Consider the following 57,671-nt stretch of genomic DNA (forward strand, 5'->3'; position numbering starts at 1 on the left):
ATCATTTTGATGCAAGCATCTCAAATCATTAACGGAAGCTCGCTCGACTTGCATGTATTAGGCACGCCGCCAGCGTTCGTCCTGAGCCAGGATCAAACTCTCATTTTAAAATGAGAACTTTACTAGCTCTTATTTGTTGTTTCTTTTTTTGCGAATTGACATCGCACATGTTTTTTAATTCCAAATTTAATTGAAATTTCCTTACACTTTATTGATCGAAATCTTGTTCAGTTTTCAAAGATCTACTTGCTCGAATCGTTGTCATCTCAACGACGACAACATAATTCATTGTATCAGCTAATTAACTTTCTTGCAAGCGTTTTTTTAAATTATTTTAATTCGTTTTCGCTCGCTTTGTTCTTTAGCAGAACAGTTATTAACTATACTATTTAAACTTAATTATGTCAACGACTTTTTAAAATTTATTTATTTTAATAATTCGCTGAATTGTTGCTTGTCCTCAACAGAACAATTATTTACTTTACTAGCTACATCAACAAAAGTCAATGCTTTTAATAAAAAAAGTGATTAGTTTAAAAAACTAATCACTTTTTTTATTTTACTCGACATAAGAAATACTTTTTCTTACCTTTTCTAACGATTACAAATTTACCATCAAAACTATTATTCGGATCAATTAAAGTTTCTACATCAATAACTTTTTCTCCATTAATTCTAATCGCACCATTTGCAACATCTTCTCGTGCTCTTCTTCTTGAATCTTCAATTGAAGTATCATCAACTAAAAATTCAATAATATTTCTTTTCTCATTATTAATTTCAACAGATGGCATATTTTTAAAACCTTGTTCAATTTCATCAGTTGTTAATTGAGCAACTTCCCCTGAAAATAAAGCTTTAGTAATATTCTCAGCTTCAACAACAGCGTCTTTTCCATGAACAAACTCGGTTACATTTTCAGCCAATCGACGTTGTGCTTCTCTCGCCTTTGGATTTTCTTTAGTTTTTTCTTCTAATTCTTCAATTTCATCATGTCCTAAGAAAGTAAAATATTTCAAATACTTAATTACATCACGATCATCTTGATTCATCCAAAATTGATAAAATTCATAAGGTGTTGTCTTCTCTGGATCAAGCCATACAGCTCCACCTGCTGTCTTACCAAATTTAGTTCCATCAGATTTTAACATTAAGGGAATTGTTAACCCATAAGCCTTGGCTTCATATCCTTCAGACTTACGAATTAATTCAATTCCAGAAGTAATGTTCCCCCATTGATCTGCTCCACCAATTTGTAATTGAACTTGATTATTTTTATATAAATGCAAAAAGTCCATTGATTGCAAAATTTGATAAGTAAATTCAGTGTAAGAAATTCCAGCCTCTAACCTTGAAGAAACAATTTCTTTGTTTAACATTGTATTAACATTAAATGATTTACCATAATCTCTTAAAAAGTCTAATAATGAAATTTTCGATAACCAGTCTCGATTATTAACAATTTCAAATGAACCATCCTTACCAAATAAATCTTCCATTTGTTTAGTTAAAGCTTTTTCATTCTTTTTAATCTGATCCATTGATTGTAATGTTCTTTCAGACTTTTTACCACTTGGATCACCAATTGAACCGGTCGCTCCACCAATAATAATTACTGGCTTATGTCCAGCCAATTGAAATCTTTTTAAAATCATAAATGGAATTAGATGTCCAACATGCATACTATCACCAGTTGGATCAATCCCAGCATATAATCCAATTGATTTTTCATCAATTAATTTATATAATCCTTCTTCATCTGTTTCTTGATTAACAGCTCCACGCCATTTTAAATCATCAATTATGTTCGTCATTATACTTCCTCCAATAAAAAAATCCCCAACAAAAATTGTTAGGGACGAATTAATCGCGGTACCACCCGAATTGCTATTAAAAATAGCCTCTCAATCATTGATAACGAAATGAACCGTTTTGACTCACTAGGTGTAATTCAAAATAAAGATTGCTTAACTTTCATTAACCGTTAAGTTTCTAAATTTACATCATTTATTTCTACTTGAAACTAGGTCTACATCACTAATTAAATAATATCATATAAACATCTATTATACCTGTCAAATAATAAAATTATAAAAAATATTTGACACTTACTTTTTGTTTGTGTAAATTAATAGTTGTAGTTATTTACATAGGTCATTTTTTATCGGCCTGCTTATTTTTATATAGTAATAAGGAGAATTTACATGTTAAAAAAATTTAAAACACTTTTATTATCAATGATAACCATCATACTGTCAGTAACATTAGTTGCTTGTGGTAATTCAAATGATTCAAAAAAATCAAATAATGATAAGGAAAACATTCAAGTAACTGCCTCAGTTAATTTTTATGCAGATGTAGCAAAAGCAGTTTTAGGAAATAATGGTCAAGTTAATACAATTATCGATTCAAACATTGATCCTCATGATTTTGAACCTACTACAGGAGACGCTAAGACATTAGCAAAAACTGATGTCGCAATTCAAAATGGATTAGGTTATGACGGTTGGATGAACAATTTAATTAAAAATACTTCAAACGTTAAAAATAATATTAATGTTGGAACATTAATGAATAAAAAGAATGGTGATAACCCTCATATTTGGTACAATCCTGAAACTATGAATAAGCTTGCTGATAAATTAGCTACTTCATTTAGTAAAATTGATCCTAAACACAAAAATGAATTTAAAGCTAACGCTAATAAATACAAAAAAGAATGGCAAAAGACAACTAATCTAGTTAATAAATTAAAGAAAAACAGTCATGGTAAAGCCGTTGCTACGTCAGAACCAGTATTTGATTACTCATTAACAGCAATGGGTTATAAATTTAAAGATAATGAATTTGCTCACGCAATGGAACATGGAATTGATCCTTCAGCTAAAGAGATTGCTGAGATTCAAAATGACATTAAAAATCATAAAGTTGCATTTTTTGTAAATAATTCTCAAGTCCAAAATTCTGTTGTTGAAGGATTAGTAAAACTTGCTAAGAAAAATAATGTTCCAGTTGTTAATGTTACCGAAAGTGCTCCAAAGGGTAAAAACTATATGCAATGGATGCAAAGTCAATATAAACAAGTTGAAAAAATTCAAAACAATCACAAATAAAAAAGCATCCAGTTGGATGCTTTTTTTATTTAATCTTTTTTAACTGTGCAATTACAGATTTCATAGCCTGAGCTTGAGCTTGAGCTTCAAATTCTTTTTGATATTTTTGTGCTAAACCTTTTTGTTGTTTTACAGATATTGATGGATCTTTCATCATATCTGCTTTAACTTTAGTTTGAATATAAGTTTTAGCTTGTGTTTGCATTTGGGCTTTATTTTGTTTTGCTTGTGCTTGTTGTTGTTTCATTAATTTAGGTAATTCTTTAACTTGTTTACTTGATAAAGAAACAAAGTCCTTATTCAAATTAAAAGTATTAGTCTTATGAATAAATTCTTTTTTCTTAGCTAAACCAAATAGTGAATCATAAAATTTATTTTTATAAACCCAATTAGTTGTCTTTACTTCTAAATTAGTTTCTTTTTGGTTTTCTTTAATTACATTTTTTGTATCGATTGGCTTTGCAACGGTATTTTTCTTTTGCTTAGCATCTTTTTTATAAACGACAGCTTGATCATTTGAAGTTCCAATTTGTTGGTAAATAATCATATTCATTTTTGGATTAACTGATGCAATTTTTTCAGTTTTAGTTGTTGTTTCTTTTTTCATTCCAAAATGATCATGGAAATTCATTGTCATTAAAGTAACTGAACCAACGATTAATACAACTAAAATAGCAGAAAGAACATTTCTAACTATATCATTATCAATTAAATTCCAACTTAAGAAAAAGCCAATGAGAAAAATGATTAATAAAATAAATATCATTACTTAGCATCCCCTTTCAATTCAGCATCTTCTTGTTTTTTTGATTTCAAGAATAAAGATAAGAGTAATGCCAATACACAAAATACTAATGCTACACCAAAGGCAGCTGTGTATCCCATTAAGTTAGCATCAATTGCACCTGATTTATATGCTAAAGGATTACTGTGTAATAATCCTTTACCTGGCATATTGCTTTTTGTAACGTTTGATAAAATTGAAACTAAAACTGCAGTTGCAATTGAAGCAGCAACTTGTCTAGCAGTATTGTTTACCGCTGTTCCATGTCCCATTGATTTGTTAGGTAAAGCATTCATACCACTTGTTGTAACAGGCATCATAACCATTGAAATTCCGAACATTCTCATACCATATAAAACAGTAATGTATAAAGTAGGAGTATCTTTAGTCAAGAACATAAATGGTAATGTTCCAAGTGCAAGTAAGAATAATCCAGCAACTGCTAATCTTTTAGCACCATTACGGTCAAAAAGTTTACCAGTAATTGGACTCATAATCCCCATCATTATAGCTCCACCTAATAGAGTCAAACCTGAATGAAAGGCATTCATTCCACGAACAATTTGAAGATAAAGTGGTAATACCATTTCAACTCCAACCATTGCCATGAAAACTGTTGAAGAAAGAATTGTTGAAATTCTAAATTCACGAATCTTAAGAACTGAAAGGTCCAGAAATGGATCATCCATTTTTAATTGTCTCATTACAAATAAAGTTACAAAGATTACACCAATAATTAATGAAGTAATTACTGTTGCACTTCCCCATCCATCATTACCAACTGATGAGAATCCATATAAAATTCCACCAAATCCAATTGTTGATAAAATAACAGAGAAATAATCTAGTGAAGTCTTTTCAGTTTTAATGACTGGTTTCATAAAGAAAAATCCTAAGACAATAACAATTGCAACGATTGGGATAATCATTTGGAAAAGAACTCTCCATGAATAATTATCAATTACAAAACCTGATAAAGTAGGTCCAATAGCTGGTGCTAAACCAATAACAATTCCAGCAAGTCCCATGGCAGTACCACGTTTTTCTTTAGGGAAGATTGAAAGCATAATTGTTTGTAGCAAAGGCATTGCAATACCAACTCCAACAGCTTGAATAATTCTTCCTGCAAAAATTGTTCCAAAGTTTTGTGCAACAGCAGCAGTAATTGTTCCAACTTCAAAAATTACCATAGCAGTTAAATATAACCACTTAGTATTGAAATTACTACTTAACCATGCAGTAACTGGAATTAAAATTCCGTTCACCATCATAAATCCAGTTGTTAACCATTGAACTGTTGATGTATTAACGTTAAATGCGTCCATTAATGTTGGAAACGCAGTTGATAAAATTGTCTGATTTAAAACTGTACAAAAAGTACCAATTAATAATATTAGTACTAAAGGAATTCGACTATAAGCTTTACCTTTAGCATCTAATGGTCTAGAAGTGTTATCCATACTTCTTACATCTCCTTTTTTCATTCTCTAATAAGTAACGTAGAATACTTTACTACTCAAAAAAATCTTTGTCAACTTGTTTGACAAAGATGTTATATAATTTATAATTAAGTTCGTATTATATGAGAAAACCTTCACATTACTTAAAAAGGAGATGTTATTGTGTCTGATAATATCAATGAAGAATTTGAAGATGCGAATCAACGAATTTTAAATATATTCAAAACAAATGATTTCTCAATTGGAATTGGCGAAATGGCAAATGCGACTGGATTGCCTCAAAGTAAATTAAGATATTGGGAACAAAAAGGTTATATCTCCTCAATCCAAAACGGAAAGAATCAAAATAAACAATATAGTTATCATACAATGATTATGGTTGAATTAATTAAGTCTTTCATGGATTCAGGGTATACTTTATCTGCATCTGTTAATAAAGCAAAAAAGCATAATAAAACTGGTTCTATTCTTAAAAAAATGCTTTTTCAAATGATTAAAAAAATTTCTATGATTGATAATAAAACTTGTATCAATATGGGCCAATTTGAAGGAATACCAAATAAAGATATTATCTTCGTATATTCTAATGGAAAAACAAAAATTAAATTAATGGACACAAAAAAAGACACCGAATAATGATGTCTTTTTTATTAGAAAGATTAACCTAATTTTTCTTTATTTTTAATATTTAAGTTTTCATCAATATCATAAACGATTGGTTGACCAGTTTTTAGTTCAACATCCATAATATCTTCATCAGAAATATCTTCAATATATTTTGTTAAAGCACGTAATGAATTACCATGAGCTGCAACAATTACGTTTTTACCATCCTTTAATTTAGGAGCAATTTGATCTTGCCAGAAAGGAATTGCACGATCTAAAGTAACTTTAAGGTTTTCACCACCAGGAATTGTCTTTGGATCTAGGTCAGCATAACGAGGATCTTGTGCAGCTGATCTTTCATCATTTTCATCCAATAGTGGAGGTAAAACATCGTATGAACGACGCCAGATATGAACTTGGTCTTCACCAAACTCAGCTGCAGCTTCGGCTTTGTTTTGACCTTGAAGTGCACCATAATGACGTTCATTTAAGCGCCATGATTTCATTTCTGGAATCCATAATTGATCATTTTCTTCTAGAATGTAATGCAATGTTTTAATTGCACGAGTCAATACAGAAGTATATGCTTGGTCAAACTTGATACCTTTTTCCTTAATTAACTTACCAGCGTTTTGAGCTTGTTTAACTCCTTCTTCGCTTAAGTTTACATCAACCCAACCTGTAAATTGGTTAGATAAGTTCCATTCACTTTGTCCGTGTCTTACAAATACTAATTTAGGCATAAAAGTGACCTCTTTTCTTCAGATTTCTATTTAATTTTACAACATTTAAGATTTTTTTTCATCTTTAACTGAATCATTTATTGGACCAGTTTGAATTGGTGGTTCTGAATCATGATTTACTTTTTGAACTCCTAAAATATCTAACATAAACGTAAAGATTGGTACTGAGACGATTAATCCCCATCCACCAAATAAATGTTCACCAATCAATAAAATAACGAAAGTATAGAAAATAGGTAATTCAGTTCTTGCTGACATAAATTTAGGATTCAATACATATGCTTCTAAAGCATGAACACATGCAATTACAATCACAATATAAATCACATCTTGAATACCACCAACAGAATAACCAATTAAAGTTAAAGGAATTAATGAAATAATTGCACCTGCTACCGGTATTAAACTCAAAACAAAAATCATAATTGCTAAAATTAATAACTGTGGTATTCCCATGAAAAATAAGCATACAGTTGTTATAACTGTATTACAAATTGCAATAAAAAATTGTGCTTCCAAAACAACTCCGAAAGTTTGAATAAAGGTTTTTGCAAAATAAAAAATATCCTGAAAAAACCATGCAAATGTACTATTTAAAAATTTACGAGAAAAGTTTTTCATTTGTTTCATTTCTAGAGTAAAGAAGAAACTTAATAATAATGAAATTAATAAAGAAGCTCCTACTGATCCAACACTTGTAACATAACTCCAAAGCACCGTAATTGAATGTTTAATTTGTCCCGTTAGATTATAATTATTGATAAAATCCATAATCACTTTTTGAACATTAGAATTACCAAAGTTACCTGGATTTTGATAAAAGTCTAAAACTGCATTAGAAGCATTAATTGCTTGTTCTGCAATTTTTGGTACATATCTAAAACCTAAGTATCCTAAACCACCAACTATAATCAAATAAATTGTTACAACTAACATTGGTATTGGTAATTTTACTTTACGACGAATTAAATTGACTAACTTAGTAACTAATAAAGTAAAAATAAAAGTTAATAAAATGGTTGTCATCATTGATCTAACAAAAAATAAAACTAAAATAATCAAAAATAAAACGGTAAAACGACGGAGTCTCACATTTCGAACAAATTTATCAAATAAATTCATTAACTAACTCCAATCTAAAATTTACTTTTTGCATATTTTACTACTGATTGATGCTCTTTTGCAGCACCAATAATTACATTTCGAACATCTTGATCTGAAAGTGCATCAACCATAATTCCTGCATCTTTCATTTCTGATCTAGCATCATCAATTTGACTATCAGAAATTGTTTTCCCTCTTACCTGCGTATCTTTCTTTTTAACAGCATATTCATTAGAACCACGATAATCTTTTAATGACTGTTTTTCACTACTTGTTAAATCATCGTAATTACGATTTTCAGTATCTATTTTACTATCTTCTTCATTTTTATCTTGTTCTTCTTGTTCTTTTAATGCATCATCATTTGAATTCTTTAATGACTGAGCATTTTCATATATATCACTATAATATGATTTAGTAGCTTCACTATCATTAAATATTTGATTTAATGTATTATTAGAATCTTTAAAATGACCGTCGCTTTGTAATTTTTGAGCTGCAGAATAAATGTCCTTAAACGACTTTGTCTTTTCAACTACATGCTTAATTAAATCAATCTTACTATCAGCACGATCACTTAATATATTCGAAGCATTTGATACATCTTTTACTTTATTGAAGTCATCTTTTGCACTAGAAAATTCTTTTCGATCAAAATTATCCATTGCACTTAAAAATAATTGAGTTTGATTCAAATAATTTTTAGCTTGATCATCTTTAGGCTTTACATCAGAAGATTCTTGAAAAGCATCAACTGCTTGACCATATTTTTTTTGTTTAATATATTTCTTACCATTTTTCATATTTTCTGCATAAACTTTTTCAACGTCTCCGTGCTTAGCAACTAAATATCCACCAACGCCAGCTACAGCTATGGCAATAACTAAAACTGTAATCCATCTTTTTTTCAAACTAATCCCTCCATAAAAATAATTATTATACAAACAATTATAACATTTTCTTAGATAAAATTTTTTATATACAATTTAAATTACACAAATTAAAAAAAAAGCGTATAATTGCTTTCGTAATTAATGTTTAGAAAGGAGCTTTTTCATGCTTGAAAAAACTTTATATGATCAACTACTTAAACGTAGTTTTACTATTCCAGTAACGGTTAACTATTGGGATGGATCAACAAAAAAATATGGTGAAGGTGAATCACAAGCTACCATAAAATTTAACAAAGAAATTCCTTTTAAACAGGTAACTAAGAATGCTTCTATGGCCTTAGGTGAAGCTTATATGAATGGTGATATTGAAATTCAAGGAAGTATTGAAGATATTATTTCTGCTGCTTATGAATCAAGTGAAAGCTTTTTGAGAAATAAAAAATTTATCAAATGGCTTCCAAAGCAATCGCATTCAGAAAACAAAAGTAAAAAAGATGTCCAAAATCATTATGATATTGGAAATGACTTTTATAAGATTTGGCTAGATAAAAGTATGACTTATTCAGCTGCTTATTTCCAAAATGAAGACGATTCATTATATCAAGCACAAATGAATAAAGTTCATCATATTATTAAAAAATTAGATCCTAAACCAAATCGTCGCTTACTTGACATTGGTTGTGGTTGGGGTACTTTAATTTTAACTGCTGCTCAAGAATATAATCTTAAAGTTACTGGTGTAACCTTAAGTGAAGAACAATATAATTATGTTAACAATAAAATCAAAGAATTAGGCTTAGAAGATGTTGCCGAAGTTCGTTTACAAGATTATCGTGAAGTTCCAAAAGATAATAAATTTGATTACATTACATCAGTTGGAATGTTTGAACACGTTGGACAAGAAAATCTTGATGAATACTTTAAGACAGTTTCTGAATTATTGACTGATGATGGTCATGCTTTAATTCATGGTATTACAAGACAACAAGGTGGCGCTGTAAACGGTTGGATTAATAAATGGATCTTTGAAGGTGGTTATGTACCTGGTTTAACTGAAAATCTTGGTCACATGATTGATAATCACTTACAAATCGCTGACATGGAACCTTTACGTCGTCATTACCAAAAGACACTTGAAATCTGGGATAAAAACTTTAATGATAATCTCGATCAAGTAAAAGAAATGTTCGATGAAAAATTCATTCGTATGTGGGATTTATATCTCCAAGCATGTGCTGCTTCATTCAAAGTTGGTAATATTGATGTCATTCAATATTTATTAACTAAAGGTGCTTCTGGATCAGATCTTCCAATGACTAGAGAATACATGTATGATGATAAAAAATAATAAGATTAAAAAAGCACTTAACTTAAGTTAAGTGCTTTTTATTTATAAAATAAATGTTAGCGTAAAAACTGCAGCTAGTCCAGCAACTACTGACAATGCCATTGATCTAGTCCAATAAGAAATTAAAATCACAAAAATCGAGGCAATAATTTCTGGCTGATGAGTTGCAGCTGAGAATGTATAAGCCTTAGTAATAAAAATATCTTTTACCACTAATGAAGTAAATAAACTGATTGGAATGAATTCCATCCAATGATTAAACCAGTTCGGAATTTTTCTTTTTCTAAAAAATAGTAATGGCAAGAATCTCGGCCCTAAAGCGACACAAAAACTTAAAATCACTAACCAAAAGTGTTGCATATTATCCCACTTCATAAGTATTTCTCCTATTCTTCAGGTGAGCCTGCAGGGTTTTTAAATGTTTTAATTAATTTACTCTTATGTCCAGTTTTCATTTTACGTTTACGTAACCAAGTATCAATTAAAAAACCTATAAAAGAAGCCACTAGAGTTGAAGCAACTAATCCTAAAGTTGATTTAGTCAAAGTTAAAAAGAAAATTGCTAAGAAAATGGAAATAATTGCAACAAAAACTTTTAAGAAACTTTTTATTTGCATTACTATCATATATAAGAATAAAGCGGTTAAAGCAAAATGAACAACCGTTAAATCAATTGTTAATGCAGAACCAACTAAACTACCAACCACATTACTAATTGTCCAAAAGAATAATGACCAATGCTCTAATTGTATTGCATCTTTTGGAGTCCACTTCTTATCAGTTGAAAATTTTAAATAGTTAACCGCATAATTTTCATCATTCAACGATGCTGAAAAAAATAACGTAAACCAAAAATTTTGTCCTGTTAAGTATTTAGATAAACTAGATCCTAATAATGCATATCGTAATTCTAAAAAGAATAACATTAAAACAATCGTTAATAATGGTGCGCTAGTTGTTAACATTGAAGCAATTAAAAATTGTGCTCCACCGGAAAATACTAAAAGAGACAACAAAAAAGAATTAAGCGTATTAAAACCAGCAGCATTTAATAAAATACCACACGCTAATCCAATTGGAATATAGCTAATATCTAGGGGAAGAGAAATCTTAAAATTTGTGATCCAATTTGGTTCTTTTGGATTACGGACTAATTTAGTCAAAGGAAAGCCTCCGTCAATAGTTACAATTATTTTCGTTACGAAAATTACCTACAGATACAATTATAAAAAAAAATATAAAAATAACAATGATTTTTTTAAAATTTAAAAAATACTTGCAACTGAACGCCAACATCTAACCAAAAAATTTGCTTTTTCTACTGACTCTGTTGCATATAAATTTAATTTATTATTGTATCCCGGAACAAATTTTAAATTATTACTAGTTAAATTTACATTTAATTGTCCTACTTTTTGATCTTTTTTTATTGGAGCTTCTAAATTATTATTAAACATTAATTTATTATGAAAAGCATTATTTAATTTTTCACTTTTTAATTGCCAATATTCATAATTTTGGTTCAAACTAACTTTTAAATCTTGTTTTTTACCATTGTTCACTTTAACTGTTTGATTTTTAATATTTTGATTATTAAGTTTTATAATTTGATAATTATGGTCAACCCACTTCATTAATTTTTTTGTTTGAATATATCTCTGATCAGTTTTTGCACCAATTATAACCGTAATAATTCTACGATGTTTAAAAGTTCCGGTTCCCGTAAAATCCTCTTCATTATCAGATGTTCCTGTCTTTAATCCATCAACGTGCAAAGCTGGATCATAATTAACTCCACCTTTTAATAACTGATTAGAATTAGTTGTTTGAATCATCATTCCCTTATGTTTAAAAGTATAATGATATTTTTTTGATGTTTTTATTATTTCTGGATATTGTGAAACTAACTTTTGCGTTAAATTAACCATATCAATAGCTGATAATTTATTAGTTGCATTACCTGACACATTTTTTAATTTCATTGAACCTAATAAATCATTTGATAGACCACAAGAATTATATAACTCTGCATTTTTAATTTTTAATTGTTCACTCTTTTTTTTCATCAAATTAACAAAATTAGCGTTACTTCCGGCTATTTTATTTCCTAATGCTAAAATAGCCGAATTTGAAGAATTAATTAAGGCGGCTTCATATAATTGCTTAACTGTATACTTTTCACCAGATTTTAAATTAAGATTAACGCTATCATAATTAGTACAAATATTTTCTATATCTTGATTTATGGAGACTTTATCATTCCATTTTAACTTATTAGAATGAATTTGATCTAACAATATGTAAATCGATAGCAACTTACTCATCGAAGCTACCGAGACTTTCTTATTTTCATTTTTAGAATATAGAATTTGCCCAGATTTAGCATCAACAGAAATTCCTGCTTTAATATCTAAATTTGGTTTTTCACTTGCACTAACTTGAAGGTTAAATAAAATAAATCCGGCAAAAATAGTAATAATATTAATTATTAAAAATTTAACTTTCAATATTTACTCTCCGTTCTTTTATGAATCTTTCAAAGCTTTTTTAACCAATGGTTCTTTAGGATCCATTGGTAAATGAATTTCAAAAGTAGTCATTTTTTTATTTGAAGTTACATTAATAAACCCACCATGATTATTAACGATTCCTTCGACAATTGCAAGCCCTAATCCAGAACCACCAGTTTCTTTATTGCGCGATTCTTCAACACGATAAAAACGAGTGAAAATTTGTTTAATTGAAGAACTAGGAATTTCTTCCCCATCATTTGCTACTTTAAATATCACTGAACTTTCATCATTTACTTCAGCAGAAATATAAATATTTTTTCCACCATCACCGTACTTAATGGCATTACTAATTAAGTTATTAAAAACTCGACCTAAAGATTCGGCATTTCCTCGAATAAATACATCATTTTGAACTGGTTGAACATGAATTTTCATTCCTTTTTTCTTTGCATCCAACTCAAAATAAGTTTCAAGCTGTTCAAGCAACTGATTAATGTTAATTTTATCAGTATTTTCTTCTTTAATTTGATTTGCTTTAGTATATTCAAACAATTGATCTACCAAAGATTTCATTTGTCCAGCTTTTAAATAGGCTGTATGCACATAATCTAGTAGCTCTTGCTCTGTTTTATATTTTCCATTTTCAATTAATCCTAAATACCCAATAATTGATGTCAGTGGCGTTCTCAAATCATGGGAAACATTACTAACTAATTCATCTTTGGATTTTTCGATTGATCGTTCACCACGTAAAGATTCAATAACACTATCCACCAATGAATTAATACTAATTACAATGCGTTCAGTATCTCCTTCTAGCTCAAATGGAATTCGATGATCAAAATGTCCATTTGCAATATAATGAAGCTCAGAAATGATATGACGTAATTGCATTTGATGATAGCGACGAATTAGTCGCCAATAAATAATAATTGTATCAATTACAAACATTGCCATCCAAAATAAATTTTCCCAACTCATCAAATGAATTCTTGCTCCACCAAATGAAATTGATTGTTTAATCGTAAAAAAACCTTCGCGAAGACCAGGATTGGTCTGCAAAGATTGTGTAATTAAAACAGTAATGGCTAAATTTAATAATAATAACAAGATAAGAGTAAAAATACCCTCAATAAAAAGTTCTGTTTTTTCTTTTCCCGTTAATTGCAAAAGTCATTCACCCTTTTACTATCCTTCAATTTTATATCCAACGCCCCATACAGTTTGGACAATTTTTTCGTTAGTTGCTTCTTCTAATTTATCTCTCATATGACTAACATGTACCATAACTGTCTTAGCAGAAACAACACTTTCTTGTTTCCAGACTCTTTCAAAAATCTCATCGGCTGAAAAGACACGATTTGGATGACTTGCTAATAAATAAAGAATTCCAAATTCTAATGCAGTTAATTGAATTAATTTATCATCAGCAGTTTTAACTTCATGTGAGTCTTTATTAATAGTTAATGAACCAGCAGTTAAAACAGTAGGTTCTTCTTCTGGTGCATGGTTTTCACTTCTTCTAAGTAATGAGCGAACTCTTGCCATAATTTCCAATGGATTAAATGGTTTTACTACATAATCGTCAGCACCAGTAATTAATCCTTGAATTTTATCCATATCAGTTGTCTTAGCAGATAAAACAATAATTGGAATTTGATTATCTTTTCTAACTTCTTTAATTACATCAATTCCACTCATTTCAGGCATCATAATATCTAATATCATTAATCCGATATCTGGTTCTGTATTTAACATGGAAATTGCTTCTTTACCATTACTTGCTGAAATTGGTTCATAACCTTCATTTTTAATATAAATCTCAAGTAACTTTGCGATTTCTTTGTCATCATCGACAACTAATATTTTCATAATATATTCCTCCGTATCTGAATAATTTTCTTTATTCTACCAGATTAAAAATGAGTTACTACTAAATATAAAAAAACATTCTTAATATTTAAGGTTTTTTTAATATTAAAAAAGTTCAGAAATCATCTGAACTTAGTTAGTATAAAAACTTCCATTTCGAATCGTATATTTTGATCTCATAAATAAAATACCAGCAATACCAAGCACACCAAAGACCATATAAACAAATGGATTTACTGGATTAATAATTGAATGTGGAATCATTGCAACTAATGTAAAGATTAACATCCAACCTAAAAACACTCCAACCATTAGTAAAATACGCATTAATACTGATAAATTATGCTTAACATTTGGAGCAAACAATCTAGTCATCATTGGCATTGATAATCCAACTACTACTGCAATAAGGATTGTTGCTAGTGCACCTAATGCTCCACCATCTTTAGTTTGAGCAGAGGCAAAGTAATAAGTTATTGCATACATAATACTTAAAATACTAAAAATCCAAAGGAAATTATATCCCGCAGTTAAAAAGTATAATTTTTTACTCCATGGTGCTTGCTTTTGTGGTGGGTTAACAATATTTTGAATTTTTTCATCCACTGTTCCAAATAAATTACGAGCTGTTTGACCCTTCTTTTGTTCTTCAATTAAGGTTTCAACCATTTCATCAATTGTTGTTTTTTGTTTTTCAGCATCTAATTTAGTGTTACCTAGTGCTTGCTTAAATTTAAACATGTACTCAGCATTTCTTTTAGTTAATCCTAAATCATTAAATTCAGAATGAACTACTTGAGCACCACTGACATGGTTTTGTTGCTTATTTGCATTTCTTTTCTGATTATCAGCCATGTTATCTCCTATACATTAAATCTAAATTCAACAATGTCTCCATCATTCATCACATATTCTTTACCTTCAACACGTAATTTACCAGCATCTTTAACTGCTGCTTCACTACCATATTGATCTAAATCAGAAAATGCCATTACTTCAGCACGAATAAATCCTCTTTCAAAATCTGAATGGATAATACCAGCACCTTGTGGAGCTTTTGTTCCATCTTTAAAAGTCCATGCTTTGGTTTCTTTACCACCAGCAGTAAAGAAAGTATTTAAACCTAATAATTTATATGATGTACGAATTAATTTATTTAATCCAGGTTCACTAACTCCAGCAGATTCTAAGAATTCGGCTTTATCATCATCATCTAATTCAGCAATTTGTTCTTCTGCTTCAGCGGCAATTCCAATTGTTTGAGCACCATGTTCTTTACCATAGTTCTCTACAACTTGGAAATATTTTGAGTCACTTGGATTAGCCATATCTGCTTCAGAAACATTAGCAACATATAAAACTGGTTTTGAAGTTAATAAAAATAAACCTTTAACAATTTTTTGTTCATCTTCATCAAATTCAATTTCTCTAACAGCTCCACCTTTTTCAAGGACTGGCTTGATTTTTGATAGAACATCAAATTCAGCTTTAGCATCCTCATCTTTTCCTTTAGCTGCTTTTTCAACTTTGACATAATGCTTATTAACAGCATCTAAATCAGCTAAACCTAATTCTAAATTAATCGTTTCAATATCATCTAGAGGATCAACAACTCCAGTAACATGAGTAATATTATCGTCATCAAAAGCACGAACAACATGCACAATTGCATCAACTTGGCGAATATTTTCTAAAAATTTATTTCCTAATCCTTCACCTTTACTTGCACCTTTAACAATTCCTGCGATATCTGTAAATTCAAAAGTAGTTGGGACCACTTTATCAGCTGGGATTAATTCTTGAATTCGATCAAGCCTTGAATCTGGTACTTCAACCATCCCTACATTTGGATCAATTGTAGCAAATGGATAATTCGCCATCTCAGCTCCAGCTTTTGTAATTGCATTAAAGAGAGTTGATTTACCTACATTTGGTAAACCAACGATTCCAGCAGTTAATGACATTTTATATTTCCTTCTTTCTTAATTTTCTTCAGCTTTTTGAATTACTTTTTTCATTCTTTTTTCAAATTGTCCACGACTTAGCATAATAACGTGCTCACAGCCTTGACATTCAATCTTAATATCTGCTCCCATGCGAATAATTTCCCATCGATTAGTTCCACAAGGATGTTGCTTTTTCATTTCCACAATATCATGTAAATTATACATAATCTCACTCCATTATTTAATCATTCAAATCAATATCTAATAACGAGAAAATTCGATTTAAATCTTCGTTTGAAAGATATTCAATCTCAATTTTCCCTTTTCCTTTATTTGAACGATTTTCATTAATTACAACTTTAGTTCCAAACCAATCTTGTAATTTTGTTTCTCCATTCTTAATAAATGGTGATTTACTAGTCTTAGTAGCTTTTTTGCTTTTCTCTTGATTACTATATTCAGTAATCATTTTTTCTAAATGACGAACTGTTAATGATTCATTAACTGCTTTTTTTGCGTATTCAATTAATTTTTGACGATTTCTAATTGCAAGTAAAGCTCGCGCTTGCCCCATTGATAATTGTTTTTTATCTAACATTTCTTTAATTTGTTGAGGTAATCCTAACAATCTCAAATAATTGGCAATATATGGTCTTGATTTACCTAGTCTCTTTGAAACTTCTGCTTGAGTTAAATCTAATTTCATCATTAACGTATTATAAGCTTCTGCTTCCTCTAATGGACTTAAATCTTCACGTTGTAGGTTCTCCATAACGGCAATTTCCATCATTTGTTCATCACTTACTTCTCGAACAATTGCAGGAATCGTATCTTTTCCAGCCACTTTAGATGCTTTAAAACGTCTTTCACCAGCCAGAATTTGATAATTATCATTATCATCTTCTGGTTTACGGACGATGATTGGTTGAAAAACACCAGATTGTTTAATTGAATCAGTTAAATCGTCTAAAGCTTTTTTATCAAATTTTTTTCTTGGTTGATAAGGATTTGGAACTAATGAATCTAAATTAAGATTAGAAACAGCTTCATCATTATTATCTAATTCATTTTCTGCAAATAAAGCCTCAATTCCACGGCCTAATCCTTTATTATTTTTGTTCATGTGCAGCTAAGACCTCTTTCGTTAATTCCATATAAACTTTTGATCCTTTTGAACTTGGATCATAATCAATAATTGGCATCCCATAACTTGGTGCTTCAGACAAACGAACATTTCTTGGAATATAAGTATCATATACTTTTTCCTTAAAAAATCCTTTAACTTCATTAGCCACTTGGTTACTTAACTTAGTTCTTGAATCAAACATGGTTAATAAAACTCCTTCAATCTCAAGAGTTGGATTAAAATGTTTTTGAACTAATTTAATTGTATTTAAAAGTTGTGATAATCCTTCCAAAGCATAATATTCACTTTGAACTGGAATTAATAGTGTATCACTTGCTGTAAAAGCATTAATGGTAATTAATCCTAAAGATGGTGGACAATCAATTAAAATATAATCATATCGATCTTCGACATCTTTTATTGCGGCTTTTAATCTAGTTTCACGTGCCATTTGAGGAGTTAATTCAATTTCTGCTCCAGCCAATTGAATTGTTGCTGGAACAACATCTAAATTATCATGTTTTGTCGTTATGACCACATCATCAATTGGTGCTTCATTAACCAAAACATCATATACATCATGATTAATTTTTGATTTTTCAACTCCCACTCCAGAAGTTGCATTACCTTGAGCATCAGCATCAATTAGTAATACTTTTTTACCTAAAGTAGCTAAGTTAGCTCCTAAATTAACAGCAGTGGTAGTTTTACCAACTCCACCTTTTTGGTTTGCTAATGATATTACTTCCGTCATATTAACGATCCCCCTGATTTCCAATTGGCTCTTTGTTGGGTGTCCCTGCTTTTCTAGGGTACTTAACTGGAGTCTTTTTAATTTTATTGACAGTAATAATATGACGACTTTCTTCTCCATTGTTTAGATCAAAGGAAAAATCATCAACTACTTCACCACCAAGAGTCTTAATTGCAACATTACTATTCTCTAATTCACTTTGTGCTTTAGCAGCTTTTAAAGCAATGAATTGTCCACCAACTTTAACTAATGGAAGACAAAGTTCAGCCAAAACACTCATTCTTGCGACTGCACGAGCAGTTGCAAAATCAAATTTTTCACGATATTTCGATTTTTTTCCACCAAATTCTTCTGCTCTTGCATGAACTAATTGCACTTCAGTTAAACCTAATTTGTTAATTAATTCATCTAAAAACTTAATTCGCTTATTCAATGAATCAACAATTGTAATTTTGAGCTGTGGAAAAATTATTTTCATTGGTAATGATGGAAATCCAGCTCCAGCTCCAACATCCACTAAAGAAACTGATTCTTTTAATTTGTCGACATAAAAAAGTGGTGTAATTGAATCATAAAAATGCTTCAAATAAACCTCTTTTTTGTCAGTAATAGTTGTTAGATTAACTTTTTGATTATAATCAATCAACATTTCAAAATAATCATTAAATTGTTTCATTTGTTGTTCATTTACATTTATTCCTTTTAGTTTTAAAGCTTGTTGAAATTCTTCTGGATTCATGAAAATCTCCTAATATACTCGTTAATTTATTCAAAACTAAAAATTTTGAAATACCTAATAATAACTATATCATCATTATAACCAAATTTACTACCTTGTTCACTTGAAAAAAATAAAAAAGCCGATAAAATTTTTATCAGCTTTTATTTCATTTTACTAACTTGATTTAAGAACCATTCATTAAACGAATTATCATTAATATCTACACAAACTTTTGCATTTGTTTTTCCATCATGATATGCCCCTCGTACATCAGCAACTGTTTCACCAATCGCAGGACCATCAACTTGTACATCAATCCATAAGTCTTTTGTAGTAATTTCTTCAGGATGTAATAAATAAAAAATTGTATTAACATCATGCATTGAAAATCCTGCATCGCTACAATCCCCATCAGCGGATATAATATCATGTAACATTTTTCCTGATTGATTCATAGTACTTAATTTAGCCAAACTTTCTCGTGTTAATAATGCCTTTTTAGTAATATCTAATCCAACCATAACAATTGGAACTCCTGATTTAAACATCATTTCTGAAGCATGTGGATCAGTAAAGACATTAAATTCAGCTGCACTTGTCATATTACCCAATCCTAGAGTTCCACCCATCATAACAATTTGATCAATTTTTTCTTTAACTTCTGGATACTGAGAAAATAACATTGCAACATTAGTTGCAGCACCAGTAACTAGTAAAGTAATTTTATCTTCACTTTCCATAATCTTTTGATACATCGCTTGAACAGCTGATAGTTCAATTGGTTTTGAATGACTAGTTTCACTAAAGTCATATCCAGGCATCCCTGATTCACCATGAATTCTAACCGCATCTTCAAACTCTTTAATTAATGGTTGTTCTGCTCCACTAGCAACTGGAATTTGATCACCGACATCAAAGAAATCTAAAATTTTTAAAGCATTAATCGTTGTTTTATCAACAGTTACATTTCCAGCAACTGTTGTTACTAATTTAATTTCAAATTCTGGATGATTAATTGCCATTGATAACGCAGCAGCATCATCAATTCCTGGATCCATATCCATAATTACCTTAACCATGAAAATTCTCCTTTTTATTTTTAATTATGCAGATTGTTATAAAAAAAGACAACTAAGATTAGTTGTCTTTTAAACGTCTTTACCAAACGAATAATCCAATAATACCAGCAGATAGTAATGATACTAATACACCTGAAAGTAATAAGTAGATAACGTTTTTTGAAATGTGATTATTTTTATCACGATCAACAATTCCTTTAAAGGCACCAATAATCATTCCAATTGTACTAAAGTTAGCAAATGAAGTTAAGAAAACTGTGATTTGAGCACGGAAGTGAGGTGGGAAAGAATTAATATGATCAGAAATTTGACCCATCACTACGAATTCATTTGTCATTAATTTAGTACCCATATATTGGGCAAATTCGAATGCATGGTTAACATCTAGACCCATTAACCATGAGAATGGGAATAAGATGATTCCAAGAATATGTTCAAGTGATAACCATGGATTAATTAATCCAAGTAATTTACTAATTAAGTTTGCTAGAGCAACGAAAGCAATAACATTAGCAAGAATGATCAAAATTAACTTACCTGAAGCTAAAATTGAATCTCCAAGAAATGAGAAAAATGGTTCTCTAACTGGCTTACCATTTTCATCTGTTTCTTCTGCTGAATCGCCCATCTTAGCAATTGTATCTTCTTCTGGAGATACTCTTACGGGGTTTAATAAACTTGTTACGATGATTGCATTGAAAATGTTCAATGGAATAGCTGTAATTACGTACTCACCTGGTACCATTTGTGTATATGCACCAATAATTGAGGCAGTAATACATGACATTGACATCATTGCGATTGTTAAAATACGTTCTTTTGATAATTTCTTCAATTGTAATCCAGAAACAGCAATTGCTTCAGTATTACCTAAAAACATCATTTCTACTGAATAAAACGCTTCAAAACGTGGTTGTCCAGTAATTAATTTCATGAATTTACCAACCCATTTAATGATGAAAGGTAAGATACCGAAATAAGTTAAGATATCAAACAATGGAACAATCATTAAGATTGGTAATAAAGCTGATGTTACGAAGTTCATTGGCTTAGCATTAACCCAGTCAGGTAAAGCAAAAGCAATTCCTGTATAAGAAACTTGAACTAACCAGTTAAAACCGTCAGCAGCTCCTTGAACGGCATTTCTTCCCCAACTAAAGTTAGTTAAGAAGAATGCAACAAATAAGTTAATAATTAAGACAACGATAACTGAACGCCAATTAACATGTTTATGATCTTTTGAAAAAAGAAATGCAATGGCTAAAAATACTAACACCCCAATGATGTTTGTAATAAGATACATATTCAATGTAATAACCCCTATTCTATAAATATAATATGAAATACAACTATCAAATCTATTTCTAGATTTCTTTCAAATTTTATTTAAATGATGATAGCCAACTAGGTAATGGGTCGATAACTTCATCTAAAAAACCAAAAGCATCCATCACTGTTGAACCTAAAGATCCTGGATGATTATCAATTCCCAAGTCTTTGCCATGAGTAAATTTAGGGGAGCTAATCATTACAGGTAAATAACTTTGTCCACGATGAATACTTGATTGGGATTGGTTGAAAGCATGACTAGAAGTCACAATCAATAAATCATTATCTAACAATTGATCCAAAATTAGTTGAATCTGATGATCACATTCAATCAAAATAGCTTTTGCCTTCTCTAATTCATTACGTTTAAAAGCTGCTCTTAAATCAGGTAATTGAGCATAAATAAAGCCACTGTCACTTTTCCCAAGAATTGTATTCACGTGAGAAAAAGCAGCGGCATCATTAGCTACTTGAATTTGTTCACAGTTTTCTTGTGTTTGTAAAAAATTAGCAAAACGAGCGATAATACTAGTATTAGTATATTTACCTACCTCTTCAAACAAAGAAGCAGCACGATATTTAATCATAAAGTCAAACATTTCACGAAAACCAGTAGTCTTGTGTGTTGATAAGGTCTGAACTTTAACTGTTCCAGCAATCGCATTTTGATTAATTGTAAGTTCACTATTCACATCACAAAAATTAGAAAGAATATTAAAAAGCCCAAGACGAGTTAAACTTGGTAATTGATTAGCTTGAATCATTTTAATTAATTGAAGATTAAAAGACTTAGATTGTTTTTCAAATCCAAATGAAGCTAAATCTAACAAAATAACTCGATTAAATGGCATTTTTTAAATCCTCCTAAAAAATCAATAAAATTATTTATTACATTAATAATGCCTTAATCTTTTTTAAGTGTCAATAAACTTTTTTAAGAAAAACTTAACAATCCATTAACATTACTGTTCTAATAGTTTTTCTAAAATATGTTAAAATCAGTTTAATAAATCGTGCTAAAATTAACAATAAAGTGTGGTGATAACAATCCAAACAAATGATAAGAAAATGCTGACAATTGGCGATTCAATCACTAATGGATTTAATGGAGAAGTCGATTTACATAAAAACTACCCTTTCTTTTTAAAGAAATTACTCAACTTAAAAGAAATAGATAATCATGGAGTTAACGCTGGAATGATTAGCGGATTTTCCGAACGAGACTTAACATATCAAGTTAAAATAACCGACTTTTCATCTTACGACATTGTAAGTATTGCATATGGAACAAATGATTACTCACATAGTGATTGCTTTTTAAATGATATAAAAAGAACATTACAAAATAATCTTAAATTAATTAAACAAAATAATCCAAATCTAATTATCATTGGGATTTTACCAATTAATCGATTTGATAATCATACTTTTATTGATCAACAATTAAATTCTGTTGATTATTCTTATCACGAATTATTAGACGAAATATCTAAAGTTTATCAATCATTCAATATTCCCGTATTGAATTGGAGAAAAGTTGCTCCAAATTTTCTAACTGTTGATAATTATCAAGAAAAGTTAAATGACCAAAGACTTCATCCCAATCAATCAACTTATTATGAAATGGCACAAATCATTGCTAATTTTATTAAAGGTATCTAAGAAAAGAGGAAACACCAATCATGAATTTCATTAAAAAAGGATTACATAAACATTGGTATTTGTTTATTGTACTAATTCTTGCTCTAATTCTCGAATTACCCCAAATCATTAATCAAAATATAATTATCGGTTCTGATACAATATTTCATTTCAACCGTTTCTATGATGCAATGGAACAAATTAAACACTTTAATTTTCAATATTGGGCATCTGAATATGGATTTCAAAATTCAATGAGAATTGTTAGTCCTGTATATAGTCCTTGGATTGCTTATCTTAATGGTTTCATCTTATTAATTTGTCATAATTTTATTTGGTATGAAATTATTTCTCGAATTTTAATCTCAATTATTGCGACTTTATCCATGAATTATGGCTTAAAAGTAATCAATATTAAAGGTAATATTCCCAAAATAATGAGTATTTGCTACGCATTTTCATTCATTATTTTACGTTGGGGCTATGCTCACAATTTTACTTCACTTGGAGCAGCAGTAATGCCATTATGTATTGGTATTGCAATTAGAATGATTCAAAAAAGACCTGATCCAATTAATATCTGGCAACTTGGTCTATCACTTGCTTTAATTATTCAAGTTCATCTATCTTCAGCACTTCAAATGATGATTCTATACTCAGTCTTTGCAATTATTGGATTAATTAGGACTGAACAAAAAACTGATTTCCTAAAAAAAGGCTTACTAGCTGCTGGAATTGCGATTATATTTTCCACTAATATTATTGGTGGATTATTTGAACTATATCGAAAAAATCATATCTTTGGCGTTTCAGAATTTAATTTAAATGCTCGCGGAACTTTCAATTGGTCAGATTATCATAATGGTAAATTTGCTCTTTTAATCGTATTAATTGGACTAATTGTTACAATTTTAGTTAGTTTTTTCAAAGTTAATACAACGATGAAAATTGTTGGTATTACAGCATTATCAACTTATTTACTAGCATCCGACTTATTACCTTGGATTACTATTTTCAAAGATATCCCTGGAATAAGTATTATTCAATTCCCTAGTCGTTTCATCGCTCCCGCAATTGCTCTTTCCTTTATCTACTTAACTTATGTTTTTAATACTCCTGAAGTTGAAAAATCAACTCGTTATTTCCTACTTGGGACAACTATTATTTTTTCTGGATTTATTATTGTCTATAATACTCGTCTTACTAAACAATTATCTAATCGAGTTCTAGCTAATCATGCTGCTCTTTATCCAAAAGATGCTGATCACTTAGCAAGATCATTAGAAATTCATAAAAATAAGTATTTATTCAAACATGATAATCATAAAGCATTAGAGAGTGCGATTAAATCTACTCCAGACTATTTACCTAGTCGTCTACCAAAATTAAAAAATACCTTCCCTAGAACTTATTGGAGTTATTATAAGCATATTATCGTTCCTACCCAAGGAACAATTACTAAACCATCAAAATTCAAAAAGAAAATTAATGGTAAACAATTATCAATTACTTGGAATAGTCCAGAAAATAAAGCAACTAGAATTCCAGTTGCTTATTATCACAATACAAAATTCAAATTAAATGGAAAAACTATTCATCCAAAAGTAGCTCACAAAATGATTAAAATTCCAAAAGTTAATGCAAAAATAGGTAAAAATGAACTCATAGTTTATTACAAAGCACATTGGATTAGTAATTTCTTAGTTATTTTTAATTTAATTATTTGGTTTATCTTATTATTAGTTACTTCATTTAAAAAGATACAAAAAAATCGCTCATAAAATTGAGCGATTTTTTATTTAATTACATTATGTTTATCAATTGATCCAGTATCATTCTTTTCAAGATAATGTTTAACTTTCATATTTTTTAATGAAATATCTCCATCTTCATTAGAAACATCTAAAGTATGATATTTTTCCACTTTACTATTTTTAAAATGAATATCTCCATCTTCATTATCTAATTTTAAATAATTAGCTTTGATATTTTTTAAACCAAAATCTCCATCTTCATTTTCTAAATCAATACGATTAGTTTTAAAGTCATGCACTGACACATCACCATCTTCACTACTAATTTGAGCACGATGATTTTTAACATTGTGGATCATAATTTCGCCATCTTCGTTATCCACATCTAAATAATCAATTGCCAATCCCGAAATTTCAGTTGAATTAATCTCTGATTTCAAAACAACTTTACTTAAATTAACTGATTTAGGAATGGTAACATTCAAATAGCCACGATCTTCTTGATGATGATTAAATAAAATTGATTTTTCTTCTTGCTTAATTTTTAAAGTTTGATTTCCTTGTTTAACTTTAATTTTTTGATTAGATTTAGAACTAATCTTAAACCTATCACCGATTGTAACTTTTACAGGAATCTCGGCATTAATTTTAAGATTTTCAATTTCATTATTATCAATCGTTTGAGTTCTTTTAACTAATTTTTGTGGTCCACTTGTTAATTGATAAAATGTAATAGCACCTAATAATAAAATTATGAATAAACAAATTAATCCTATAATCCATTTGGTTGATTTTTTCATTGTAAACTCCTCTTATTATGTATTGCTTTATTATATGAATAAAGCTTAGCAAAAATCAATCCAAATAAAAAAACTAATGATTAACATTAGTCTTTTTATTTAAACTTTCTTAACTTAGAAACTGCATCAGTTTGGTATATATGTTGAGAAATTGTTCCTAGTCTTTTATTTTCTAAAATTTTATTTTCTGAAGTGTTATCAACTGTTTTAATAACTGCTTCATATGCAACTTTTTTCAACTTATTTGGTCGGTTATGAGTTGGAGTAATAATTACATTAGTATGATATTTAACTTTGGTTTTATTTTTTTTAAACGGAGTAACTGAAATAACTTTTGTATCATAGAAGAAATTAGCAATATCTTTGTCTTTTTCATATCGATCAACAACTTTCATTAGATTAATGAAAGATTTATTTTTAATTCCATCAACAAAATAATCATCATAATTATTTTCTTCAGCTTCTTTAGGCGTTTTAATATTCCCATTTAATCCAGACCAAATATTTCCAATTAAATTATCTGCATCTTCAAACGAAGCAATTCCATTAAATTCAGGTTGAATATATTTTCCATTGTTTCTCATTTGAACGGTGTATGGTTTACTAGTAAATGACTTATTGGACGATTGTAATTTTAATTGAACCAGCGTTTTAGAATTAATTGGATATCCTTTAACTGAAAAAAGGCCTCTATTATTTAATTTACCAACTTTTTCACCATTAATTAAAACGGTTGCATTAGGATATCCCCGGATAATAAAACTAGAAATTTTAAGTGGTAAATCAGCTTCTTCATAAGCTCGATTATTCCAATCAAAATCTTTAGTTTCAGTTAATAATTGCTTTCTTAAGTGAGCACTAACTGATACGCGATATAATCCAGGCATCATCGGCTTAGATTGATATATTTGTTGTCGATTAGTTTGACCAACATTCTTTCCATTAATTTTTACTTCTGCCTCAGATACATTACTTCTAATTGTTGGTGTAATTGGAGCTACTTGAAGACGGTACTTAGGAAAGAACATTAATGAATGTCCCTTTTTAACTAAATCATAGTTATAATTATAATCATGACTTTTACCAAGTAGTTGATTTTTTAATTTTTTCAATTCATATGGTTTTTCTTGATAATAATGAACTAACGGTTTAAAACTATTAGTTTTAGGATTAAATTGTTGATGCTTAATTACAATTCGATCTTTTAAAACCTTTTCTTGATTATTCTTAATGGCTAAAATAATTCTTGAAACTTGTGTTTCCTTTGAAGTATAAGCTTTACCTAACCAAAAAGTTAAACTTAAAATAATTATCAATCCAAAAAACACAAGCCATAATACTTTATTTTTAATAATTCGCATACAATCCTCCAGATTGATATTATAACACGTGAATTATTTACAATAAATAGCTTTAACATACTAATAAAAAAGAAGCAATTAATTGCTTCTCTCTTTGTAATTAGAGCTGTTATTTAGACCAACTATCGTTAGCAGAGTTATTTTGTTGATTATTAGTTGGTTGCATTGGTGAATCACCGTTAACAATTGATGCAGTATAATAAGCATTTGCGTCTTGACCATAAGTACCAGCTTGTAAATATTCACTATTTAAAGTGTATTTTACATAGTAATGGTTATTATTATTTGAACTATCACTATATGTTGGACTGAATAAAGTTGCAACACTATTTAAATTTAAGTAACTATTTAAGTCAGATACACTATATTGTGCTCCACTTACTCCACGAAAAGCATTTGCATTAGGTGCAATGTATTGACCAGTAGCTAGTGCTTCACTTTGTGATTTATTAGCAACAGTTGTATTATTAGCAACTTTGTTCATTGAAGTCATTGCACTAATTGGATTTGAACGATAATTCAATTTAATTGGTGTGTTAACTTCTTGATTCTTAGTTACGACCAGACTAATTGTGTCACCGAACTTAGCATTAATTAAAATTGATTCATTAGTTCCTTGGTAATTATAAGTATAACCAGCAGGAACCGCACCTTTAATGAAATCAGAATTACTATTGGTAAATTGACTCTTACTATTTGCATAGTTATTTAATAGAGCACCATTTTGCGTATTTTCTGAACTGTTAGCACGATAAAATTTAGATCCTAAGTTTGTGCCTTCATTGCTGACAAAGTTCACTTTAATATCAGTTTTGGAATTAAATTGAAAACTTTGGGTCTCAGAAACTGCTTTTGAATAAATCCAACCAGAAACACTTGGATTATTTTGATCTTCAACATAGTAATAAAGATTACCAGTACGATCCATCTTAGCAGCTTTTGTAATTGTTAAAGTATCATTTGCAAATGGTTGAGTATTAACAACTTGCTTTTTAGTCTTGTATTGAGTATATTTTGGTGCATTCCAAGTTACATTTTTTGTCCCAGGATTAGCAAAATATACTTTAGTGTTAGTTGGTAAACTAGTTTGGGTCATTGTATTTTCAGCAGTTAAACCACTCATATTAGAAAAACTGGTATTTTCAGGATCATTTTTACCAATGTATACATAACCACGATATTTTTTATCAAAGGAAACCACTTTCATATACCACTTACCAGAATTAGTTTGTGCTAGGCGATAACCATAGAAGTAATTTCCACCTTTATTAGAGTTACTTAATGAACGCATAGTTGATTTTGAAGCTACTACTTTAGCTCCTTTGGTACCTGCAACTTTGTTATATAAGCCCGCACGACCGGTTGGTGCAAAAACCAAAGTTTCATTATTTTTCATGTTTTGATAACTTGCCTTTGCATAAGTTACTTTGTTAGTTGAACTGGTCTTTTTTGCATTAGCTTGTGAACTAAGACCAACTGCAGAAACCAAACTAACTGTAGCTAGACTGATAAATAATGTCTTTTTCAAATTTTTGAACATATATATTCTCCTTTATTAATTAATCAATGTGATTACAGCATAAATTACAAACAAATTACATTTGAAATAAACTATTAATATTTAAAATTATTCAGTATAATTAATATATTGCTTATCGAATAAATACGACAGGACGAATGCCGATGCCTTATAATAGAAAAATCAATCTGTTAGACACCCTCACTAAAACTGCCCAACAAAAAGTTAAATCACATAATCAAATTGATTTAACTAAATTAGCTACTTCTGATATTAAAAAGAAGCGAAAGACTTATCAAGTTCATTGGGAAAACACCTTAATGTTAATTGATAAAAATTATGACCAATCTAAATATGGCACAATTGTTTTTGATGTTTATCAAGGACTAATTGCAGTTGAAGCAACTACGAACCAATTAATTCGTAAATCAGTACCAAGGACATGTGCCATTAATCAAATTATTCAACTATATGCTAATTTTCATAATCACTTTGAATATTTACCTTTTATAGTTGGTCAAACCATCTTCTTTCCATTACCCAAAAAAGAAAAAGATCATTTAAATCAAACTTGGATTTCTACTAATCACATTAATCGCGAATATGTCTATTCTATTGAACAACATCAAGCTGAAATCTGGTTCAATCAGGCAAGTTATTATTTTAAAATTTCGGCTTCAGAAAACTACGTGCATAAAAGACTAGAATGCTGTTATCAAATTCAAAAAATGATTCATTCAGTAAAAGCTAATTTTGCCAATTCTGATCAAGATTATCTCATTCATGCAAATGATAATTGTTATTCGATCAGTGAAGCTTTAAAAAAATGTATGGAAATAAATGAAGAAAAAGTCGTTAAAAAATTGATTAAAAAATATCCCAATGAAAAATTAAATCATGATTTGTTAAAAGCTTATCAATTAGATGCAAAAGAATCATAATCATTAAATATGAGTAAAATAAAAGACGCTTTAAAAGCGTCTTTTTTAACGTGCAACTAGACTTAATCCACCAAATGATGAGTTAATTTGATTATCAAGATACCCTTTACCGGCATATACATACCCATTAATCATCTTATCTTTGGTTGAAGTAACATGATAATATAATTGTCCACCAACGGTTTTCTTAACTGCACCATCAATTACAAATAAATCTTTGTCATGAACATGATCATACTTCAAACGATTAATTTGATATTGCGTATAACTTGGTGACTCAAAGATTGGATGAGCTTTAACATTACTTAAAGTAACTAATTGACCTTGAACCTTATTGGATAAATCAACATTAGTTAAAGTTTTAATTTGTTTAACCCCATTACTTTTAACGAATCCACGATATTTACCATTCATAGATACTACTTTAGTGAAAGTTTGTCCATTACTTAGAGTTACAGTACGATAAGCACGAAAAACATTACCAGTACTTTTTGAATTGCTTAATTTTTTCATTGATTTTGTTGATATAACAACTTTTGATTTTCCAGGCTTACTATATAAGGGTGTTTTACCGGTTGAAACAAAATCACGATCTTCTCCATGATTATAATACTCATATTGATTAACTACTTTAGTAGTACTTTTTGCATCGGTTATTTGATTAAATAAACCAAATCCAAAAATTACTACTCCAGCGAATAAAATGATACTTTTTCTTTTCAAATCAAAATCCTCCAATAATATTTTCAATCTTATTATATCATGAATTTTATGTATAAAAAAAGAACTCCGAAGAGTTCTTTTTACTAAATAATATAATTATTTAGTTGGGTCAACAGTTGAATTATTTGTACTGTTACTATTTGAAGCAGCACCTTTTACAGCAATCTTGTCATAAATGATAGTAAATTCTTGACCATTTTTAACATTAGTGTTGTAAGAAGCAGTTTTAGCTTTATTGTACTTGTAAACTAAATGATATTGATCACCTTGGTTTAACTTAGTGATACCATCTGCATCTTGAGTAGCATTTGAGAATCCATTGTCTTCATTAACATTAGTAGCACTTGCACCATCATTAAATACATACTTACCATTTGTATCACTATTTGAGTATAGTGTATTACCAGAAATCAAGTTTGATGATGTGTCACCACCAAGAGCATTGTTATTAGAGTTAACAAGAGTCTTGATTTGATCAGCAGTAATTACAGAGTTTACTGAACCATTAATAACATCACCGGAGTTAACAACTGGAGCTTTAGCAAATGCTGAAGAATCCAAGTTTTCAAATCCACGATTTGTAGTAGTAGTTCTGTATGAAACTTTAGAAGTTGAAGCTTTTGAAACAGCAACTCTTACAGTATTACCATAGTTAACATTTGTTGTCTTAGTAATATCATCTACACTGTAACCATGATTTTTAGCATAAGTTTTAACATCATTGTTAAATTGATCAAGGTCAGTTTTACCATCAACATTATATGATTGATTCTTACTATTATCTACAGCAACACCTTTTGAAGTTCCAGCTGTTTTGGTTACCCATGAGTAATTTGATAAATCACTAACATTTGCATAATTAGTTCCGTCAACAAATTGAACATTTACTGAATTATTTTCATCTGCATAAGCTGATGGTGCTTTTGTTGATAAACCACCAAAGTCTTCAGCAACGTTACCATTAGCAAATGAAGCTTTACCAACGTAAATCCAACCAGTAACATTTTTGTTTGAGTTAGCAGTTACATGGTAATAAAGTGATCCTTCTTTAGTTTTAGTTTCAGCTTTGTCTACAGTAAAACCTTTTGAAGTATCAATATTTGATAATGCAACCTTAGAAGCTTTATATTGAGTATATTGAGGAGCATCCCAAAGAGTATTTTTATTTGCACTGTTTAAGTAAAATTTAGTATTTTTAACTTGATCAGTAATTGTTGCGTCTGCAGTTGTGTTAGCTGATTTAACTCCGCCAACGTAAATCCAACCACGGTACTTTTTATCCATTGAAACTACTTTGTAGTATTTTGAACCACGGTTAGTAGTTGCTTCACGGTAAGCACGGAAGTAGTTCTTTGAACTTTTTGAGTTCATAAGAGATTTCATAGTTGCTTTTGAAGCAACAGTTTTAGCACCTTTAATAGTACCAGCCTTTGTCATAAGAGCGTTTGAACCAGTTGATTCAAAGTTTCTAGTAGTAGGGTCAGTAGTTAAAGTATTGTTACTTGTAACTTTAGCATAACTTTTAGCTGATGCATTAGTAGCTGAGGCTACTGATACAAAAGATAAAGCAGCTAGACCAACAAATAATGACTTTTTCAAATTGTTTGTCATTGTAAATTCCTCCATTTTTTCGTTTATGTAATTCCACCAAGCAATAATAGTGTAACATACAAGAAAGTTATTGCAAAGATATTGAAATCACATCCAATATTTCTGCTTAACTTTCAAAAGTTAGTATAGCATAATCTAAATCTAAATCAATAAAAAAGATTAATTTGTTATTGATTTAACTTAGTTGTCATAAACTTAATCTTGTAAGGGCTTTCTTGTAATATTTTAAATATGATTATCAACCCTACTTTTATAATTAGATAACGAGGTTTATTATATTATATGGAAAATAAATCGTTAAAAGTTATATATAGGAGAAATAATTATGGTTCCATTTCCATTTATCGCATTTGAAGCAGTTATCAAACATAAAAACTTTCATAATGCTGCAAGAAATTTAGAAGTAACTCCTTCAGCAATTAGCCATTCAATTAGTCAATTAGAAAAAGAACTCGGATTTTCTGTATTTATTAGAAATCGAACTGGAGTTAACTTAACTAGTAATGGTCAACAAATTCAACCATTCATTCAAGAAGTAATTAATGCTAATGAACATTTACACGAAGAAGCCGATAACATCAAAGGATTAAGTACTGGAAAGATTCGCTTAGGTGCCTTCAGTAGTGTATGTATTAACTGGTTACCACCAATTATTCAATCATTTCGTAAAGAACACCCCTCAATTGATATTTCAGTCATGCAAAAAGACTTTAGTTCAATTGCTAAGGAAGCAAAAATTGGTACAGTTGATTTAGGCTTTTCTTGTAATCCCCTTCCAGACGGTATTACAGCGGTACCATTATTACAAGATGAAATTTATTGTGTAACTCCAAAAGACTTTGTACCAGAAAATGGTGAATCAATTACAAAGGCAGATATTAAAAAACATCAATTCATTCTACAAAAGAAAGATTATGACGGAGATGTTAAGCAAGTCTTAGATCACTATGATACTTATCCATCATCCCTTCAATATTCAGTTGATGATTTATCAATTGTTGCAATGGTAGAAAGTGGACTTGGAATTGGTATTTTACCCAAATTAGCTTTAGAAAGATTAAATGGAAGTAATGTTAAATTATATCCATTCGATCAAGTCCATTACAGAACTATCTATCTAGTTATGAATGATATTCAAATTAAAGTTCCCGCAACTCGCCAATTTTTTACTCATATTAAAAACTTTATCGAAGAAAAATATCCATCTGGCTATTTAAGATAAAAAAAGAGATTACTAATTAGTAGTCTCTTTTTTATCTTAAACAACATGCATCATTAAATAATCAAAGAATCGATTAGGTAAAATTGTATGAAGAAATACTAATGGTTTTGCTCCAAAACCAATTAAATAACGCGTTCTTGGTTTCTTTTTATTAACTGCTTTTAAAATGGCATTGGAAATAATAATTGGATCTGATACCATTTTCCCAAGATATAGTTTTCTCATCCCTTGAGCTGCCTTTTTAGCTGATACTTCATAGGCACCATTTTTAGATGATGATTCTAAGTTATTAGCAGCAATTAATCCCCAATCAGTTTTAATACTTCCGGGCTCAATTAGAGCAACTTCAATTCCAAATTGCTTAACTTCCATTCTTAAAGCATCACTAAATCCTTCAAGAGCATATTTAGTTGCGTGATACCACGCTCCAAAATAACTTGTCATGCGACCAGCCATTGAAGAAGTATTAATAATTCGACCAGATTTTTGTTTTCTCATATAAGGGAGAACTAATTGGGTTAACTTGGCTAATCCAAATAAATTTACATCAAATTGTCTTTTAGCTTCTTCAATTGATACATCTTCAATTGCACCATAAGAACCATATCCAGCATTATTAATTAATACATCAATTTTACCTGCTTGCCGAATAACTTGATCTACTGCTGATTTAATTGAATCTTCATCAGTGATATCTAATTTAACACTTCTAACTCCGATTTCTTTTAATGGTTCTAATTTATCTACTCGACGTCCAGCACCATAGACTTGATATCCTTGTTCAGCTAATAACTTCGCTGTTTGATAACCAATCCCACTGGTTGCACCAGTAATTAAAATAACTTTATTTTGCATAATCATTCCTCCAATTAATCTAGATAATAATTAATTCAAAACAAAAAGGCAAGTCTGTGATATTTAATCATAGACTTACCTTTTTTATTAATTACTTTATGCTTTAAAAATTGAATAGTCATTAGTTTCAGTGTAATTAGCAGATACTGGAGTTTCATATAAATATTCTCCATTTTGCTTAAACATTCTTAATTTAGCAATTTTATTCATTGCTTCTTTAACTTTTTCTTCGTTTAATTCTTCATTAACATAACTTAAACGTAAAGTACGTACTTTATTATTTTGACTTTTAAATACCATTTCTAATTGCTTCATAAACTATCTCCTCCAGTTATCCTATCTTAATCAACAATAAAATCATTTGTGCTAGTCAGTGCAGCTTTCGTGAATACTTCGTCTGAAAGATCAGACAATATCTTACCAAATGATTGAATTTGTACATCACTTAAGTCTTCAACTAAATTAGAAAAATTCCTTTTCAAACCCTTTGGATGATTTTCTCCGACCATTGTGTAAGTGATATTGTTCTTATTCCAAGCTTTTTTCATGATGAACCCTCCGATTAATTTAATATGATAAGTGATTAGCGCCAATCCTTATGTTTATATAAAAGAAATGAAATCCAAAAGTGTTACACAAAATATTGTTTTAATTTTTCAGTTAGCTTAGCTTGGCGTCGATAAATGTATCCACGTGACCGATTCCAACGTTTTGCGATTTGTGTAACGTTCAAATTATCGAGATATCTAAATTCAAATAATTCTCTTTCTTCATCATTTAATAGATGAATTACTTTTTCCATAATTATTTTTAAAGCCACATTATCCTCAATCGATTGGTCTTGAATTAAAGTTATTAAAGTATCAGCTGGATCATTAGCATCTTCTTTTTGTTTTTGACTAGTTAATCTTTTTAAATTATCAAGTATTTTCCAATACACACCTTGATAGATATAACTCATCATTGCTTCATAATTAGTTCGATCATCTGGATACTTTAGATATATTTCAACAAAAGCTAATCGCCCTTCTTGAACTAAATCGTCATAATGCCTTGAATAAGGTTGAACATTTAGTCGTTTTAAAACTCCATAGATTAGAACTTCATGTTTATCTCGCATTAAAAATTCAAATGCTTCATTTGTTTGATTTTCCATTTTTTGAACCACCATTTATTAGATTGATCCAAAGGCCTTTGTCACAAATAGAAGCATAATTAATTTTGAGATACGATTCACTGACGTACTTTTTTATTTTCTGTATACTATTTGTTGTATAATATAATTAATTATAATATAATATAAATAACAAAACAGACAGGAGTAGATGGCTATGAAAAAAATAATTATCGGCATTGTAATTGTATTAGGTATCTTTCTAGTATTTCTTGGCTTTAAAGGAGTTAATGGATACTACGAAAATAATTACAAAGGAAATATTCAGTATTCAAAAATTCCAGCTAAAGTTCCAGAAAAAAAACAAACAAAAGATAGCGATGGTAAAATCATTAAAGGAATTCATGAATATGTATATCATTTAAAATTTGTAGATAAGAATGGAAAAATAAAAGATATTGAATACGGATTGTCAGGTTCCAAGGTTAGTCCATTTAAGACCAAAAAATATGTAAATGCTGAAATCAGCCCTACTGGTCGAATTATCAAAGGACCTAACTACATTGCGAAGAAAGACGTTCCTAAATCAATTATCAATAAAATTAAATAAAAAAGCTTGCCTATTAGGCAAGCTTTTTATAATTATTTTAGAAAATCTGGTTGTTCATAAGCTGGATTAGGATAAGTGTAGAGTCCTTTACCATTTTCACGACCTAATTTATCATCATCAATCATTTCTTTAAACTTAGCAGCTACATCTTGTAGGGCTTTATTTTGAGATGTGATTTCATAATTAGTATGCATCCCAATAATATCAGCAATTGCAAATGGTCCAAGTGGTGAACCAGTAGCAATCATCCAAGTCTTATCGATATCTTGAGGGCTTGCAATTCCATTAATCCAAAGTGAAAAACCAGCATTTTCAAATGGAACTAATAATGAATTTAAAATATAACCTGGTTGTTCTTTATTAATTGTAATTGGAACCATCCCGATTTATTTAGATAATTGTTGAAAATCACTTAATAAATCTGGATTAGTTTTACTTTGTGCCATAATTTCAGCAGTATTATTCTTCCAAATATTGTTAGCAAAATGGTATGCCAAAAATTTATCTGGACGACCTGTTATTTCAGCAAATTCAGATGGTAAGAAAGTTGAAGTATTAGTTGCTAAAACAGTATTATCATCAGCCACTTTATCAAAGTTAGCAAAGAATTCATTTTTAACCTTTTTATCTTCTGGTAAAGCTTCAATTACCAAATCACGGCCTTTAATTGCTTGATCAAAATCACTTGTGTAACTAAGATTTTCATCAGCTACTTTAAGATCTGCATCACTTAAGTTTAAATCTTTTTTTGCAACTTCCTTCCATTGGGCAATATTATTTTAAACACGTTCAATTGACTTTTCAGAACGACCATAAACAATTGTATCTTTACCATGTAAAGCAGTCATAAAAGCAATTTATGACCCTAATCCACCGCCACCAAAAGGGTGATTTTATTGAATGTCATTATTGTTTCCTCCATTATTAAATATATTAATAGCATTAAAATACTATGTATGCTTTTTAGGGGGAATCACTTATCTATGGCAATGTTACCATAAATCAATCTTATCTAACAGTCATTAATAATCCGTTAGAATATTTTCCAAAGCCTTTAAGTTTACTAAGTATTTTAGGTAGTCTTCAAGGTAAATTTAATTTTATTTTAATGAGTGATGATGCAAATGATTCACTTGATTTAGTTATTTCAGTACAAAGAACTCCATTCACAGATTTACTTAAGTAAATAAAAAAATCCTCATTAAATGAGGATTTTTATTTATTCTAAACCAACTTTAGGTGCTTTATCTGAACCGGCACTTGGTTTGTAATAATGGTAAGATTTGAATCCTTTTAAGCTTGCCATTAAGCCATTTGGAAATGAACTAATTGATGTATTATAATCTTGAACTTTTTGATTATAAACACGACGTTCTTGTGCTAAACGATTTTCTGAGCCTTCTAATTGAGTCATTAATTTATTAATTTGTTTTGAACTAGCTAATTTTGGATAGTTTTCATAAATTGAATTCATTAGTAAAGAAGTTTGCTTTTGCATTTTATCCATTGATTCAGTTTGTTTTTTGCTAGCAGTTACTTGACTATATTGTTTTCCATTATTAGTAGCTTGACTGTATTGTTTTCTAGCATTGGCAACATTATTAAAAACATTGTCTTCATGATCCATATTTCCTCTAACTACACTTAACAATTGTGGAGTCAAATCTGCTCTTCGTTGCATTTGGTTTTGAACTTGTCCCCATTGTCCTTCAACTGCTTGTTTTTGTTTATTTAATGAATTATTAGCACTAATAACCCATCCTAAAATTAAAACAACAATAATTGTTAACATAACATAAAATTTCTTATTACTTTTCATTTCATTTCTCCCTTTTTAAAATCCACCAGAAGCACCTCCACCACCGGAAGCACCCCCACCAAATCCACCACCAAAATTTTCTCCGGATGAATCACCAGAACCTAATGATCCAAAAAATCCTCCATTATATGGACCTGAGCCATGATGATTTCCATTATCAGTTAATCGACCAAAAATAATTAAACCCAAAACAATTGGGCCACCTAGTATAATTATTACAATAGCAATAATTATACTTTGAATTATGTTCTTTTTTTCGTTTTTCTTGAATTTTCTTTTTTGACATTAGATTAGCTTTTTTATTTATCATCACATGATTAACATTATTGGTTACCATCTGAATTGCTTGATCAAAATTCTTCTGCTTTAATTGTTTGATAACGCCACTAGTAATTATATCACTAGAAACCTTACCATATGGAAAAATATTTTCTAATCCATAGCCAACCTCTAAACGATATTTACGATCTTTAACTGCAATTACAAATAATAATCCATTATCTAATCCTTTTTGTCCGACACCTAGCTCATTAAAAACGTCATGAGTGTAATCATCAATATCACTATCTTCTGGTAAATGATTGATAGTAATAACTGCATATTGTGGTTTTTCACGCAAGTTATCTCGCCAATCATCATTCAATTTATCAATTTTATGTATGGTTTTATGAGATAACACTTTAGCTTTATCATTTACAAAATCGCCTTGGTGACTATTATTTGCATAAATGTTTGTACCAATAATTAGTGTACTAAGTAACACCATTATTATCAATGAAAATTGATGCAAACATTTTTTCTGCATATATTCACCTCCCTACTATATTAAAACGAAAAAAACTCTTTAATTCAATGGTTTTATTAAATAATTTTTAAGTTAAATATTCACACAAAAAAGAAGTCTACTAATTTGTAGACTTCTTTCTAATAACGACTATCCCAACGATTTCTCTTTGAAGGGAATAAAGTTAAAATAAAGAACCAAATAGTTCCAATAATTGGAATAAATTGAATTAAAATCCAAAAACCAGAGTGATCAGAATCATGCATTCTTCTAATTGAAACTGATAACATTCCAATCCATACCAATAAAATAATTATTTCACTTATCCAACTGATATTTAAATCAGTCAATGTATAGATATCATCAATTGGATGACCTATTGCAGCTTGAACAATTGAAACAAGAATTCCACCTAATAAATAATTAATAATAATTGGCCACCAATAATTAGATCGAGTAGCCGTTCCATGAAAATTAAATAAATCTCCCCAAAATTTTTTATATGATTTAATCATGATTAAGTCTCCTTTGAATATTATCAATTAAATTATAGAATTCAGATTAATTAGAATCCCTCATAAAGACTTTTTAATCACCTGCTTCAAACCAATTAATTATATAAAATGGTTTATCTCCAACTCGATAGCCTACCCATTTAACAGATTCAATATCTTCTCCATGAATCCAAGTATGCTCATTTTTATAAATTTTCTTAATTGTTAAACGATATTTGTTTGAATTGATTTTTTTAGTTTTAAAATACTTAATTGAATGATTAAAGTATAAATTATAATAACTTTTATATGCCTTAAAAGAATTAAATTTAGCTGTATAAGTTGGCTTTTTATTATAAATCCTGCCTATGTCACTACTAAATTCATATTTATATTTTTTAGCTGTATTTTTATCATAGTATTGTAAATGATTATCCATCGTTAATACAAACATTGGTTTATAATCAACATAAGATGCCTCTTTATATTCCGGCCCTTTAAAAAACATTTTTTCTCTAATTGGAATCTTAGGAGTATAAGATTTTAAATAACTATAATTTAATTTCATAGACATAAAAGGATCTTGGTAGATTTTGCTTTGTTTTTTATAGTTTTGTAAAGGCAAAGTCAGTGGTGAATCTTCATGATTAAATCCCACTGAAGAGTATCCTCCAAAAGTTTTTAAAATCGTCCCTTTTTTATTAATAATTTTCTTTCCTTTTTTTCCATGCACTTTATAATATTGTCCCGTAAACATATCTTTTTTTAATTTTACATAATCAGGAATTTTAATTAATTTATGCTTTTGATTAGCACTAACTATAGTATTACTACCAAGTGCTAATAAAGCTATAAATCCCACAAGAAAAATTCGTAATTTTTTCATTAGATCAACACTCCTTTATATATCAATAGATTATCGATTCTTTAAAAAAATTGCAAATTTACAATAGCCTTAAAATACTGTAGTCTATTTCTAACAGGAGGATAAAATGGATTCAAAAAAAGAAATTAAAATCACATTATCAAATGAATTATTTAATCAAGTTGATAAAAAATTAAAAAATCAATCCATCGATACATATATCAACAAACTAATTATGAATGATTTATCTGAAAATGATAATTTTGAAACTAAAAATATCATTGGAAAAATTGTTAATCAGGATAATATTTTTAAAGATGAACATTTAATCTTAGTTAGTGGAATTTACTATCAATATGTAGTTAATCCACTCAGTAATCAATCTAATTTCATTCAATGTGTAATTTCAAGTGCCAATGGTAATCAATTAGAAATTACCCCCATTAGTTAAAAGGAGTTTTATATGCTAGGAATAAGAATTATTAAACAAAATCATCAAGGATTAGTAGAAACATTAGGTAAATATAAGAAAACAATTAGTCCCGGCCTACATTTCTACATCCCACTTGTCCAAAGAATTCACGCAGTTAATTTAGCCATGGTTCCATTAGAATTACCTGGTTATCCAATTATCACTCAAGATAACGCTGAAGTTTCTGCCAAATTAACTTTAAATTATCATGTAACTGATGCGGTAAAATTTCAATATGAAAACTCTGATTCAGTGACTTCAATGTGCCAATTAGTTCGTGGTGATTTAAGAAATATTGTAGGTAAAAAACAGTTAAATGATACTTTAGGTGCAACTTCTGCCATTAACAAAGAATTAACTAGTTCAATTGGTGATTTAACTAATACTTATGGAATTAATGTTGATCGTGTTAACATCGATGAATTAAATCCAACTAAAGAAATTCAAAAATCAATGGATAAACAATTACGTGCTGATCGTGAAAAAACTGCTGCAATTGCGGAAGCTGAAGGACAAGCTGAATCAATTAACATTAAAGTTAAAGCTGAAAATAATGCTAAAATCAGTACTGCTCAAGCTGAAGGTGAAGCAACTAAAACTAGAGCTGATGCAGAAAGTTATCGTATTAAAGCAATTCAAACTGCTTTAGCAACTGCCGATAATAATTACTTCTTAAATCAAAAAATTGATGCTTTCAATAATTTAGCTAATTCTGATACTAACCTAGTGGTCACTTCAAATGACACCATTAATGATGCAACTACAAATGGTGCATTATTTGCTAAAGGATTTGAAAAACAAAATAATAAAAAAGAAGATTCAAATAATAATGAAGATGAAAAAGAAGCTAATAATTAATCATTAGCTTCTTTTTTATTAAACTTATTTACTTCGTATAAAAATATAAATTGGAATAACAAAAACCATTGAGTAAATAATTATATAACCTAAAATCATCCAAACAATCATTCTAATAGAATATTTTTGCTTGCCTATTTTTATATCATAATTACTATTCCAATTTGATTTAGGAAATAACTTTGTATAAAAAGAATAAATAATTTCGACAAAGGCTAATAAGGCAAATAATGAGGAGAAAACAGCTGACAAAATAATCATTATATTTAAAAGTGTCATTTTAAAATCCCCTTAATTATTTGTTCCAATAAATTTTTTTATGAAAAATCAATGAAAATAATGCCATTAAATATGCAACTTGTAATAAGAAGCTATAAACTAATCCACCCAACATTGATGATGAATATGATTTTTTAAACCAATTTCCATAATGCCAAACGTCAAATATCTGCTTAAATTGAAAAATAAAAAATACGATTAACCAATATGGCGAAAAATCGACATCCCCAATATCATAAACAATCATTGTAACTACAATATACAAAAGGTATGCAAATACTGATAGCATTAACATAAATTGTTGTCCTAAATAAGACATTAATATAAGATTCATTCTCCTTGAAAAAACTAAAGATAATGCGCCTAAATACCATCTTCTTCTTTGAAGCAACAATGATTTAATTGATGTTTGTATTTCTGTATAACATTCACATTCCATTGGGCTAATCATTCTAGCTCCAACTTCTTTACAAGAAATGGTCATCTCAAAATCTTCTGTTATCGAATTAACATTATAGAAATATTTATAATTATTCTTTTTAAAAACTCTATATAAGACTTCATTACTTATTAAGCTACATGTACCAGTTAAGATAAAAACACTTTGACTTCTTTTTATTTTAGTTTTATAAGCAATCCATTCTAATCTTTGGCCCATTTCTAGATTAGAACTAATTTTATTACTTTGAGGTGCCTTAAAAATTGATCCAATACAATCATATGCTTTCTTACTAAATAATTGATTATATTTTTTTCGATTAAAAATTTTTAGCATAAACTTTTTAAAAACATTCATATTTTTTAAATCATCACTAATTTTAGGCAAATTAGGATACAACAAACTTTTAGCTTTTGAAAACCATAAATCAGGATTTTCAACAACAGTATCAGCATCCATTATTAAGCAATAACTATTGGGAATATCAAAATTAATATAATTTTCTAAAGCCTGATTAATTGCCCCAGCCTTACGAAAAGAATTATTTTTGGTATTAAAAACAATATCAGCACCATTTTTTTTAGAAACCTTATAAATATCATCAGAACAATTATCACAAGCAACTATGATTGTATCAACATGCTTTTGAATCGATTTAATTGCGGCTGGAATACCTTTTTCTTCGTTATGAGCAGGTAAAATTGCAGTAATTTTAATATCATTCATTTAATATTCATCTCTTGTCATCGCTTTAATTAAAGCTAATATAAGGCAAAAAAAAATAAAGTCAAATATTAACTCCACTTTATTTTTCAATATCTTATTTTTTTAGAAATTACTATTAGTCATTTTCATTAATTCAGGTCCTTTATTAACTAATAAGAATCCTTGTCCTTTTTTATTAAAGGCCAATCCTTCAAATTCACGACTTTGATTTGTAATTACAGTTCTCACATTTTTAGTACTTAAATGACCTAACTTTTTAACTGGGAATCGAGTTACTCCACCATCAGAAATTAAGTAAAGATTATCATTTTTTGGATTGTAATCAATTGATTGAGCAATTGCACCTGGTGCATGACGAATACCCTGCATTACTAATTTAAAATGAACCGAATTATTAGTTATTTTACCTTTATATAACTTAACTGATTTCTTAGGTGCCCAACCACCAGAAGCATATGAATAGAAATAAGCATTGCCACGTTTATCAAAGGTTAAATTTTCACCCATTGGAACTGTGGAACTCAATTTAAAGTTAATTCGATGATAAGGTTTTAAAGTTTTCAAATTAATACGTTCAATTGAAGCATTAATTCCAGTCTTTAAAACAAACCACATTTGTTTATTTTTTGAATTATATGCCATTGATTGACCATGTCCAACATATTGAGTTGGCCCAACTTTAATTGCGTTTAAAACATTTTTATCACTTTTACTTAATCGATTTGAAACTTGATTCCAACTAGCTTGTCTTAAAATATTCATTGTGCCAGATTTATTAGCACCTAAAGCATTTAACTTAGCTAAATCATAACGAACAACAAATCCTTGATTTGATCCGCCATGTTTAGTGTACATAATATATGCATAATTATTAACCATTGCTACACTTTGCGGATTACCAAAATCACCTGATTTATGATAACTAACTGGTAAGAAATATTCAGTTACAAAATTAGTTTTTCCATTACCTTTAACACCTTTTAATGTATCAGGTGTGCTTTGAAAAACATTATTTTGATATGCAGGGGTTTGCTTATATGTATATCTACCTCTTGTATAATTTTTATTATTAACCGTTCTATAATTTGCTACTCGATAGGATGATAAAGCATTTCCTTTTTGGGTCTTAGCATTAGTAAATGTATTTAATCCTGTTAATCCAATTCCAATCACTAATGCACTTAATCCTAATCGTAAAACTTTTTTTACTTTCATAAAACTTCCTCCTTTAATATTCAAAAACTATTTTACTCTTTTATAAAAGAAAATGATTAAAAGAATTGATTATTTATATTAAAATAATTATACACTGAAAGGATGGTTTAATTGAAAAACATGAAAAATCAAATGATGGATTTATCATATGCAACTCTGAATTTTTTAGCGAACATGTTCAGATTCTTACCTTATGTCTTAGTATTACTAATTTACAAACAAAATAATGAAACAAAATATTTATTTTTAGTTGTTTTAGTTTACGTAGTTAAAACTGCAAGTATTTTTATGACAAAACACTTAAAAGTTACAACTAGTACTTATTTGTTAATTTGTCTCGGAATTGGTTTAATTGGAACTTTATGTTTTGGTCTTACATCTAATATTTACATATTAACCTTTGGAGCTTTATGTATTGGATATACGTCAGCTAATTTATGGCCATATTTTTTAACTGTAAAAAAACACTTAGCAGTAAACAATGGATTCAAATTAAAAAAAATTTATTGGCTTATTTTTCTAATCTTCTTAATTTTATTTGGGTTTGATATTGCATTAAATCATCAATATCAAATCACTTTTAATTTATTGAGTTTATTATTAACTATTGCTTTTCCTGCTGCTTTACAAATGTATAAAAATATTCAACCACTATATCAATCAACCATTCAAAAATCAGCTTATCCAATTAAAACCTGGAAACTGATTACTTTTATCATTATCTTTATTAATCTAGCTTTACTAACATTTTTAAGAAAAGTGGAATTTAATGTTTTTTGGCCATTATTATTAATTATTATTGGCCTAACTATTATTTTATTAATTTCTGCAATCCATGATGATTGGAATGATAATCTAATTTATCGTTTAAAATTAATTAATCGTGGTTTTATTATTAATCTTGTTCTATTTATTCATGGTTTCTTTAGTTACTTTATTTTGGGCAAAGATGGAATGCTTTGGATTTTTCCACTTTATTTTTTCGGACTAGAAGGTGGTCGTCCAATTTACCAACTCCTAAAAAAATACACACAAAAAGATAAAGCACCTGAAGTTAGCTTGATCATCGGTGAATTATTAATTACCACTATGTTACCACCCCTTTATATTATTGGTATTTTATTAATCACTTTATATATTGGCTATGAAAATCCTGATATTAATCAGAATGTTTATTTAAATAGTGAAGATAACAATGAATTAGCTTACTTATACAAATATCGTTTTTCAACTTATGGAAAATTACTCTGCCAACTAATTTTCTTTGTTATCTTAACTTTAGTTTGTTGGAACTTTAATTTAGATATCCTTAACTTCTTTAATTCAGCTAATATTAATAACGAAATTAGTATTTATAATTGGTACTTAATTCTACCGATTAGTATAATTTCTATTTTCGTTTCAATACTTGCTATCTTAAAAGTAAAAAGAAGTTCTTTAATGTTTTGGAAAAAATAGCCATAAAAAAAGATCATCATATTAATGATGATCTTTTTTCTTATTCAGCACTCAAACTAACAACTGGATCAACTTTTGCAGCTTTACCAGATGGTGCAAGAGCAGCTAATAGACAAATTACAACTGAAACTACAATTCCAAAGATTGCATTACCTGGGCTAACTTGCATGATTGAATATCCAATTCCACTAGTGGATAAATTATTCACTCCTGCTTGTAGTAGATAGGAAATAATTACTGAAAAAACAGATGAGAAGAAGCCAAGGAAGATTGCTTCAGAAATAAATAACCAACGAATATTACGACGGCTAAATCCTAATGCACGTAAAATTCCAATTTCTTTAGTTCTTTCAGCAACACTAATGTAAAGAACTACGATAATCATAATTGCAGAAACTAGTAATGAAATTCCGGCAATTGCAGCTAGTACATAAACAGCTAAATTAATATAAGTATTTAAAGTTTCAATAATTGAACCAGCACCAGCTAATTGATAACGAGCTTTACCATTACTATCTTTCATAGCTTTAATTTTATCTTGAGCAGGTTGAACATTTTTAACGCCACCTTGAACTTTGGCAGATAAAACATTGGCATTAAATGGAAGATTTCCAGCTTTAAACATTTCTTTCATTCCATCATAAGTTGGGTATGCAGCTGGATTAGAATCGTTAGTTACACCACTAACTTTGAATTTTTTCTTCAATAGATGTGGTTGCTTTTTACTATCAATAACATTCATAAATAATGTAACTTTCTTTCCAGCTACATCATAAGGATGTTTTTTATTAAATTTTTGTGCAGTTGATTTATTGATAATGATTTCATTATCACCTTTTGGTGTAGTTCCTCGTTTAATGTTTTTAGTTAAAACCGCACCATCATAATAAGATTGAACATATTGAACAGTCGCATTTTTACCTTTTGATTGAACTTGTCCACCAACTTGGTATGAACCTTTTTCAACTTTTTGAACATTATTTACTTTCTTAATTCGATTGACATCAGAATCATTTAAAGCAATTTTATTCGGATTAGGTTGTTCATCATCTGTATTCACTTTTTTAGAAATTTGAACGGCTGAAGGATTAATCTGTGAATAAATTTCATGATTAATATATCCTTTAACCCCATTACCTAGTCCAAGCATAAAGATTACTGAGAAAATCCCAATTGCAGCACCAAACATAATTAATAAATTACGTTTTAAGTTATATGAGAAATGACGAAATGCCATTTTAATTACTGAACTCATTTTTGCAGTACGAGATTTAATTGACTTTTCTTTATTAGGAAGTGGAAAAGCTTCTTTTAGATGTGTATCCTTATCAATTTTTCCATCAGCTAAATGAACAACTCGAGTTCCATAGTCAGCTACAACTTGAGAATGAGTTACAGCAATTACTAATTTACCGTCTTCAGCAATTTCATTCATTAACTTTAAGATATCATCAGTATTTTGCGCATCTAATGCCCCAGTTGGTTCATCAGCAATAATGATATCAGGATCAGAAGCCAACGCACGTGCAATTGATACACGCTGTTTTTGTCCACCTGATAGTTGATTAGGATATTTCTTTAAATGATCGCCTAATCCAACTTTTTGAAGTAATTCTCTTGCTCTTTCATCTTGTTCCTTATGACTTAATTTGGTCATTTCTAATGAAACTTTAACATTATCAAGAATTGATAAATGACTTACCAAATTAAAACTTTGGAAAATAAAACCAATTGTATTACGACGATATTCATCTAATTGTTTATTACTATCTAATTTTAATGAATTACCATTTAAAATTACATCACCATCATATTTACTATCTAATCCAGCAATAATATTCATTAAAGTGGTCTTACCACCACCTGATTCACCTAAAATTGAAACAAATTCTCCTCGCTCAAACTGCGAATCAATTCCTTTTAAAACTTTGAATTCTTGTTTATCAACATGATAGGACTTATGAATATCTTTTAATTCTAAATATGCCATTATGTATTTTCCCCTTTTAGTTTAATTATTGTGGTAATTTTACAACAATTATCTCAAAAAACCTATTAATTATTTCTATTTTAAGGAAAAATAAATAAAAAACTTTGTGAAAAATAGCACTTACTTTGTGTTAGTTATCACATATTATCTACGTTAAACAACGAGCTTAAAGGGGCTAATGCATTTTTTCACAATCTATCTTTTTGTGCAAAATAAAAGCCCTCAAAAAACTTGTCAAAAAAGGCTTGTAATCCTTCTACAAACGTTTTATATTATTAGTTGTACGCGGGAGATTTAAAGTTTTAGATTACTAATTACTTTTTCAAAAATGATTCTGCTTTTTATTTAAAAAAGTATGTGCATTTTATAACTAAGTTATTTTTGAAAATCTAATTGCTTTAAATTTTCACGCACAGTTGGTTACATAATCAACATTCTAATACTGTAATGGTATTCAAAAAAGGCGTTTGAGGAGATTCCTCTCACGGTCTTTAGAAGATATTTTCATAAGACTACATCACAATTACTTCCCCCAAAAAGATGTTAGTTTAAAAAATTTATAATTTTAGAAAAGTAACTTAGTTACTTGAAAGGATGTTAATTATGTCAAAAATGAACGCTTTAGTTATGACAGATACTAAGAAATTAGAAATGCAACAAATCGACATGCCAGAAGTAAAAGATGATGAAGTTTTAATCAAAACTGCTTACGCTGGTATTTGTGGTACTGATGACGCATTATACAATGGTCTTCCAGGTTCAGCACCAGCTGTTCCTCCAATCGTTTTAGGTCACGAAAACTCAGGTGTTGTTCAAGCTGTTGGTAAGAACGTTAAAAGTCTTAAAGCTGGCGACCGTGTAACTGTTGATCCTAACAAATACTGTAACAAATGTTACTACTGTCACATCGGTAAATTCGAATTATGTGAAAACTTAGAAGCTGTTGGTGTTACTAGAAATGGTGGTTTAGAAGACTATTTCACTGCTAACGAACAAGTTGTTTACAAATTACCAGATGAAATTTCATTATTAACTGCATGTTCAATCGAACCAATCTCATGTGCTGTTCATACTATGAAAATCATGGAACAAGTTAGCCCTTACCAAAAAGCATTAGTTATCGGTGATGGTTACATGGGTAAAATCTTTGCACAAATGCTAAGAGCTTACGGTATCCAAAGAGTTGATATGACTGGTAGACATGACGAAAACTTAGCTAAAGAAAAAGAAGCTTTAAACTTAGATAACGTTATTAACACTACTAAAGAAGAAATCAAAGATAACTACGATGTAGTAATCGAATGTGTTGGTATGCCTGAAACACAAGAAATGGCTGTTGAACACACTAACCGTGGTGCACAAGTATTTATGTTCGGTGTTGGTGCTCCAGACCAAACTTTCTCAATCAACACTTACGAAATCTTCAACAAACAATTAACTATCAAAGGTTCAATGATTAACCCAGTTGCATTTGAAGACTCAATGGCATTATTAGCTTCACACGCAGTTGACGTAGAACCATTCATCGAAAACATCATCTCAATTGATGAAGTTGAAGGTGTATTAAGCGGCGAAAACAAGAAAAAAGGTAAAACTGTAGTTAAAGTTGACCAAAGCCTTTAATTCTTAAAACTATAATTTAACTAAAAAAGCGGAGGCAAATTATGGCTGATACAAACGTTAGAGTCAATTCAAAAAGAACCATTTCCATGTCTCAATCAATCATGTATTTCGTGATTTCATTGATCATTAACTCAGCTGGTAATGTTCTAACACTAGTAACTAGTGCTCATATCTTCCCCTCATACTTAGGGGCTGCATATTGGAGTGCTGCGGAAGTAAACCTTGGAAATGCATTCCATTGGAATCTATTTTGGGCATTTCTAATTATGGGTATTGCAACAATGCTCTTAAACGCCCTTTTGGTTGGAAAACTTGAATGGGGTCGTATGATTGGTAACCTATTATTCATGGTTCCATTCTCATTTCTAATTCAAATCTTTGGTGATTTCTTTAACGGAAAATATTCATTTTTCGCTGGATTACCAGATGCACACGGTGCTGGTATGATTACCCTATACATCTTGCTTAACTTCTTAGGTGTTGCATTAATTGCAACTGCAATCTCAATTTACCAACGTGTAAACTTAGTATTGCACCCTGCTGATGATCTTATGCAAATTCTTCGTTTCAAATATTTCAAAGGATCAGCTGGTAAAGCGATGTGGGCATCATATATTCCACCTACAATTATGGCAATCGTTGCTTTCCTTATTACTAGAAAATTTGAAAACTTTGGTATTGGTACATTATTTGCCTTCTTATTCCAAGGTGGTATTACTGGAATCGCAGATAAATTTGTCTTTAAGAAATTAAAACATCAAGCTATTGATGTTGGTGAACCAGTTAATGCTGGCGGAGACGTTGACTTAAATGGTAAATCTGAAGTTGAAGCTGAAATCGATGTTGCTGCAGCAAAAGCAAAAAAAGAAGCTGAACACAAATAGTTAAAAAAGAAGCAGAGAATGCTTCTTTTTTTTGAGCTTTTTTTAGTATAATAACTTTTATAATGCTATATTAATATAGTAATTACATAAATAATAAATGGAGGTTCTCTATTATGTACGATTCAAATAGAAATAGTTTTAAACCATTAATGTTAATTCTTGGTATCTTATCAATCATTTTAGGAATTATCATTCCAAAAAACTTTGGTGCGTCATTAACCATGATTTCATTTATCCTTGGTGCTTTCATCTTAGTTGAAGGTTTCATTAAGCTTAGTGAACGAAGTGTTATTAAAAATCTAGGATTTGGTTCTGGTTGGTTAACTTTCAGTGCCGTAATTGATATTATTTTCGGAGTATTTTGTTTTATTACTCCTGAATTAGGTGTTACTTACGTTTGGATTATGTTCTCAATTTCATTTATTGTTGATTCAATCTTCGAATTGTTTGCCACTAAGTTAATTGATCGTGATAACCAAAAAGGTTTATTCTGGTTTAACGTTATCTTAGGCGTTTTAAGTTTACTGTTAGGATTCTACCTACTATTCAGCCCAATGTTAGCCGCAAGTACCCTATTATTCATTATTTCATTCTATCTTGTATTCTTTGGAATTCTTCAAATTATCAAGTCACTATAATAAATAAAAAAAGTCATTACAAAGTAATGGCTTTTTTGTTTACTATAATTTATTTGAAAGATATCAATAAAAAAGGTAGGCTTAAAGTATGAGGAAGAAGGTACTTTAATGACTAATATTTCTAAAACAGAATTAATTAATGTAATCAAAGCTGGTAATGATCAATTTAATAATCGATTAGTAGTTAATCGAGATGGTAAAATTTATTTATATGAAGTAGAAACTAATCATCAAGTTGATCCTGTCTTAATTGATAAGAATCTGGCCGTCATTAATTCAGAACACTTCATGCCTAATCAAGAATATGTTGGACATGATGCTGCGAGTGATCAAAAATTTATCGATATTGAATTTTCAAGATTAAGCAAAGCATGGAAAAAATACTTAATTTCAAAGACATTACAATATACTTCTGATCATAATTATTAAATTATAATTGACAAATTATTACTTTTTATGATTAAATCAAAATAATAATAAAAAAGGAATGGCATAATAATGACTAAATTAAACTTTAAAATTCAATTAGCTTGTTGCTGTACTTGTTACATGCTGTAGTGATTCGTTATTAGATACGGACGCTACAAAGTCTGTATCTAAGTAGAGTTTATTTTAGTTACTCAACTAGATACACAATTTTTAATTGATCTAGTTGAGTTATAATCACTTAATTTATAACCATTTTTAAGACCGCATTATGGCCAACTAGACAAATTTCGTTTAGTTGGTCTTTTTTTATCTGAATTTAGAGGTTATCTTATGTGTACATATTCAAGTAAGTAAAATAGTTTAATAAAATCAAAGGAGAATTTTTTATGGATAATATATATATTTTAATTTTAATCGTCCTTGCGGCGATCATACTAGCTGGCATCGGTTGGTTACAAAAAAGGCAAATTAAATTTAATCGATTAGTTTTATTAGGCCTAGTTATTGGTCTAATTTTTGGCGGAATCTTACAATGGATCTTTGGCGCCAACAGTAATGTAGTTTTTAAAACAACTGACTGGCTATCCATTGTTGGTCAAGGATACATCACTTTACTTCAAATGTTAGTAATTCCATTAATTATAATTTCACTAATTAGTGCTTTTACAAAACTTGAATCAACTAAAAATTTTGGTAAAATAACTAGAAATGTTTTAACCGTTTTATTATCAACAACCGCAGTTGCTGCTTTAATTGGAATTGGTAGTGTTATTTTATTCAAATTACAAGGAGCATCATTTGCGCATAGTACTGCAAGTTCTGATACATTACAAATTCTTCAACAAAAGCAAGATACTTTATCAGAGTTATCAATTCCACAAAAAATTGTCAGTGTTCTACCACAAAATATTTTTGCTGATTTAGCAGGTACTCGTTCAACTAGTACTATCTCAGTGGTTATTTTTTCACTATTAGTTGGCTTTTCATTTATTTGGTTAAAAAGAAATAATCCAAAAGCCGCAGAAACATTCGCCAATGGAACTAATTCCTTAGATGCCATTATTAGCCGTCTTGTTAAAATAATTATCGCTCTAACTCCATATGGTATCTTTGCATTAATGACCAAGACGGTTGCAATTAATAGCCTTAAAACAATTGAGAGTCTCGGGGTATTCATTATTGCTGGCTACTTTGCTTTAATTCTTGTTTTAATTGTCCATACATTAATTTTAATTAGATATCGAGTTAATCCAATTAATTATTATAAAAAAGTTGCTACAACCTTAATTTTTGCGTTCACTTCTAGAAGTAGTGCTGGATCATTACCAATGAACGTTGAAGCACAAACTAATAAGTTAGGTATTAATCGTGCTATTGCAGATTTTTCCGCTAGTTTTGGTCTAAGTATTGGTCAAAATGGTTGTGCTGGTGTTTATCCTGCCATGGTTGCTTCAATTACAGCAGCTGCTAATGGTGTTGATATTACTTCATTCAAATTTATTATTTCACTAGTAATAATTGTAACTATTTCATCTTTTGGAGTTGCAGGATCTGGTGGTGGTGCTACATTTGCCACCTTGATTGTACTTGGAACTTTAAATCTTCCAGTTGGAGTTATGGCAATTATTCTAGCAATTGATCCAATTATTGATATGGGACGCACTTTAGTTAACGTTAATGATAGTATCATTGCTGGATTAGTAACTGCTAAAAGAACTAATATGATTGATGAAGAAACTTTAGCTAAAACTGAATAATATGAAAAAAGTTGATACATATGTATCAACTTTTTTCATATACTTTTTTATAATTAAAAATAAATTGATCAATAGAGTAATTATCTTTAATATCTTTAATTGCATTATTTGAAAACTCTTTTTTAGTTTCATCTAAAAGAGAATTAAAGTTATCATTAAATTCATTTAAATCATTAAATAAAATACCGTCATTATTAATTACTTCTTTATTTCCATTAACATTACTAACAAAACAAATTTTACCTAAAGACATTGATTCTAATAAAGATAATGGTAATCCTTCCCACTTAGAACACAGGATAAAATACTTATAATTTATTATTTGTTCTAATACTTCTTTATGTGAAAGCCATCCTGTAATCTCAATATTATTAGAATTTAACTTATTTCTATCAGGACCATCACCAATCCAAACGAATTTATAATTTGGATTACTTAAAGCAATTTTATTAAATAATTCTGGATTTTTTTGTGGAATAATTCTCCCAATTGTATAAAACGTATCTACTGTATTTATTTTATTTGTTTTAAATGTATCTAGATAATTAATATCTACACAATTATTTATAAAGATAGAATTATGACTAATTTTATTAGCATAAACAAATTCACCTTTTCCACAAGCAATTGTCTCTGTATTTAAAATACCTAAGATTTTTTCTATAAAATAATAAATATTTCTTTTTATTTTTGGTTCATCCAGCATTAAAAATGCATATCCATGTGGAGTATAATAAAAATCTAAATTTTTATATTTTCTACTATGCATAAATTTTAAAATTCTTCCTAATGCACCTGCTTTTGATGAATTCAAATGAACAATATCAGGACTTATCATATCAATATTACTTTTAATTTCTTTATATGCTTTAAAATCTCCTAAAACACTAACTGATCTTTGAAAATTTTTAATTTCAGTTAATTTAACTTTTTCATCAAAAATACTTTCTAAATTAGCAGGTGTTTGATCTCTGATTCCATATAAAATAGTAATATCAAAATCATTACATAAATTATCACTAAGTTACTTTAAATAAGTTAGAACTCCACCACCAAGTGATTCAACAACATACACTATTTTTTTATTAATAATTAATCGCTCCTATAAAAAATTTTAACATTAATATTTTACCATATTACCAATTTTAAAATCATATAAAAAAGGATAGTTATTATTTAACTATCCTTTTTATTAATCAACTGGTTGAGTTGATTTGAGTACTTCTGATGGCCATAGAGTTAATAAATAACCAAATCCTTCTGGATCAAAAGTAATTCCTTCAAATTCTCTTTGACTATCAAATTCTAAATGATTAAAACTTGATTCTTTTAAATTACCTTTACGTAATTGATCAACTGGTAATGAAGTTAAAATATCATCTGAAACGAAGTAAACTCGATTATTCTTAGCATTATATGCTACTGATTGGTTAAATACACCACCACGAGTTGCCATCTTTTGCTTACTTGGTTCAAAAGAGACACCATTTGTATCATCAATTGTTCCCATAAACCATTGATAACCATTACCACTCTTACGTCCCCAGTATGCATTCCCATCTTTATCAAATGTTAAAGTGTGTAATTGCATGTTGGTATTTCCATGTTTCATTTGGAAATTATATTGACGAATTGGTTGCATTGTTGTTGGGTCCAATTCTAATACTTTGTTATATTCATTAGCCTTAATATCACCCATTGAGTCATCTTGTACTAAATAAAGATGTTGATTCTTTGGATTAAAACTTAATGTTTGACCGTGTCCAATGCCCATTAATGGACTTAATTGTGCTGCTTGGAAAATATCAGCATACTTAAACATTGTTGGGTTAGCTTTTCTAGCTGCATCAATTTTCTTACCATATTTATCAACTAATTTATTTTGAGATTTAATTTGTTTTTTATAGTTATTTGAATAACGTGAATACTTAGTTGCTTTTGATTTCCAACTATTAATCTTTCGATTTACTTGATTCTTGTAACTAGCATTAGTCTTATACTTCTTATACTTAGTTTTTGCTTGCCAGTGTTTTAACCACTTATTTGCATTTTTTTGTGAAGCAGTACTTTTTTCTAACTTAGTAGTAGCATTAGTTACTGCTTTTTTAGCTGCATAATATTCATCAGTTGGTAAATTATTAGTTACATCTAGATATTTTTTATTATTAACATATCCTTCATCAGTATATGGATTAAACCAGTTAACTGCTTTCCAGATATCATCATAATTACTTGATCCATCAATTCCTAATGCTTTTAAATCAGATAATTTATACTTAACAATTGCTCCAAGATTTTTACCAGTTCCCATTGATTCAAGGAAGTAAATTGAGTCACCAGTCATAACAACACTTTGATAGTTACCATGTTCTGTTTCAAAAACATTAAACCCATCTGGTAAATAAAAAGCAGTTTTAAAACTATTACTTTGGGTACTATTAGAGGTTGTATTAAAAACATGCCCTGGATTATTTATTCCGTCAACTAGTTCAGATTTATCATATTTTTTAGTTTTATTACCACTAGGTGCATTAGTAGTAACATCTTTAATATCACTATCATTATAATTAGACATTACATTTCCGTAAGTCTTTTGTTCAACATTCTTATTAATGTTGGGGATATCAACACTACTATCGGCTTTAACATTATTAGTGCCAGTAGCAAAAAGAGTTAGTCCTAAACTAACTGCAATGGTTGATAATCCAAGTTTAACCATTCTATTCATTAGTAAAATTCTCCTTTTTATGTATCTGGGTTCATTATACATTTTAATAATTAATTAGCTAGATTTTTTACCAAATAGTAACGATAATGTAACTAAATTAAAATCTTGTTAATTGCATTCGGCTATTGTAAAAACTACGATAACCTAAATAACAAGCAATAATAGTTGTTATTGCTGTAATTCCTAACAGCATAAAGATTACCATAATTTGATACTTAATTGCATGAACTGGGTCTACTCCAGCTAAAATCAAACCTGACATCATCCCTGGAAGAGCCACTAAACCAACTGTCTTAGCAGTATCAATCGTTGGTTGTAATCCAGTCTTAATACTATCTCTTAAAATATCTTTACAAGAAGTTGAAACATCTGCACCTAAAGCTAATTTTTCCATAACTTGTTGCCTACGATCATGAAATCCAGCATTCATATTTCGATAACATAATCCTAATGCCACCATTGAATTAGATGCAATCATCCCAGTAAATGGAATAACTTGCGATGGAACAAATTTAATTGCTCCACTCAACGTAATAACACCAATCACGATAATCGTACTACTGGAAATAGCAGCTAGTGAAATCCAAAGTCCATTTTTCAAACCATCACTACGATTGCTTGCATTGATTGAAGAATTAACGATAATAATTACCATTAAAGTAAACGTTAAAATCCAATTATCAATGGCAAAAACATATTTTAGAACATATCCAACGACAAATAGTTGAACAACTGCACGTAATGCTGCATAAATAATTGACTTATTAATTTTTAACTTTTCATACCATCCAACTGCTAAAGAAATAAAAATTAATCCAGCAGTTAAAAATAATGAACTATTGGAAATATCTATATTATTCATTTTCTGTGCCCTCTTTTATTCGACCATCTTCAATATAAACAACTTTTTTGGCGTGTTTTAATTCTTCATTATCATGTGTAATCATCAAAACTGATAAATCATAATTCCCCATATAATAATCAATCATTTTATGAACACTAGCTTTAGTATCACAATCAAGTCCAGTTGTAACTTCATCTAAAATTAAAATTTTAGGTACAAATATCAGATTACGTAATAATGCTACTCGTTGCTTTTGTCCTCCAGATAAACTAGTAATTGGTTTATCTAAATCCGATTCTTTTAAATCAACCGTTTTTAATGCTTTAATAACATGATGACGATCAAATTTTTGTTTTCTAATATCATAAGGAAAAACTAAATTATCATATACTGTTTCACCAAATAAAGTTGGTTGTTGAACAGCATATGATACTTGTCGACGATATTCGATTGGTGATAAATCTAAAATATTTTCATCTTCAAAATATATTTTTCCACTCGTTTGTGTTAATAATGATGCTAAAATTTTAACAAACGTACTTTTCCCACTACCGGAATGTCCAGAAATTGTAACGATTTCTTTTTTATTTAACGAAAAATTACAATCAAATAAAATTTGATTCCCATCAGCAACATAGTTAATATTTTGTGCCTCTAAAATTGCCAAAATAATCACCTTTTTTCTTATTAATTTAAATGTTTAAGGATATTTTAACATGTATATAAAATCTTTAGAATGGTTTATAACTCTGTTATAATTACTTGAAGTTGTGTTCTTATATAAATAGGAGAAAATATGCGTAACAATTACGAAAAACAGCCCACAAAAAATATAGAAGTACAAGTTGACCAAGTAGTTACAGTAACAATCAAAAGACTTGGCATTAATGGTGAAGGACTCGGATATTATCATCGTAAACTGATTTTTGTCCCTGGTGCTTTACCTAATGAAAAAATAAAAGCAAAAATTACTGAAGTAAACGATAATTTCTTACGTGGAAAGCTTGAAGAAATCCTCAAAGAAAGTGATCATCGTGTAACACCAAAAGATTATTATGCTAATGAAGTTGGTGGTTTTGAATTAGAAAATTTAGCTTATGATCAACAACTAGAATTTAAACGAGATGTTGTCAAACAAGCTTTAAGTAAATTCCACCCCCGTGGCTTTGAACATTATAAAGTTAAAGGTACAATTGGGATGGATGAGCCTTATGAATACAGAAATAAGGCACAATTCCAAATTCGTACTAATGATGAAGGCAAAGTTGAAGCTGGTCTTTATAAAGAAGGCACTCATGATGTTGTTGATTTAAAGACTTGTTCAGTTCAATACCCAGTAACAATGAAAGTAATGCGTGAAGTAGTTGCTATGATTGAAGAATTAAAAATTCCAACTTTTGTAGAATCAAATCATTCTGGAATTCTTAAAACAATCGTAGTTCGCGCAGCACTAAATACTGACGATGTTCAATTAGTCTTTATTACTAACACACCAAAATTTGTTAAATTAACTCCACTGCTTAAAATGATTGAAGAACGATTACCAGAAGTTAATTCAGTCATGCAAAATATTAATCCAGGTGAAACTCCATTAGTATGGGGCGATAAAACTATTCATTTAGCTGGAAAAGAAAAAATCACTGAAGAAATCAATGGACTATCATTTGATTTATCTCCACGTGCCTTTCTTCAATTAAATTCAATGATGACCGAAAAATTATATCAATTAGGTGCTGAAGCCCTTAACCTATCTACCCATGATAAATTAATTGATGCATATGCTGGAGTTGGTACTATTGGTCTTTCACTAGCTAATCAAGTTGAAGA

61 protein-coding genes and 1 rRNA gene (1 of these 62 running past the window's edge) are annotated in these 57,671 nt (G+C 29.2%); 17 read left to right on the forward strand and 45 right to left on the reverse strand.

What is annotated here, in order from left to right; genetic code table 11:
* Positions 1–108 (reverse strand): 16S ribosomal RNA (locus GSH19_RS03360); the annotation flags it as partial.
* 446 nt (positions 109–554) lie between these two features.
* Positions 555–1,814: a tyrosine--tRNA ligase gene (tyrS, locus tag GSH19_RS03365; protein ID WP_237026667.1), complete on the reverse strand. Its 1,260-nt coding sequence runs from the start codon at positions 1,812–1,814 to the stop codon at positions 555–557.
* A gap of 390 nt (positions 1,815–2,204) precedes the next feature.
* On the opposite strand from tyrS, the gene GSH19_RS03370 reads away from it, so the two are divergent.
* On the forward strand, positions 2,205–3,113 hold the full coding sequence (locus GSH19_RS03370; RefSeq protein WP_237026668.1) for a metal ABC transporter solute-binding protein, Zn/Mn family: 909 nt from the start codon (positions 2,205–2,207) through the stop codon (positions 3,111–3,113).
* Between the two features lie 25 nt (positions 3,114–3,138).
* Here the strand turns inward: GSH19_RS03370 and GSH19_RS03375 are convergent, their stop codons facing one another.
* Both GSH19_RS03375 and GSH19_RS03380 read right to left on the reverse strand, forming a co-directional pair.
* Positions 3,139–3,879 carry a DUF4811 domain-containing protein gene (locus GSH19_RS03375; protein ID WP_237026669.1) on the reverse strand — a complete coding sequence of 247 codons (741 nt, stop codon included), beginning with the start codon at positions 3,877–3,879 and terminating at the stop codon, positions 3,139–3,141.
* Entirely contained in the window at positions 3,879–5,357 is a 1,479-nt protein-coding gene (locus tag GSH19_RS03380) for an MDR family MFS transporter (protein ID WP_237026671.1), read from the reverse strand. The genes GSH19_RS03375 and GSH19_RS03380 overlap by 1 nt, the downstream gene beginning before the upstream one ends.
* Positions 5,358–5,519: 162 nt before the next feature.
* Between GSH19_RS03380 and GSH19_RS03385 the strand changes: the two genes are divergently transcribed.
* Positions 5,520–5,993, forward strand: coding sequence for a MerR family transcriptional regulator (locus GSH19_RS03385; RefSeq protein ID WP_237026674.1), 474 nt, complete (start codon positions 5,520–5,522; stop codon positions 5,991–5,993).
* A gap of 23 nt (positions 5,994–6,016) precedes the next feature.
* On the opposite strand, the gene GSH19_RS03390 is transcribed toward GSH19_RS03385, so the two are convergent.
* From GSH19_RS03390 to GSH19_RS03400, 3 genes are read right to left on the reverse strand one after another with little or no spacing between them, the layout of a single operon-like run.
* Positions 6,017–6,706, reverse strand: coding sequence for a 2,3-diphosphoglycerate-dependent phosphoglycerate mutase (locus GSH19_RS03390; protein ID WP_237026675.1), 690 nt, complete (start codon positions 6,704–6,706; stop codon positions 6,017–6,019).
* A 45-nt stretch (positions 6,707–6,751) separates the two neighbouring features.
* Positions 6,752–7,828, reverse strand: a complete 1,077-nt coding sequence (locus tag GSH19_RS03395) for an AI-2E family transporter (RefSeq protein ID WP_237026676.1) — start codon at positions 7,826–7,828, stop codon at positions 6,752–6,754.
* A 14-nt stretch (positions 7,829–7,842) separates the two neighbouring features.
* Positions 7,843–8,721: a hypothetical protein gene (locus tag GSH19_RS03400; RefSeq protein ID WP_237026677.1), complete on the reverse strand. Its 879-nt coding sequence runs from the start codon at positions 8,719–8,721 to the stop codon at positions 7,843–7,845.
* Positions 8,722–8,866: 145 nt separating this feature from the next.
* Between GSH19_RS03400 and GSH19_RS03405 the strand changes: the two genes are divergently transcribed.
* Positions 8,867–10,051, forward strand: coding sequence for a cyclopropane-fatty-acyl-phospholipid synthase family protein (locus GSH19_RS03405; protein ID WP_237026678.1), 1,185 nt, complete (start codon positions 8,867–8,869; stop codon positions 10,049–10,051).
* 42 nt (positions 10,052–10,093) lie between these two features.
* Here the strand turns inward: GSH19_RS03405 and GSH19_RS03410 are convergent, their stop codons facing one another.
* The 14 genes from GSH19_RS03410 to GSH19_RS03475 form a co-directional block, all read right to left on the reverse strand.
* Positions 10,094–10,426 carry an AzlD domain-containing protein gene (locus GSH19_RS03410; protein WP_237026679.1) on the reverse strand — a complete coding sequence of 111 codons (333 nt, stop codon included), beginning with the start codon at positions 10,424–10,426 and terminating at the stop codon, positions 10,094–10,096.
* An 11-nt stretch (positions 10,427–10,437) separates the two neighbouring features.
* Complete coding sequence (locus tag GSH19_RS03415) at positions 10,438–11,214, reverse strand: AzlC family ABC transporter permease (RefSeq protein WP_237026680.1); 777 nt, start codon at positions 11,212–11,214, stop codon at positions 10,438–10,440.
* Between the two features lie 102 nt (positions 11,215–11,316).
* Positions 11,317–12,558, reverse strand: a complete 1,242-nt coding sequence (locus GSH19_RS03420; RefSeq protein ID WP_237026681.1) for a D-alanyl-D-alanine carboxypeptidase family protein — start codon at positions 12,556–12,558, stop codon at positions 11,317–11,319.
* Between the two features lie 18 nt (positions 12,559–12,576).
* The gene (locus GSH19_RS03425) at positions 12,577–13,734 is read right to left on the reverse strand and encodes a cell wall metabolism sensor histidine kinase WalK (protein WP_237026682.1); all 1,158 of its coding nucleotides are present in this window, start codon (positions 13,732–13,734) and stop codon (positions 12,577–12,579) included.
* A gap of 18 nt (positions 13,735–13,752) precedes the next feature.
* On the reverse strand, positions 13,753–14,436 hold the full coding sequence (locus GSH19_RS03430) for a response regulator transcription factor (RefSeq protein WP_237026683.1): 684 nt from the start codon (positions 14,434–14,436) through the stop codon (positions 13,753–13,755).
* 132 nt (positions 14,437–14,568) lie between these two features.
* On the reverse strand, positions 14,569–15,291 hold the full coding sequence (locus GSH19_RS03435) for a DUF1129 family protein (protein ID WP_237026684.1): 723 nt from the start codon (positions 15,289–15,291) through the stop codon (positions 14,569–14,571).
* An 8-nt stretch (positions 15,292–15,299) separates the two neighbouring features.
* Entirely contained in the window at positions 15,300–16,400 is a 1,101-nt protein-coding gene (ychF, locus tag GSH19_RS03440) for a redox-regulated ATPase YchF (protein ID WP_237026685.1), read from the reverse strand.
* 18 nt (positions 16,401–16,418) lie between these two features.
* A complete protein-coding gene (locus GSH19_RS03445) occupies positions 16,419–16,607 on the reverse strand; it encodes a DUF951 domain-containing protein (protein WP_237026686.1) in 189 nt (62 codons plus the stop codon).
* A gap of 16 nt (positions 16,608–16,623) precedes the next feature.
* Complete coding sequence (locus GSH19_RS03450; RefSeq protein ID WP_237026687.1) at positions 16,624–17,505, reverse strand: ParB/RepB/Spo0J family partition protein; 882 nt, start codon at positions 17,503–17,505, stop codon at positions 16,624–16,626.
* Positions 17,492–18,262 carry a ParA family protein gene (locus tag GSH19_RS03455; protein WP_237026688.1) on the reverse strand — a complete coding sequence of 257 codons (771 nt, stop codon included), beginning with the start codon at positions 18,260–18,262 and terminating at the stop codon, positions 17,492–17,494. Before GSH19_RS03455 ends, GSH19_RS03450 begins: the two co-directional genes overlap by 14 nt.
* 1 nt (position 18,263) lies before the next feature.
* Positions 18,264–19,001, reverse strand: a complete 738-nt coding sequence (rsmG, locus tag GSH19_RS03460; RefSeq protein WP_237026689.1) for a 16S rRNA (guanine(527)-N(7))-methyltransferase RsmG — start codon at positions 18,999–19,001, stop codon at positions 18,264–18,266.
* 143 nt (positions 19,002–19,144) lie between these two features.
* Positions 19,145–20,062: a ribonucleoside hydrolase RihC gene (rihC, locus tag GSH19_RS03465; protein ID WP_237026690.1), complete on the reverse strand. Its 918-nt coding sequence runs from the start codon at positions 20,060–20,062 to the stop codon at positions 19,145–19,147.
* 79 nt (positions 20,063–20,141) lie between these two features.
* Positions 20,142–21,365, reverse strand: coding sequence for a NupC/NupG family nucleoside CNT transporter (locus GSH19_RS03470; protein ID WP_237026882.1), 1,224 nt, complete (start codon positions 21,363–21,365; stop codon positions 20,142–20,144).
* A gap of 79 nt (positions 21,366–21,444) precedes the next feature.
* On the reverse strand, positions 21,445–22,242 hold the full coding sequence (locus GSH19_RS03475) for a hypothetical protein (RefSeq protein WP_237026691.1): 798 nt from the start codon (positions 22,240–22,242) through the stop codon (positions 21,445–21,447).
* A 184-nt stretch (positions 22,243–22,426) separates the two neighbouring features.
* Here GSH19_RS03475 and GSH19_RS03480 point away from each other — a divergent pair, with 184 nt between their 5' ends.
* On the forward strand, positions 22,427–23,053 hold the full coding sequence (locus tag GSH19_RS03480; protein WP_237026692.1) for an SGNH/GDSL hydrolase family protein: 627 nt from the start codon (positions 22,427–22,429) through the stop codon (positions 23,051–23,053).
* A 20-nt stretch (positions 23,054–23,073) separates the two neighbouring features.
* Positions 23,074–24,813 carry a hypothetical protein gene (locus GSH19_RS03485; RefSeq protein WP_237026693.1) on the forward strand — a complete coding sequence of 580 codons (1,740 nt, stop codon included), beginning with the start codon at positions 23,074–23,076 and terminating at the stop codon, positions 24,811–24,813.
* Between the two features lie 14 nt (positions 24,814–24,827).
* On the opposite strand, the gene GSH19_RS03490 is transcribed toward GSH19_RS03485, so the two are convergent.
* The 3 genes from GSH19_RS03490 to GSH19_RS03500 all read right to left on the reverse strand — a co-directional run bounded on the left by GSH19_RS03490 (position 24,828) and on the right by GSH19_RS03500 (position 28,487).
* On the reverse strand, positions 24,828–25,586 hold the full coding sequence (locus GSH19_RS03490; protein ID WP_237026694.1) for a DUF4097 family beta strand repeat-containing protein: 759 nt from the start codon (positions 25,584–25,586) through the stop codon (positions 24,828–24,830).
* Between the two features lie 95 nt (positions 25,587–25,681).
* Complete coding sequence (locus GSH19_RS03495; protein WP_237026695.1) at positions 25,682–26,947, reverse strand: hypothetical protein; 1,266 nt, start codon at positions 26,945–26,947, stop codon at positions 25,682–25,684.
* A 109-nt stretch (positions 26,948–27,056) separates the two neighbouring features.
* Entirely contained in the window at positions 27,057–28,487 is a 1,431-nt protein-coding gene (locus GSH19_RS03500; RefSeq protein WP_237026696.1) for a hypothetical protein, read from the reverse strand.
* 143 nt (positions 28,488–28,630) lie between these two features.
* On the opposite strand from GSH19_RS03500, the gene GSH19_RS03505 reads away from it, so the two are divergent.
* Positions 28,631–29,407: a hypothetical protein gene (locus tag GSH19_RS03505; RefSeq protein WP_237026697.1), complete on the forward strand. Its 777-nt coding sequence runs from the start codon at positions 28,631–28,633 to the stop codon at positions 29,405–29,407.
* Between the two features lie 45 nt (positions 29,408–29,452).
* Here GSH19_RS03505 and GSH19_RS03510 read toward each other — a convergent pair whose 3' ends face one another.
* On the reverse strand, positions 29,453–30,130 hold the full coding sequence (locus GSH19_RS03510) for a hypothetical protein (RefSeq protein ID WP_237026698.1): 678 nt from the start codon (positions 30,128–30,130) through the stop codon (positions 29,453–29,455).
* A gap of 96 nt (positions 30,131–30,226) precedes the next feature.
* Entirely contained in the window at positions 30,227–31,741 is a 1,515-nt protein-coding gene (locus tag GSH19_RS03515; RefSeq protein WP_237026699.1) for an S-layer protein, read from the reverse strand.
* Between the two features lie 325 nt (positions 31,742–32,066).
* Between GSH19_RS03515 and GSH19_RS03520 the strand changes: the two genes are divergently transcribed.
* Positions 32,067–32,963: a LysR family transcriptional regulator gene (locus tag GSH19_RS03520; RefSeq protein WP_237026700.1), complete on the forward strand. Its 897-nt coding sequence runs from the start codon at positions 32,067–32,069 to the stop codon at positions 32,961–32,963.
* Positions 32,964–32,999: 36 nt separating this feature from the next.
* Here the strand turns inward: GSH19_RS03520 and GSH19_RS03525 are convergent, their stop codons facing one another.
* From GSH19_RS03525 to GSH19_RS03540, 4 genes are all read right to left on the reverse strand, one after another.
* Positions 33,000–33,824 carry an oxidoreductase gene (locus GSH19_RS03525; protein WP_237026701.1) on the reverse strand — a complete coding sequence of 275 codons (825 nt, stop codon included), beginning with the start codon at positions 33,822–33,824 and terminating at the stop codon, positions 33,000–33,002.
* A 90-nt stretch (positions 33,825–33,914) separates the two neighbouring features.
* On the reverse strand, positions 33,915–34,133 hold the full coding sequence (locus GSH19_RS03530; RefSeq protein ID WP_237026702.1) for a DUF2922 domain-containing protein: 219 nt from the start codon (positions 34,131–34,133) through the stop codon (positions 33,915–33,917).
* Positions 34,134–34,159: 26 nt separating this feature from the next.
* Positions 34,160–34,366, reverse strand: a complete 207-nt coding sequence (locus GSH19_RS03535; RefSeq protein ID WP_237026703.1) for a hypothetical protein — start codon at positions 34,364–34,366, stop codon at positions 34,160–34,162.
* 83 nt (positions 34,367–34,449) lie between these two features.
* Entirely contained in the window at positions 34,450–34,974 is a 525-nt protein-coding gene (locus tag GSH19_RS03540; protein ID WP_237026704.1) for a sigma-70 family RNA polymerase sigma factor, read from the reverse strand.
* A 175-nt stretch (positions 34,975–35,149) separates the two neighbouring features.
* Between GSH19_RS03540 and GSH19_RS03545 the strand changes: the two genes are divergently transcribed.
* Positions 35,150–35,542, forward strand: coding sequence for a DUF1093 domain-containing protein (locus tag GSH19_RS03545; protein WP_237026705.1), 393 nt, complete (start codon positions 35,150–35,152; stop codon positions 35,540–35,542).
* Positions 35,543–35,574: 32 nt separating this feature from the next.
* On the opposite strand, the gene GSH19_RS03550 is transcribed toward GSH19_RS03545, so the two are convergent.
* The 7 genes from GSH19_RS03550 to GSH19_RS03580 all read right to left on the reverse strand — a co-directional run bounded on the left by GSH19_RS03550 (position 35,575) and on the right by GSH19_RS03580 (position 39,525).
* Complete coding sequence (locus GSH19_RS03550; RefSeq protein ID WP_237026706.1) at positions 35,575–35,922, reverse strand: 3-hydroxyacyl-CoA dehydrogenase family protein; 348 nt, start codon at positions 35,920–35,922, stop codon at positions 35,575–35,577.
* A gap of 6 nt (positions 35,923–35,928) precedes the next feature.
* Positions 35,929–36,315 (reverse strand): 3-hydroxyacyl-CoA dehydrogenase NAD-binding domain-containing protein, encoded by a 387-nt coding sequence (locus GSH19_RS03555; RefSeq protein WP_237026883.1) that lies wholly within the window; start codon positions 36,313–36,315, stop codon positions 35,929–35,931.
* Between the two features lie 446 nt (positions 36,316–36,761).
* Positions 36,762–37,361: a LemA family protein gene (locus GSH19_RS03560; RefSeq protein WP_237026707.1), complete on the reverse strand. Its 600-nt coding sequence runs from the start codon at positions 37,359–37,361 to the stop codon at positions 36,762–36,764.
* A 15-nt stretch (positions 37,362–37,376) separates the two neighbouring features.
* Positions 37,377–37,550, reverse strand: a complete 174-nt coding sequence (locus GSH19_RS03565) for a hypothetical protein (protein WP_237026708.1) — start codon at positions 37,548–37,550, stop codon at positions 37,377–37,379.
* Entirely contained in the window at positions 37,519–38,166 is a 648-nt protein-coding gene (locus GSH19_RS03570) for a YgcG family protein (protein ID WP_237026709.1), read from the reverse strand. Before GSH19_RS03570 ends, GSH19_RS03565 begins: the two co-directional genes overlap by 32 nt.
* 119 nt (positions 38,167–38,285) lie before the next feature.
* Positions 38,286–38,660: a DUF805 domain-containing protein gene (locus tag GSH19_RS03575; protein ID WP_237026710.1), complete on the reverse strand. Its 375-nt coding sequence runs from the start codon at positions 38,658–38,660 to the stop codon at positions 38,286–38,288.
* A gap of 73 nt (positions 38,661–38,733) precedes the next feature.
* A complete protein-coding gene (locus GSH19_RS03580; protein WP_237026711.1) occupies positions 38,734–39,525 on the reverse strand; it encodes a hypothetical protein in 792 nt (263 codons plus the stop codon).
* Between the two features lie 106 nt (positions 39,526–39,631).
* Between GSH19_RS03580 and GSH19_RS03585 the strand changes: the two genes are divergently transcribed.
* Together GSH19_RS03585 and GSH19_RS03590 are read left to right on the forward strand one after the other, a co-directional pair.
* Complete coding sequence (locus GSH19_RS03585) at positions 39,632–39,955, forward strand: hypothetical protein (RefSeq protein ID WP_237026712.1); 324 nt, start codon at positions 39,632–39,634, stop codon at positions 39,953–39,955.
* A 12-nt stretch (positions 39,956–39,967) separates the two neighbouring features.
* Positions 39,968–40,834, forward strand: coding sequence for an SPFH domain-containing protein (locus GSH19_RS03590; RefSeq protein WP_237026713.1), 867 nt, complete (start codon positions 39,968–39,970; stop codon positions 40,832–40,834).
* 24 nt (positions 40,835–40,858) lie between these two features.
* Here the strand turns inward: GSH19_RS03590 and GSH19_RS03595 are convergent, their stop codons facing one another.
* The 3 genes from GSH19_RS03595 to GSH19_RS03605 form a co-directional block, all read right to left on the reverse strand.
* Positions 40,859–41,113, reverse strand: a complete 255-nt coding sequence (locus GSH19_RS03595) for a hypothetical protein (RefSeq protein ID WP_237026714.1) — start codon at positions 41,111–41,113, stop codon at positions 40,859–40,861.
* A 16-nt stretch (positions 41,114–41,129) separates the two neighbouring features.
* A complete protein-coding gene (locus tag GSH19_RS03600) occupies positions 41,130–42,278 on the reverse strand; it encodes a glycosyltransferase (RefSeq protein WP_237026715.1) in 1,149 nt (382 codons plus the stop codon).
* Between the two features lie 102 nt (positions 42,279–42,380).
* Positions 42,381–43,493 carry a hypothetical protein gene (locus GSH19_RS03605; protein ID WP_237026716.1) on the reverse strand — a complete coding sequence of 371 codons (1,113 nt, stop codon included), beginning with the start codon at positions 43,491–43,493 and terminating at the stop codon, positions 42,381–42,383.
* 111 nt (positions 43,494–43,604) lie between these two features.
* Here GSH19_RS03605 and GSH19_RS03610 point away from each other — a divergent pair, with 111 nt between their 5' ends.
* The gene (locus tag GSH19_RS03610) at positions 43,605–44,951 is read left to right on the forward strand and encodes a hypothetical protein (RefSeq protein ID WP_237026717.1); all 1,347 of its coding nucleotides are present in this window, start codon (positions 43,605–43,607) and stop codon (positions 44,949–44,951) included.
* 40 nt (positions 44,952–44,991) lie between these two features.
* Here GSH19_RS03610 and GSH19_RS03615 read toward each other — a convergent pair whose 3' ends face one another.
* The gene (locus tag GSH19_RS03615; RefSeq protein WP_237026718.1) at positions 44,992–46,941 is read right to left on the reverse strand and encodes an ABC transporter ATP-binding protein/permease; all 1,950 of its coding nucleotides are present in this window, start codon (positions 46,939–46,941) and stop codon (positions 44,992–44,994) included.
* 603 nt (positions 46,942–47,544) lie between these two features.
* On the opposite strand from GSH19_RS03615, the gene GSH19_RS03620 reads away from it, so the two are divergent.
* The 5 genes from GSH19_RS03620 (at position 47,545) to GSH19_RS03640 (ending at position 52,272) form a co-directional block, all read left to right on the forward strand.
* The gene (locus GSH19_RS03620; RefSeq protein ID WP_237026719.1) at positions 47,545–48,564 is read left to right on the forward strand and encodes a zinc-dependent alcohol dehydrogenase family protein; all 1,020 of its coding nucleotides are present in this window, start codon (positions 47,545–47,547) and stop codon (positions 48,562–48,564) included.
* Positions 48,565–48,605: 41 nt separating this feature from the next.
* Positions 48,606–49,448 carry a fructose permease gene (locus GSH19_RS03625; RefSeq protein ID WP_237026720.1) on the forward strand — a complete coding sequence of 281 codons (843 nt, stop codon included), beginning with the start codon at positions 48,606–48,608 and terminating at the stop codon, positions 49,446–49,448.
* Between the two features lie 113 nt (positions 49,449–49,561).
* A complete protein-coding gene (locus GSH19_RS03630; protein ID WP_237026722.1) occupies positions 49,562–50,086 on the forward strand; it encodes a DUF308 domain-containing protein in 525 nt (174 codons plus the stop codon).
* Between the two features lie 108 nt (positions 50,087–50,194).
* Complete coding sequence (locus GSH19_RS03635) at positions 50,195–50,515, forward strand: hypothetical protein (protein ID WP_237026723.1); 321 nt, start codon at positions 50,195–50,197, stop codon at positions 50,513–50,515.
* A gap of 386 nt (positions 50,516–50,901) precedes the next feature.
* On the forward strand, positions 50,902–52,272 hold the full coding sequence (locus GSH19_RS03640; RefSeq protein ID WP_237026724.1) for a cation:dicarboxylate symporter family transporter: 1,371 nt from the start codon (positions 50,902–50,904) through the stop codon (positions 52,270–52,272).
* Between the two features lie 25 nt (positions 52,273–52,297).
* On the opposite strand, the gene GSH19_RS03645 is transcribed toward GSH19_RS03640, so the two are convergent.
* From GSH19_RS03645 to GSH19_RS03660, 4 genes are all read right to left on the reverse strand, one after another.
* Positions 52,298–53,110 carry a glycosyltransferase gene (locus GSH19_RS03645; RefSeq protein ID WP_237026725.1) on the reverse strand — a complete coding sequence of 271 codons (813 nt, stop codon included), beginning with the start codon at positions 53,108–53,110 and terminating at the stop codon, positions 52,298–52,300.
* Positions 53,111–53,464: 354 nt separating this feature from the next.
* Positions 53,465–55,000, reverse strand: a complete 1,536-nt coding sequence (locus tag GSH19_RS03650) for a hypothetical protein (RefSeq protein WP_237026726.1) — start codon at positions 54,998–55,000, stop codon at positions 53,465–53,467.
* A gap of 97 nt (positions 55,001–55,097) precedes the next feature.
* Complete coding sequence (fetB, locus tag GSH19_RS03655; protein ID WP_237026727.1) at positions 55,098–55,862, reverse strand: iron export ABC transporter permease subunit FetB; 765 nt, start codon at positions 55,860–55,862, stop codon at positions 55,098–55,100.
* Complete coding sequence (locus tag GSH19_RS03660; protein WP_237026728.1) at positions 55,855–56,511, reverse strand: ATP-binding cassette domain-containing protein; 657 nt, start codon at positions 56,509–56,511, stop codon at positions 55,855–55,857. Before GSH19_RS03660 ends, fetB begins: the two co-directional genes overlap by 8 nt.
* Before the next feature lie 129 nt (positions 56,512–56,640).
* Between GSH19_RS03660 and rlmD the strand changes: the two genes are divergently transcribed.
* Positions 56,641–57,671, forward strand: partial view of a 23S rRNA (uracil(1939)-C(5))-methyltransferase RlmD gene (gene rlmD, locus GSH19_RS03665; protein ID WP_237026729.1) — the 5' portion only. It continues 370 nt past the right edge of the window; 1,031 of the gene's 1,401 nt are visible here — the first part of the coding sequence; the start codon lies at positions 56,641–56,643; its stop codon lies off the right edge, out of view.

The sequence above is a fragment of the Lactobacillus sp. S2-2 genome (genome assembly GCF_021698855.1).
In the GTDB taxonomy this organism is placed as follows: Bacteria; Bacillota; Bacilli; order Lactobacillales; family Lactobacillaceae; genus Fructilactobacillus.

Bases quoted from the DNA above. Each gene is read 5' to 3' on its own strand.
- tyrS (WP_237026667.1), bottom strand. From the start codon at position 1,814: ATGACGAACATAATTGATGATTTAAAATGGCGTGGAGCTGTTAATCAA.
- GSH19_RS03370 (WP_237026668.1), top strand. From the start codon at position 2,205: ATGTTAAAAAAATTTAAAACACTTTTATTATCAATGATAACCATCATA.
- GSH19_RS03375 (WP_237026669.1), bottom strand. From the start codon at position 3,879: ATGATATTTATTTTATTAATCATTTTTCTCATTGGCTTTTTCTTAAGT.
- GSH19_RS03380 (WP_237026671.1), bottom strand. From the start codon at position 5,357: ATGGATAACACTTCTAGACCATTAGATGCTAAAGGTAAAGCTTATAGT.
- GSH19_RS03390 (WP_237026675.1), bottom strand. From the start codon at position 6,706: ATGCCTAAATTAGTATTTGTAAGACACGGACAAAGTGAATGGAACTTA.
- GSH19_RS03395 (WP_237026676.1), bottom strand. From the start codon at position 7,828: ATGAATTTATTTGATAAATTTGTTCGAAATGTGAGACTCCGTCGTTTT.
- GSH19_RS03405 (WP_237026678.1), top strand. From the start codon at position 8,867: ATGCTTGAAAAAACTTTATATGATCAACTACTTAAACGTAGTTTTACT.
- GSH19_RS03410 (WP_237026679.1), bottom strand. From the start codon at position 10,426: ATGAAGTGGGATAATATGCAACACTTTTGGTTAGTGATTTTAAGTTTT.
- GSH19_RS03430 (WP_237026683.1), bottom strand. From the start codon at position 14,436: ATGAAAATATTAGTTGTCGATGATGACAAAGAAATCGCAAAGTTACTT.
- GSH19_RS03435 (WP_237026684.1), bottom strand. From the start codon at position 15,291: ATGGCTGATAATCAGAAAAGAAATGCAAATAAGCAACAAAACCATGTC.
- ychF (WP_237026685.1), bottom strand. From the start codon at position 16,400: ATGTCATTAACTGCTGGAATCGTTGGTTTACCAAATGTAGGTAAATCA.
- GSH19_RS03445 (WP_237026686.1), bottom strand. From the start codon at position 16,607: ATGTATAATTTACATGATATTGTGGAAATGAAAAAGCAACATCCTTGT.
- GSH19_RS03450 (WP_237026687.1), bottom strand. From the start codon at position 17,505: ATGAACAAAAATAATAAAGGATTAGGCCGTGGAATTGAGGCTTTATTT.
- GSH19_RS03455 (WP_237026688.1), bottom strand. From the start codon at position 18,262: ATGACGGAAGTAATATCATTAGCAAACCAAAAAGGTGGAGTTGGTAAA.
- rsmG (WP_237026689.1), bottom strand. From the start codon at position 19,001: ATGAATCCAGAAGAATTTCAACAAGCTTTAAAACTAAAAGGAATAAAT.
- rihC (WP_237026690.1), bottom strand. From the start codon at position 20,062: ATGGTTAAGGTAATTATGGATATGGATCCAGGAATTGATGATGCTGCT.
- GSH19_RS03470 (WP_237026882.1), bottom strand. From the start codon at position 21,365: ATGTATCTTATTACAAACATCATTGGGGTGTTAGTATTTTTAGCCATT.
- GSH19_RS03475 (WP_237026691.1), bottom strand. From the start codon at position 22,242: ATGCCATTTAATCGAGTTATTTTGTTAGATTTAGCTTCATTTGGATTT.
- GSH19_RS03485 (WP_237026693.1), top strand. From the start codon at position 23,074: ATGAATTTCATTAAAAAAGGATTACATAAACATTGGTATTTGTTTATT.
- GSH19_RS03490 (WP_237026694.1), bottom strand. From the start codon at position 25,586: ATGAAAAAATCAACCAAATGGATTATAGGATTAATTTGTTTATTCATA.
- GSH19_RS03495 (WP_237026695.1), bottom strand. From the start codon at position 26,947: ATGCGAATTATTAAAAATAAAGTATTATGGCTTGTGTTTTTTGGATTG.
- GSH19_RS03500 (WP_237026696.1), bottom strand. From the start codon at position 28,487: ATGTTCAAAAATTTGAAAAAGACATTATTTATCAGTCTAGCTACAGTT.
- GSH19_RS03505 (WP_237026697.1), top strand. From the start codon at position 28,631: ATGCCTTATAATAGAAAAATCAATCTGTTAGACACCCTCACTAAAACT.
- GSH19_RS03515 (WP_237026699.1), bottom strand. From the start codon at position 31,741: ATGACAAACAATTTGAAAAAGTCATTATTTGTTGGTCTAGCTGCTTTA.
- GSH19_RS03520 (WP_237026700.1), top strand. From the start codon at position 32,067: ATGGTTCCATTTCCATTTATCGCATTTGAAGCAGTTATCAAACATAAA.
- GSH19_RS03525 (WP_237026701.1), bottom strand. From the start codon at position 33,824: ATGATTATGCAAAATAAAGTTATTTTAATTACTGGTGCAACCAGTGGG.
- GSH19_RS03530 (WP_237026702.1), bottom strand. From the start codon at position 34,133: ATGAAGCAATTAGAAATGGTATTTAAAAGTCAAAATAATAAAGTACGT.
- GSH19_RS03535 (WP_237026703.1), bottom strand. From the start codon at position 34,366: ATGAAAAAAGCTTGGAATAAGAACAATATCACTTACACAATGGTCGGA.
- GSH19_RS03540 (WP_237026704.1), bottom strand. From the start codon at position 34,974: ATGGAAAATCAAACAAATGAAGCATTTGAATTTTTAATGCGAGATAAA.
- GSH19_RS03545 (WP_237026705.1), top strand. From the start codon at position 35,150: ATGAAAAAAATAATTATCGGCATTGTAATTGTATTAGGTATCTTTCTA.
- GSH19_RS03550 (WP_237026706.1), bottom strand. From the start codon at position 35,922: ATGGTTCCAATTACAATTAATAAAGAACAACCAGGTTATATTTTAAAT.
- GSH19_RS03560 (WP_237026707.1), bottom strand. From the start codon at position 37,361: ATGAAAAGTAATAAGAAATTTTATGTTATGTTAACAATTATTGTTGTT.
- GSH19_RS03570 (WP_237026709.1), bottom strand. From the start codon at position 38,166: ATGCAGAAAAAATGTTTGCATCAATTTTCATTGATAATAATGGTGTTA.
- GSH19_RS03575 (WP_237026710.1), bottom strand. From the start codon at position 38,660: ATGATTAAATCATATAAAAAATTTTGGGGAGATTTATTTAATTTTCAT.
- GSH19_RS03580 (WP_237026711.1), bottom strand. From the start codon at position 39,525: ATGAAAAAATTACGAATTTTTCTTGTGGGATTTATAGCTTTATTAGCA.
- GSH19_RS03585 (WP_237026712.1), top strand. From the start codon at position 39,632: ATGGATTCAAAAAAAGAAATTAAAATCACATTATCAAATGAATTATTT.
- GSH19_RS03590 (WP_237026713.1), top strand. From the start codon at position 39,968: ATGCTAGGAATAAGAATTATTAAACAAAATCATCAAGGATTAGTAGAA.
- GSH19_RS03595 (WP_237026714.1), bottom strand. From the start codon at position 41,113: ATGACACTTTTAAATATAATGATTATTTTGTCAGCTGTTTTCTCCTCA.
- GSH19_RS03600 (WP_237026715.1), bottom strand. From the start codon at position 42,278: ATGAATGATATTAAAATTACTGCAATTTTACCTGCTCATAACGAAGAA.
- GSH19_RS03605 (WP_237026716.1), bottom strand. From the start codon at position 43,493: ATGAAAGTAAAAAAAGTTTTACGATTAGGATTAAGTGCATTAGTGATT.
- GSH19_RS03615 (WP_237026718.1), bottom strand. From the start codon at position 46,941: ATGGCATATTTAGAATTAAAAGATATTCATAAGTCCTATCATGTTGAT.
- GSH19_RS03620 (WP_237026719.1), top strand. From the start codon at position 47,545: ATGTCAAAAATGAACGCTTTAGTTATGACAGATACTAAGAAATTAGAA.
- GSH19_RS03625 (WP_237026720.1), top strand. From the start codon at position 48,606: ATGGCTGATACAAACGTTAGAGTCAATTCAAAAAGAACCATTTCCATG.
- GSH19_RS03630 (WP_237026722.1), top strand. From the start codon at position 49,562: ATGTACGATTCAAATAGAAATAGTTTTAAACCATTAATGTTAATTCTT.
- GSH19_RS03635 (WP_237026723.1), top strand. From the start codon at position 50,195: ATGACTAATATTTCTAAAACAGAATTAATTAATGTAATCAAAGCTGGT.
- GSH19_RS03640 (WP_237026724.1), top strand. From the start codon at position 50,902: ATGGATAATATATATATTTTAATTTTAATCGTCCTTGCGGCGATCATA.
- GSH19_RS03645 (WP_237026725.1), bottom strand. From the start codon at position 53,110: ATGATAAGTCCTGATATTGTTCATTTGAATTCATCAAAAGCAGGTGCA.
- GSH19_RS03650 (WP_237026726.1), bottom strand. From the start codon at position 55,000: ATGAATAGAATGGTTAAACTTGGATTATCAACCATTGCAGTTAGTTTA.
- fetB (WP_237026727.1), bottom strand. From the start codon at position 55,862: ATGAATAATATAGATATTTCCAATAGTTCATTATTTTTAACTGCTGGA.